At 72.4% G+C, this 57069-nt stretch carries 48 protein-coding genes and 2 pseudogenes (1 of these 50 running past the window's edge); 24 read left to right on the forward strand and 26 right to left on the reverse strand.

What is annotated here, in order from left to right; all coding sequences use genetic code 11:
• Nucleotides 1-117: 117 nt before the first annotated feature.
• Nucleotides 118-675 (forward strand): FliH/SctL family protein, encoded by a 558-nt coding sequence (locus BUE48_RS20885; protein ID WP_286990789.1) that lies wholly within the window; start codon nucleotides 118-120, stop codon nucleotides 673-675.
• 549 nt (nucleotides 676-1224) lie between these two features.
• The gene (locus BUE48_RS20890) at nucleotides 1225-1683 is read left to right on the forward strand and encodes an Hsp20/alpha crystallin family protein (protein WP_012854508.1); all 459 of its coding nucleotides are present in this window, start codon (nucleotides 1225-1227) and stop codon (nucleotides 1681-1683) included.
• 398 nt (nucleotides 1684-2081) lie between these two features.
• On the opposite strand, the gene BUE48_RS20895 is transcribed toward BUE48_RS20890, so the two are convergent.
• Together BUE48_RS20895 and BUE48_RS20900 are read right to left on the reverse strand one after the other, a co-directional pair.
• On the reverse strand, nucleotides 2082-3404 hold the full coding sequence (locus tag BUE48_RS20895; RefSeq protein WP_286990790.1) for a M20 family metallopeptidase: 1323 nt from the start codon (nucleotides 3402-3404) through the stop codon (nucleotides 2082-2084).
• A gap of 241 nt (nucleotides 3405-3645) precedes the next feature.
• Nucleotides 3646-4812, reverse strand: coding sequence for a glutamate--cysteine ligase (locus tag BUE48_RS20900; RefSeq protein ID WP_012854510.1), 1167 nt, complete (start codon nucleotides 4810-4812; stop codon nucleotides 3646-3648).
• Between the two features lie 413 nt (nucleotides 4813-5225).
• Between BUE48_RS20900 and BUE48_RS20905 the strand changes: the two genes are divergently transcribed.
• Nucleotides 5226-6512, forward strand: a complete 1287-nt coding sequence (locus BUE48_RS20905) for a D-alanyl-D-alanine carboxypeptidase family protein (protein WP_286990791.1) — start codon at nucleotides 5226-5228, stop codon at nucleotides 6510-6512.
• A 158-nt stretch (nucleotides 6513-6670) separates the two neighbouring features.
• On the opposite strand, the gene BUE48_RS20910 is transcribed toward BUE48_RS20905, so the two are convergent.
• The 3 genes from BUE48_RS20910 to trpS form a co-directional block, all read right to left on the reverse strand.
• Entirely contained in the window at nucleotides 6671-7696 is a 1026-nt protein-coding gene (locus BUE48_RS20910) for a YihY/virulence factor BrkB family protein (RefSeq protein WP_286990792.1), read from the reverse strand.
• 174 nt (nucleotides 7697-7870) lie between these two features.
• Complete coding sequence (locus BUE48_RS20915; protein ID WP_286990793.1) at nucleotides 7871-8407, reverse strand: 2'-5' RNA ligase family protein; 537 nt, start codon at nucleotides 8405-8407, stop codon at nucleotides 7871-7873.
• Nucleotides 8408-8483: 76 nt separating this feature from the next.
• On the reverse strand, nucleotides 8484-9521 hold the full coding sequence (trpS, locus tag BUE48_RS20920) for a tryptophan--tRNA ligase (protein WP_286990794.1): 1038 nt from the start codon (nucleotides 9519-9521) through the stop codon (nucleotides 8484-8486).
• A 431-nt stretch (nucleotides 9522-9952) separates the two neighbouring features.
• Between trpS and galE the strand changes: the two genes are divergently transcribed.
• On the forward strand, nucleotides 9953-10909 hold the full coding sequence (gene galE, locus BUE48_RS20925) for a UDP-glucose 4-epimerase GalE (RefSeq protein WP_012854515.1): 957 nt from the start codon (nucleotides 9953-9955) through the stop codon (nucleotides 10907-10909).
• Nucleotides 10910-10917: 8 nt separating this feature from the next.
• Nucleotides 10918-12048, forward strand: coding sequence for a galactokinase (gene galK / locus BUE48_RS20930; protein WP_286990858.1), 1131 nt, complete (start codon nucleotides 10918-10920; stop codon nucleotides 12046-12048).
• Between the two features lie 123 nt (nucleotides 12049-12171).
• Here galK and BUE48_RS20935 read toward each other — a convergent pair whose 3' ends face one another.
• The 5 genes from BUE48_RS20935 to BUE48_RS20955 all read right to left on the reverse strand — a co-directional run bounded on the left by BUE48_RS20935 (nucleotide 12172) and on the right by BUE48_RS20955 (nucleotide 19861).
• Nucleotides 12172-14808: a hypothetical protein gene (locus BUE48_RS20935; RefSeq protein WP_286990795.1), complete on the reverse strand. Its 2637-nt coding sequence runs from the start codon at nucleotides 14806-14808 to the stop codon at nucleotides 12172-12174.
• Complete coding sequence (locus tag BUE48_RS20940) at nucleotides 14805-16574, reverse strand: HSP90 family protein (protein ID WP_012854518.1); 1770 nt, start codon at nucleotides 16572-16574, stop codon at nucleotides 14805-14807. Before BUE48_RS20940 ends, BUE48_RS20935 begins: the two co-directional genes overlap by 4 nt.
• A gap of 164 nt (nucleotides 16575-16738) precedes the next feature.
• On the reverse strand, nucleotides 16739-17728 hold the full coding sequence (locus BUE48_RS20945) for a malate dehydrogenase (RefSeq protein ID WP_012854519.1): 990 nt from the start codon (nucleotides 17726-17728) through the stop codon (nucleotides 16739-16741).
• A 271-nt stretch (nucleotides 17729-17999) separates the two neighbouring features.
• A complete protein-coding gene (locus BUE48_RS20950; RefSeq protein ID WP_012854520.1) occupies nucleotides 18000-19223 on the reverse strand; it encodes an NADP-dependent isocitrate dehydrogenase in 1224 nt (407 codons plus the stop codon).
• A 254-nt stretch (nucleotides 19224-19477) separates the two neighbouring features.
• Entirely contained in the window at nucleotides 19478-19861 is a 384-nt protein-coding gene (locus BUE48_RS20955) for a DUF3017 domain-containing protein (protein ID WP_012854521.1), read from the reverse strand.
• 268 nt (nucleotides 19862-20129) lie between these two features.
• On the opposite strand from BUE48_RS20955, the pseudogene BUE48_RS20960 reads away from it, so the two are divergent.
• A pseudogene (locus tag BUE48_RS20960) lies at nucleotides 20130-20705 on the forward strand (FHA domain-containing protein); the annotation flags it as partial.
• 249 nt (nucleotides 20706-20954) lie between these two features.
• Here the strand turns inward: BUE48_RS20960 and BUE48_RS20965 are convergent.
• The 4 genes and pseudogenes from BUE48_RS20965 to purN all read right to left on the reverse strand — a co-directional run.
• Nucleotides 20955-21761 (reverse strand): annotated as a pseudogene (locus BUE48_RS20965) (bifunctional methylenetetrahydrofolate dehydrogenase/methenyltetrahydrofolate cyclohydrolase); the annotation flags it as partial.
• Between the two features lie 127 nt (nucleotides 21762-21888).
• Complete coding sequence (locus tag BUE48_RS20970) at nucleotides 21889-22050, reverse strand: hypothetical protein (RefSeq protein WP_012854524.1); 162 nt, start codon at nucleotides 22048-22050, stop codon at nucleotides 21889-21891.
• Between the two features lie 230 nt (nucleotides 22051-22280).
• Nucleotides 22281-23849 (reverse strand): bifunctional phosphoribosylaminoimidazolecarboxamide formyltransferase/IMP cyclohydrolase, encoded by a 1569-nt coding sequence (purH, locus tag BUE48_RS20975; protein WP_012854525.1) that lies wholly within the window; start codon nucleotides 23847-23849, stop codon nucleotides 22281-22283.
• A 22-nt stretch (nucleotides 23850-23871) separates the two neighbouring features.
• A complete protein-coding gene (purN, locus tag BUE48_RS20980; RefSeq protein ID WP_012854526.1) occupies nucleotides 23872-24525 on the reverse strand; it encodes a phosphoribosylglycinamide formyltransferase in 654 nt (217 codons plus the stop codon).
• 132 nt (nucleotides 24526-24657) lie between these two features.
• Here purN and BUE48_RS20985 point away from each other — a divergent pair, with 132 nt between their 5' ends.
• Nucleotides 24658-25131 carry a DUF4190 domain-containing protein gene (locus BUE48_RS20985; RefSeq protein WP_012854527.1) on the forward strand — a complete coding sequence of 158 codons (474 nt, stop codon included), beginning with the start codon at nucleotides 24658-24660 and terminating at the stop codon, nucleotides 25129-25131.
• 41 nt (nucleotides 25132-25172) lie between these two features.
• On the opposite strand, the gene BUE48_RS20990 is transcribed toward BUE48_RS20985, so the two are convergent.
• Nucleotides 25173-26852, reverse strand: a complete 1680-nt coding sequence (locus BUE48_RS20990; protein ID WP_174315334.1) for a cell division protein PerM — start codon at nucleotides 26850-26852, stop codon at nucleotides 25173-25175.
• A 293-nt stretch (nucleotides 26853-27145) separates the two neighbouring features.
• Here BUE48_RS20990 and BUE48_RS20995 point away from each other — a divergent pair, with 293 nt between their 5' ends.
• On the forward strand, nucleotides 27146-27934 hold the full coding sequence (locus BUE48_RS20995) for a hypothetical protein (RefSeq protein ID WP_286990796.1): 789 nt from the start codon (nucleotides 27146-27148) through the stop codon (nucleotides 27932-27934).
• Nucleotides 27935-28000: 66 nt separating this feature from the next.
• On the opposite strand, the gene sucD is transcribed toward BUE48_RS20995, so the two are convergent.
• Together sucD and sucC are read right to left on the reverse strand one after the other, a co-directional pair.
• Nucleotides 28001-28888 carry a succinate--CoA ligase subunit alpha gene (sucD, locus tag BUE48_RS21000; protein ID WP_012854530.1) on the reverse strand — a complete coding sequence of 296 codons (888 nt, stop codon included), beginning with the start codon at nucleotides 28886-28888 and terminating at the stop codon, nucleotides 28001-28003.
• A 2-nt stretch (nucleotides 28889-28890) separates the two neighbouring features.
• Nucleotides 28891-30081 carry an ADP-forming succinate--CoA ligase subunit beta gene (gene sucC, locus BUE48_RS21005; RefSeq protein WP_012854531.1) on the reverse strand — a complete coding sequence of 397 codons (1191 nt, stop codon included), beginning with the start codon at nucleotides 30079-30081 and terminating at the stop codon, nucleotides 28891-28893.
• Between the two features lie 367 nt (nucleotides 30082-30448).
• Here sucC and BUE48_RS21010 point away from each other — a divergent pair, with 367 nt between their 5' ends.
• The 4 genes from BUE48_RS21010 to BUE48_RS21025 all read left to right on the forward strand — a co-directional run bounded on the left by BUE48_RS21010 (nucleotide 30449) and on the right by BUE48_RS21025 (nucleotide 35558).
• Nucleotides 30449-31903: a glycoside hydrolase family 15 protein gene (locus BUE48_RS21010; protein ID WP_012854532.1), complete on the forward strand. Its 1455-nt coding sequence runs from the start codon at nucleotides 30449-30451 to the stop codon at nucleotides 31901-31903.
• A gap of 51 nt (nucleotides 31904-31954) precedes the next feature.
• Complete coding sequence (gene pcrA / locus BUE48_RS21015; RefSeq protein WP_286990797.1) at nucleotides 31955-34261, forward strand: DNA helicase PcrA; 2307 nt, start codon at nucleotides 31955-31957, stop codon at nucleotides 34259-34261.
• 53 nt (nucleotides 34262-34314) lie between these two features.
• Nucleotides 34315-34770, forward strand: coding sequence for an SRPBCC family protein (locus tag BUE48_RS21020; RefSeq protein ID WP_286990798.1), 456 nt, complete (start codon nucleotides 34315-34317; stop codon nucleotides 34768-34770).
• Between the two features lie 104 nt (nucleotides 34771-34874).
• The gene (locus tag BUE48_RS21025) at nucleotides 34875-35558 is read left to right on the forward strand and encodes a maleylpyruvate isomerase family mycothiol-dependent enzyme (RefSeq protein WP_286990799.1); all 684 of its coding nucleotides are present in this window, start codon (nucleotides 34875-34877) and stop codon (nucleotides 35556-35558) included.
• A gap of 12 nt (nucleotides 35559-35570) precedes the next feature.
• On the opposite strand, the gene BUE48_RS21030 is transcribed toward BUE48_RS21025, so the two are convergent.
• Together BUE48_RS21030 and BUE48_RS21035 are read right to left on the reverse strand one after the other, a co-directional pair.
• Nucleotides 35571-36203 carry a LuxR C-terminal-related transcriptional regulator gene (locus BUE48_RS21030; protein ID WP_012854536.1) on the reverse strand — a complete coding sequence of 211 codons (633 nt, stop codon included), beginning with the start codon at nucleotides 36201-36203 and terminating at the stop codon, nucleotides 35571-35573.
• A 43-nt stretch (nucleotides 36204-36246) separates the two neighbouring features.
• A complete protein-coding gene (locus tag BUE48_RS21035; RefSeq protein WP_286990800.1) occupies nucleotides 36247-37431 on the reverse strand; it encodes an ATP-binding protein in 1185 nt (394 codons plus the stop codon).
• A 205-nt stretch (nucleotides 37432-37636) separates the two neighbouring features.
• On the opposite strand from BUE48_RS21035, the gene BUE48_RS21040 reads away from it, so the two are divergent.
• Both BUE48_RS21040 and BUE48_RS21045 read left to right on the forward strand, forming a co-directional pair.
• The gene (locus BUE48_RS21040; protein WP_041440188.1) at nucleotides 37637-38938 is read left to right on the forward strand and encodes a PspC domain-containing protein; all 1302 of its coding nucleotides are present in this window, start codon (nucleotides 37637-37639) and stop codon (nucleotides 38936-38938) included.
• Nucleotides 38931-39137: a hypothetical protein gene (locus BUE48_RS21045; RefSeq protein ID WP_012854539.1), complete on the forward strand. Its 207-nt coding sequence runs from the start codon at nucleotides 38931-38933 to the stop codon at nucleotides 39135-39137. The genes BUE48_RS21040 and BUE48_RS21045 overlap by 8 nt, the downstream gene beginning before the upstream one ends.
• Nucleotides 39138-39152: 15 nt before the next feature.
• Here the strand turns inward: BUE48_RS21045 and BUE48_RS21050 are convergent, their stop codons facing one another.
• The gene (locus BUE48_RS21050) at nucleotides 39153-39587 is read right to left on the reverse strand and encodes a cupin domain-containing protein (RefSeq protein WP_012854540.1); all 435 of its coding nucleotides are present in this window, start codon (nucleotides 39585-39587) and stop codon (nucleotides 39153-39155) included.
• 325 nt (nucleotides 39588-39912) lie between these two features.
• Between BUE48_RS21050 and BUE48_RS21055 the strand changes: the two genes are divergently transcribed.
• Nucleotides 39913-41469 carry an alkaline phosphatase D family protein gene (locus tag BUE48_RS21055; protein ID WP_286990862.1) on the forward strand — a complete coding sequence of 519 codons (1557 nt, stop codon included), beginning with the start codon at nucleotides 39913-39915 and terminating at the stop codon, nucleotides 41467-41469.
• On the opposite strand, the gene BUE48_RS21060 is transcribed toward BUE48_RS21055, so the two are convergent.
• Complete coding sequence (locus tag BUE48_RS21060; RefSeq protein WP_012854542.1) at nucleotides 41439-42440, reverse strand: DMT family transporter; 1002 nt, start codon at nucleotides 42438-42440, stop codon at nucleotides 41439-41441. The genes BUE48_RS21055 and BUE48_RS21060 overlap by 31 nt on opposite strands.
• Nucleotides 42441-42510: 70 nt before the next feature.
• Between BUE48_RS21060 and BUE48_RS21065 the strand changes: the two genes are divergently transcribed.
• The 6 genes from BUE48_RS21065 (at nucleotide 42511) to BUE48_RS21090 (ending at nucleotide 49770) form a co-directional block, all read left to right on the forward strand.
• Entirely contained in the window at nucleotides 42511-43476 is a 966-nt protein-coding gene (locus tag BUE48_RS21065) for a LysR family transcriptional regulator (protein ID WP_012854543.1), read from the forward strand.
• 163 nt (nucleotides 43477-43639) lie between these two features.
• Nucleotides 43640-44161, forward strand: coding sequence for a (2Fe-2S)-binding protein (locus BUE48_RS21070; RefSeq protein WP_012854544.1), 522 nt, complete (start codon nucleotides 43640-43642; stop codon nucleotides 44159-44161).
• Nucleotides 44158-46518: a xanthine dehydrogenase family protein molybdopterin-binding subunit gene (locus BUE48_RS21075; protein ID WP_286990801.1), complete on the forward strand. Its 2361-nt coding sequence runs from the start codon at nucleotides 44158-44160 to the stop codon at nucleotides 46516-46518. Before BUE48_RS21070 ends, BUE48_RS21075 begins: the two co-directional genes overlap by 4 nt.
• The gene (locus tag BUE48_RS21080; protein ID WP_012854546.1) at nucleotides 46515-47372 is read left to right on the forward strand and encodes an FAD binding domain-containing protein; all 858 of its coding nucleotides are present in this window, start codon (nucleotides 46515-46517) and stop codon (nucleotides 47370-47372) included. Before BUE48_RS21075 ends, BUE48_RS21080 begins: the two co-directional genes overlap by 4 nt.
• Nucleotides 47373-47550: 178 nt before the next feature.
• Nucleotides 47551-48960 carry an SRPBCC domain-containing protein gene (locus BUE48_RS21085; protein WP_286990802.1) on the forward strand — a complete coding sequence of 470 codons (1410 nt, stop codon included), beginning with the start codon at nucleotides 47551-47553 and terminating at the stop codon, nucleotides 48958-48960.
• A gap of 96 nt (nucleotides 48961-49056) precedes the next feature.
• Nucleotides 49057-49770 carry a class I SAM-dependent methyltransferase gene (locus BUE48_RS21090; protein ID WP_012854548.1) on the forward strand — a complete coding sequence of 238 codons (714 nt, stop codon included), beginning with the start codon at nucleotides 49057-49059 and terminating at the stop codon, nucleotides 49768-49770.
• 42 nt (nucleotides 49771-49812) lie between these two features.
• On the opposite strand, the gene BUE48_RS21095 is transcribed toward BUE48_RS21090, so the two are convergent.
• The 4 genes from BUE48_RS21095 to BUE48_RS21110 all read right to left on the reverse strand — a co-directional run bounded on the left by BUE48_RS21095 (nucleotide 49813) and on the right by BUE48_RS21110 (nucleotide 53800).
• On the reverse strand, nucleotides 49813-50757 hold the full coding sequence (locus tag BUE48_RS21095) for a CDP-alcohol phosphatidyltransferase family protein (protein ID WP_012854549.1): 945 nt from the start codon (nucleotides 50755-50757) through the stop codon (nucleotides 49813-49815).
• Between the two features lie 85 nt (nucleotides 50758-50842).
• The gene (locus tag BUE48_RS21100) at nucleotides 50843-52099 is read right to left on the reverse strand and encodes a glycosyltransferase family 4 protein (RefSeq protein ID WP_012854550.1); all 1257 of its coding nucleotides are present in this window, start codon (nucleotides 52097-52099) and stop codon (nucleotides 50843-50845) included.
• Nucleotides 52096-52605 (reverse strand): hypothetical protein, encoded by a 510-nt coding sequence (locus BUE48_RS21105; protein ID WP_286990803.1) that lies wholly within the window; start codon nucleotides 52603-52605, stop codon nucleotides 52096-52098. The genes BUE48_RS21100 and BUE48_RS21105 overlap by 4 nt, the downstream gene beginning before the upstream one ends.
• A gap of 265 nt (nucleotides 52606-52870) precedes the next feature.
• Nucleotides 52871-53800 (reverse strand): LysR substrate-binding domain-containing protein, encoded by a 930-nt coding sequence (locus tag BUE48_RS21110; protein ID WP_286990804.1) that lies wholly within the window; start codon nucleotides 53798-53800, stop codon nucleotides 52871-52873.
• A gap of 139 nt (nucleotides 53801-53939) precedes the next feature.
• On the opposite strand from BUE48_RS21110, the gene BUE48_RS21115 reads away from it, so the two are divergent.
• Both BUE48_RS21115 and ahpD read left to right on the forward strand, forming a co-directional pair.
• Complete coding sequence (locus BUE48_RS21115) at nucleotides 53940-54494, forward strand: peroxiredoxin (protein WP_012854553.1); 555 nt, start codon at nucleotides 53940-53942, stop codon at nucleotides 54492-54494.
• A 273-nt stretch (nucleotides 54495-54767) separates the two neighbouring features.
• Nucleotides 54768-55310 carry an alkylhydroperoxidase, AhpD family gene (gene ahpD, locus BUE48_RS21120; protein WP_286990805.1) on the forward strand — a complete coding sequence of 181 codons (543 nt, stop codon included), beginning with the start codon at nucleotides 54768-54770 and terminating at the stop codon, nucleotides 55308-55310.
• A gap of 103 nt (nucleotides 55311-55413) precedes the next feature.
• On the opposite strand, the gene BUE48_RS21125 is transcribed toward ahpD, so the two are convergent.
• Nucleotides 55414-56364 carry a helix-turn-helix domain-containing protein gene (locus BUE48_RS21125; RefSeq protein WP_286990806.1) on the reverse strand — a complete coding sequence of 317 codons (951 nt, stop codon included), beginning with the start codon at nucleotides 56362-56364 and terminating at the stop codon, nucleotides 55414-55416.
• A 475-nt stretch (nucleotides 56365-56839) separates the two neighbouring features.
• On the opposite strand from BUE48_RS21125, the gene BUE48_RS21130 reads away from it, so the two are divergent.
• Nucleotides 56840-57069: the 5' portion of a hypothetical protein gene (locus BUE48_RS21130; RefSeq protein WP_286990807.1), read on the forward strand. Its footprint extends 34 nt past the window's final position; 230 of the gene's 264 nt are visible here — the first part of the coding sequence; the start codon lies at nucleotides 56840-56842; its stop codon lies beyond the right edge, outside the window.

The following is a 57069-nucleotide window of genomic DNA, read 5'->3' on the forward strand; positions in this document are numbered from 1 at the left end:
CCGGCCGCATGAGAAGTCCGGGCGCGGGTTATTTCTAGCCGTGCCCTGCGTCTTGCCGCACCCGAATCGTCACAGGCACGAGGGCAATTCCGACAAATGGACCAGGAGGTTCATATGATGAAGAGATTGGCCGCGGTCGGCATCATGTCCGCCGCCTTCGGCGGCGCGCTGCTGGCGGCACCGCCGGCCCTGGCCGACACCACCGCCGCCCATCAGGCCAAATCGGGAGTGAGCCACTACGGGCATCACCACCACAAGTGCGACAAGGCCCGCACTCTGGCCACCATCTACAAGTGCGAGCTCGGCGTCTATGACCTCCGCCACTACATTTACAAGGAAGTCCTCGGCTCTCTGAAGGGCGGCCACTACCACGCCTACCGGTACAAGCACCACGGCCACCACGACGGCCACAAGTACGACGGCCACCACGACGGCCACAAGGGCCACGGGGACAAGAGCGGCGCTTACAAGGACTCCTACTACAAGGGCTACGACCAGGGGTACAACGACGGCCGCAGGGACGGGTACCGCGACCACTACGAGGGCGGCCACAACGACCACCACAGGCACGCCTTCGACGACGGCTACCGGGACGGCTACAAGCACGGCTACTACGACAGCCGCAAGGACGGTCCCAAGCACGACGGCCACCACGACGGCCACGGACACCACTGACCAGATGAGGGCGTTGCCATAACGCCCGGCCGCGTCAATCGCATATGGCCATCCGTTGAACGCATCCGGAGGATGGACACCAAGGGGCGGGGATTCAATTTCCCGCCCCTTATCGATGCCTGAAGCGCGAGTTCACAAAAATTGGCGGTGCACGCCGGAGAAAGCCGCCGCCGGAAGGGCGGGCGGCCTTGCCGGCGCCGCAGGCCGGCCCGCGTGAGAACGGCCGTCCCCCGCTCAGCCGCCCCGCCCCCACCGCCGCCGGCGCCCGGCCGGCAGAGCCCGGACGTCCCGAATCCGGCCTTCTTCACGACGCGCCGCGGCCGCGACACACCGGACGCGATATCGCCTTCTGCATCCGTTCTGCGACGTTACCGGCAGTGTGCGAAGTTTCAGCCGTCCGATGTGAGGTAGGCCGTGCACACCACGTCAAGGAGGTCCTTGGCGGGCGGGTATGGGCGACGCCCCAGGCCGCCGGTCAAGGGCCATGCACATGGACGACGGCGCCACCGCGCACTCGCGCGGTGCGCCCGCGCAGTGGAGGTGAACGTAGTGGCTCTGCCTACCAGGCGTCATCGCGGACTCGAGCAGTGGACCCCGTGGGCCGGACGCTCCTGGGACCCGTTCTCAGACTTCCAGCAACTGTGGGACCAGATGGGGCGGTTCTTCGCCACGACGGCCCCCGAGGTCGAGGCCGGCACCTGGCGCCCGCTGGCCGAGACCGAGGAGACCGACGACGCCTACGTGGTGCGCGCCGAGCTTCCGGGATTCTCGCGCGACGACGTCCAGGTCGAGATCACCGGCAATGAGCTGCGCATCTCCGGAGAGGCCAAGGAAGAAGAGCACGGCAAGGTGCTGCGGCAGCGCACCGGCAAGTTCATGTACCACAGCACCCTGCCCGCCGACGCCGACGTCGACAAAGTCGACGGCGAGCTGGTCGACGGCGTGCTGACCGTGCGGGTGCCCAAGATCGAGCAGAGCAAGTCTCGGCGCATCGCGCTCAAGGGCTGAGGACCACCGCCCACGTCTTGCGGTGCGGACACCGCCGCAGGGTCCGCACCGCAGGCGCGGCAGGAGGAGGTGAGGACCGATCATCACGGCATTGATCGTTCCGCTGGTGGTCCTGGTCGGCCTGATGCTCATGCAGTGGCTGGAGACGGCGCTGCTGCCCTCCCCGCCGGATACCGCGCCCGGCCCGCCCGCCTCCGACCCACCGGATGAACGGACCGGCCCGGCCACAACCGAGCAGCGTGAAAAGCACGCACCCGCCACGCCCCGGCCGGCGCACGCCGCGCACCGGCGGGCGCCTGTTCATCGAACCGCCCGGCACGGCCGGGCATCGCTCCATCACCACAGGAGATGACGCGGCGCTCCCGCCCGGGAGCGCCGCCCGCCGGGCCCGGGCCGCCTCAGGCGGAGACGGCGTCGCCCACCTCGGCGCCGGTGGAGCGGCGTCCCTCCCACAGCGCGGTGAGCGCGGTGGCCGTCAGCACGCGCACGCCCACGCCGATGCACCGCTCGTCCACATCGAAGTCCCCCCGGTGCAGGTCGTACTCCTCGGCCGAGCCGGGGGTGCGCACGCCCAGGCGGGCCAGAGCGCCGGGGATGGACTCCAGGTACCAGCCGAAGTCCTCCCCGCCCAGGCTCTGCGGGGTGGGCACGGGGGCGTCCTCGCCCAGCATCCGGGTGGCCGCGTCGCGGAACATCTGCACGCTGTCGGGGTCGTTGACGGTGGGCGGCACGCCCCGCACGTACTCCAGGGACGCCTCCACGTCGTAGGCGGCGGCCACCGACTCCAGCAGCGCCTTCATCATCTCCGGCGCCTTGTGCCAGGCCTCATCGTCCAGGCAGCGGACGGTGCCCTCGGCGATGCCGTCGTCGGGGATGGCGTTGGCGACCGAACCGGCCGCCACCCGGCCCCACACCAGCGACAGGCTGGAGCGGGGGTCCACCCGGCGCGACAGCGCCGCCGGCAGCTCGGTGACGATCTTGGCCAGCGCATACACCAGGTCGGCGGTCAGGTGCGGGCGCGCGGTGTGCCCGCCGGGGCCGGTGACCTTGACGTAGACCTTGTCGCAGGCGGCGGTGATGGGACCGCTGCGCAGCCCCAGCTCGCCGACCTCGATGCGCGGGTCGCAGTGCAGCGCGAAGACCCGGTCCACCCCGGCGATGCCGCCGGCCGCCATGACGTCCAGGGCGCCGCCGGGGTGCTCTTCGGCGGGCTGGAACAGCAGCCGGACCCGGCCGGGCAGCAGCCCGGCGTCCGCCTGGCGGGCCAGGAACAAGCCGGTGCCCAGCACGATCGCGGTGTGCACATCGTGCCCGCAGGCGTGCGCGACGCCGGGGACGGTGGAGCGGTAGGGCACGTCCTTTTCGTCCATCAGCGGCAGCGCGTCGATGTCGGCGCGCAGCGCCACCGTGGGGCCGTCGGCCGGGCCGATGTCACAGATCACGCCGGTGCCCTTGGGCAGTACCCGGGGGTGCAGGCCGGCCGCGGTCAGCTCCCGCACGATCTGCTGGGTGGTGCGGTGCTCGGCATAGCCGAGTTCGGGGTGCATGTGCAGGTCGCGGCGGAAGTCGATCAGCTTCTGGTTCTCCCGGGCCAAGAACGCCTCAAGCTGCGTGTGCAGCGCCGCGCCGTTCCACGACGCGCCCTCTTCCCGCGGCCGTGGCTCATCGGCCACGGCCACCGGCTCAAGTCCGGGCATCACCCCGGGTCCCGGCTGTGTCATCTGTGCCCCCTGAGAATCGGTGTCCCGGTCGCCTGGTCCAGAGCCCTGGCGGGGGTCGCGCTCCCCGCCGGCGGGTGCCGGCCGGGCCGGAGACGAGTAGGAGTCGGCTTCGCTGTCTGCACGTCGTGCCGGTGTCGCTTCCGGCGACGGGTACGAGTGCGGCCCGGCCGCTGGGGCCGGGCCGGCGGCTGCGGGTCGGCGCCCGGGCTCGCGCCCTCCTGCCGGTGGCCGGGGAGCACCGTCAGCTCCCTCCATATGCCACCTCCCGGGGATTGACGAACCTGTCTTCTGCCAGTTCGGTGACGGCGGCCTCCACGACATCCTCAAGAGTGCCGCCCTCGGCGCGGATCGCGCGCTGGCGTTCGTACGGGGCCCCGTGTTCGAGGACCTCGCCGGCCACCTTGAGCTGCTCGGCGCATCCCAGCCGGTCCGCCACGGGCTCCAGTTCCCTGATGAGCTCGTACAGGTCGTCGCGGAGCGGGGTGGTGCTCCCGCTGTCATCGGTGATCACGATGGCGTCCAGGCCGTAGCGCGTGGCCCGCCACTTGTTGTCCCGTACGACCCATGCGGCCGGTCTGGGCAGAGTGTACCCGCGATCCAATTGCTGGTCGAAGAGGGTGACCAGGCTCTGGCACAGGGCGGCGGCCATGCCGACCTCGCGCAGGGTGGGGATGCCGTCGAACATCCGGATCTCGACGGTGCCCAGGTCCGGATGCGGGCGGATGTCCCACCAGACCTCTTTGATGCTGCGGATGCTGCCGGCCCGCAGCAGGGTGTCCATGTACTCTTCGAACTCCGCCCAGTCCGCCAGCAGGTGCGGCGGCCCGGCGGTGGGAAGCTGGCCGAACACCACCGCCCGGCTGGAGGCCAGCCCGGTGTCGTGGCCGCTCCAGTACGGGCTGGAGGCGGTCAGCGCCAGAAAATGCGGCAGATAGCAGGCCAGGGCGTTGACGATGGGGATCGCCTTGGCCGCGTCGCGGATCCCCACATGGACGTGCACCCCGAAGGTCTGGATGCGCCGGGCCAGCCACTGCATCTGCTCGACCAGCTCGGCGTAGCGGCGCACCGGCGCCATCACCGCCTCCTGCCAGCCGCTGATGGGGTGGGTGCCCATGCAGGCCAGATCGATGCCCCGCGGCTCGGTCACCGAGCGCAGCCGCTCGACGGTCTCGGCCAGATCCGCCACGGCCTCGCCGACCGTATGGCAGATATCGGTCACCACCTCGACCGTGGATTCCATGATCTCGTGACGGAGCTTGGGATTTTCCCGCCCGGTGCTCAGCTCGGGCAAAGCGGCCAGCACCCGGCGGGCCTCCTGGCGCAGCAGCCTGCTGTGGGAGTCGACGAGCTGCAGTTCCCACTCCACGCCCAGCGTCGCGCCCCGCGACGCCTTGAAGTCAATGGCCACGGCCAACCTCCAGGCACAATCCTTGCAGGTCGATGCGTGGCACGTGGCGCAATTGGGCCAGCGCATCCCTAAGCCCGGACAAATACCCGATCCGGCGGTGTCCAAAGTGTGGACGTCTCCATGATGCTCCCCGCCCCGCACCGGGCGCCGCGCGCCCCACCCGTCCAGACCTCAGTTGACCCGCCCGGACGGCGGCCGGACGCATTCGGTGGCTCTGGGCGGCCACTTCCCGGCGACCGGAGCACCACCCGATCGGGCTAGTCAGCCGTCCGAAACCCGGGAGATCGGCGCCCGTTTGCGCCAGATCCCGACGCATGACTCATCACCCACCCAACCCTGACGGCATAGCGGGCGTCAACGAAGTTATGACCGGGTACCGGCAATCCGGGATGGTCACTACTCTTCGCGGAGCCATGAGAAACACACCTCGCGCGATCACCGCGCTCACCGCGCCACTGCTGGCCGTGTCCCTGGCCGTGCCATCGACCGCCCTGGCGGCCGCCCGGCCCGTGGCCCGAGAACCGATCGGAGGTCCCCGCCTCGGTGAACGCGGAATCGTGGTGGATGTGGGGCCGGGCGCCAAGGCGCCGCCGAAAATCGCCGCCGGCGCCTACATCGTCGCCGACGCCGGCACCGGGCAGGTGCTGGCCGCCAAGAACCCGCACGGGCGCTTCCTGCCGGCCAGCGCGCTGAAAATGCTCACCGCCGTGGCGCTGATCCCCAAACTGGACCCGAACGCCACCGTCCGGCCCACCCGGGAGACCTGCGAGGTGGAGGGCAGCAAGGTCGGGATGACCCCCAAGCTGACCTACAAGGTCTCCGACCTGTTCCACGCGCTGCTGATGGTGTCGGGCAACGACGCGGCCCTGGCGCTGGCGCAGGCCGCCGGCGGGGTGCGGGCGGCCCTGGACTCCATGAACGCCGAGGCCCGGCGGCTGCAGGCCAACGACACGCTGGCCGGCTCGACCAACGGCCTGGATGTGGACCTTGGGCTGACCGTCAAGACCCAGCACACCTCCGTCTACGACCTGGCGCTGATCATGCGGCAGGGGCTGAAGATGCCGCAGCTGCGGGCCTACATCGGCAAGAACCACCACTACTGGCCCGCCCCGCCCACCAAGGAGCAGCGCAAGAAGGGCAAGAAGATCGGCGGCTACCCGATCTACTCCCACATCCGGCTGCTGCCCGGCCAGCGGTACGAGTACCCGGGGGCGATCGGCGGCAAGAACGGCTTCACCATGGCCGCCGGGCAGACCTTCGTGGGCGCCGCCGAGCGCAACGGGCGCACCCTCATCGTGGCGCTGCTGCGCGGGGAGAACCTGTGGCCGGACGTCACCAAGCTGCTGGACTGGGGCTTCGCCTACGGCCCCAGGGTCAGGCCGGTCGGGGTGCTGGTCGAGCCGGTGGACGCGGCCGCCGGTGAGCCGAGCGCCGCTGCGAGCGCGGCGGCCTCGCCGCATGCGGCGCCGGCCGGGTCTTCCGGCGGCGGCTGGCTGGTGCCGGCGGGCGCCGCGGGCGGCGCCGTGGTGCTGGGGGGCGGTCTGCTGTTGCTGCTGCGCCGGCGCCGGACGGCCGCCGCCGGCCCCGCTCCCGCCCGCGTCCCGGTGCAAAGCGGCCCGCCTCCGCAGCTGGGAGGCCATGTCAGGCGGGTGCCGGGCGGTGACGACCCGCTGAACCCGTCGGAGGGAACCAGGCGCTGAGCGCCCCCGGACCGGCCGGCCCGGGGGCGGTGCCGTCCAAGCGGCTCGCCGAGCGCGCGGCGACGCCCGCGACGCGCAGATCACCCGGCTGCAGGTCGTGGCGCGCAAGCGGGCCGGCCCCCAGAACCGGGTCGGCCCGGGACCTTGACGACGGGCCCTCAAAGCCCGGCGGGATGGGCGGTGGCCCCGGCCGCCTCGGCCCGTTTCGCGGACCGTTCCCGCGCGGCGGCGTCGTCCGGGTGCGGCTCGGCCGCTCCGCCGCGGCCGGCGGCGTCCGCCTCCAGCACCGCGCTGCGGGTGGCGCTCCAGGCGGCGGCGAAGACCACGAAGCGCGCCACCAGGTAGATCCACACCAGCAGCCCGGCCACCACGGCGAAGGAGGCGTACACCGGGTTGCCGGCGGTGCGGGCCACCAGCAGCGCGCCGACCTGCTTGAGGATCTCGAAGCCGACCGCGCCGAACAGCGCGCCGCCGGCGATGCTGCGCCAGGGGGCCCGGGTGCCCGACAGCCGGGAGAACAGCATCAAAAAGATCAGCGTGTTGCAGCCGATCGTCACCGACAGGGTCAGCAGCCGCAGCAGCAGCCCGGCCACCACGGCGTGCTCCAGGCCCAGCCATTGCAGCACCGCATGACTGGCCTGGCCGGTGACGGTGGAGCCGGCCACCGACGTGATCAGCACGACGCCCAGGAACAGCAGCGCGCCGATGTCATGAAGCTTTTTGAGCAGGAAGTTGCCGCCCCCGGTCGGGTCGCCCAGCCAGATGTCGCGCAGCGCCTCGCGCAGCGCGTTCATGCAGCCCAGCCCGGTGTAGATCAGCCCGGCCACGCCCAGCAGGCCGACCGCTCCCCACGCCTGGGCGATCTGGGCCACCTCGATCTCACCGGCCAGGCCCGGCAGCAGCTCGTTGATCGCCTGCACCAGGTACTCGCGGGCCTGCTCGCTGGCCCCCACCAGGTAGCCCAGCAGCGCGTACCCGATGGCCACCAGCGGGAAAAACGACAAGAAGGCATAAAAAGCGATCGCGGCGCCCAGCCGGTTGCCGCGTTTATCCCGGTAACGCTCGGCGGCGCGGGCCATGTGGTCCACCCACGGGTGGCGACGGCGCAGTTCGCGCAGTGCCTTTCCCACCCGGTCGCTCCGGTCCGCCACCCGGCGCCGCACGCCGTCGATCACCCGTGCCATGGGAGATTCCATACCCGCCGCCGACTGGGCGATTCAACGCAAGAGCGGTGCTGTGGATAAGGGCATCCGACCGCCGAATCCCGTTCGATAGGCCGATTCCGCACGTCGGGGCACAGCCGGGGACGCCTCTTTGAGCCGGCGTTCCCGCAAGCCTGGGCCGCGTCCCCGCCGAGTTCACTCCCCCGGCGGTTGTTTCTCCCGCCAGGGACCCGCCTCGCCCGAGCCGAAGGGGTAGTCCCGCAGCGGGCGCCACACGCCGTCCGGGCCGTGCTCATACAGCGAAAAGCCCCACACGGTGAACTCGGCCCGGTAGCCGGCCAGTTCCTTGAAGGCCCGGTCCAGCACCTCCTCGGGCAGGTCGTGGGCCACCGTCACGTGCGGGTGGTAGGGGAACTGCAGGTCACGGGCGAGCGGGCCGCTGCGCACCTTGGCCTCCAGCCGCTCGCAGGCGCCGATGCCGTCCGAGAGCGCCACGAACACCACCGGGGAGACCGGACGGAAGGTGGCGGTGCCGCTCAGCCGGATGAGGAAGGCGCGCTCGCCCTCGGCGACCCGCCGCAGGTGCGCCTCGATCGCCGGCAGCCGGCCGCCGTCCACCTCGGTCGGCGGCAGCAGCGTGATGTGGGTGGGAATGGAACGTGCCAGCGCGTCCCCGAACGACTCCCGCCAGCGCTGCAGCTCGCCGCCGTAGGGTTCGGGGATCGCGATCACCACGCCGATCGTGCGCGGGTCCGCGGCGGCCGTCGCCGCTTCCCCCCGCCGCGGCCGCTCCCGCGTCAGCGGAGCCTCACAATCCACGTCCCACGAATCCCACGCGTTCGCGGACGATCTCCATCGTCCGCGCGGCGACCGCACCGGCCCGGGCCGCCCCGTCGGCCAGGATGCGGTCCAGTTGCTTGTCGTCCTCCAGCAGCTTCTCGGTGCGTTCCCGGATCGGGGTGAAGGTATCCAGCAGCAGCTGGGCCAGGTCCTTTTTGAACTGGCCGTAGCCCTGCCCCTCGTAGCGCCGCTCCAGCTCCGCCACCGGCACGCCCTCCAGCGCCGCGTAGATCCGCAGCAGGTTGGTGATGCCGGGCTTGTTCTCCTCGTCGTAGCGGATCTCGCTGCCGGTGTCGGTGACCGCGCGCATGATCTTCTTGCGCATCGTGGACGGCTGCTCCAGCACCTCCACGATGCCCTGCGGGCTGGAGGCCGACTTGCTCATCTTGACCGTCGGCTCCTGCAGGTCGGTGATCTTGGCCGCGTCCTTAGGGATGTAGGCGGTGGGCAGCACGAACGTCTCACCGAAGCGGTGGTTGAAGCGCTGCGCCAGGTCGCGCGTCAGCTCCAGGTGCTGGCGCTGGTCCTCGCCCACCGGGACCTGCAGCACCTGCCCCTCGCCGGGCTCGGGGGTGTACAGCAGGATGTCGGCGGCCATGAGGATCGGGTAGGTGAACAGCCCGACCGTGGTGGCCGAGGCGCCGTACTTGGCCGACTTGTCCTTGAACTGCGTCATCCGGCTGGCCTCGCCGAACCCGGTGAGGCAGCCCAGCACCCAGGCCAGCTCGGTGTGCTCGGGCACGTGGCTTTGCACGAACACCGCCGCCCGGTCCGGGTCCACGCCCATGGCCAGCAGCTGGGCGGCGGCCACCCGGCTGCGGCGGCGCAGCGCCGCCGGGTCGTGCTCGACGGTGATCGCGTGCAGGTCCACCACGCAGTAGAACGCCTCGTGAGTGTCCTGCAGCGCCACCCACTGCCGCAGCGCCCCCAGGTAGTTGCCCAGGTGGAAGGAGTCGGCGGTGGGCTGAATGCCGGACAGGACACGTGGCGCGGTTACCGAGGACATGGGCACGATTCGATTCTGTCAGGCCCCGTCGCAGGCGAGGTCCCCCAGGCGGCCGGCCCCTTGCGGGGACGCCGCCGACGACGGAGCGGTTTCGGTTCCCCCACGCCGCCCGGGTTCCCGGCCGGCGTGGAACGGCGTCGGCATGACGCGCACGCCCGCCGCGGCGGACCGCCGGCGGGCGACCGCGGTGCGCCCCGCGGGCCCGGCTTGCCGCCCCGGGCCGGCGCACCCGCGCGTCGTGCTCATCATATTCGGCTCCACCGTTCCCGATCGGTTCGCAACGGTTCACAAAGAGGTCAGGGACGAGCGGCGAACCGGACCGCATCCCCGGCGCCGCGGCCGGAACCGGACCATCCGGACCTGCCGCCCGGCCGCGGCGGGCTAGGCTGAGGAACCTCCCCGCCTGCCCTGTTTCCTTTGGAGGAGTCTTCGTGAAACTGCTCGTCACCGGAGGCGCCGGTTACATCGGCAGCGTGGTCACCGCCCAGCTGCTGGAGGCGGGGCATGAGGTGACCGTCCTGGACGACCTGTCCACCGGCCATGCGGACGCGGTGCCCGAGGGCGCCCGCCTGGTGCGCGGCACCCTGCGCGAGCAGGCCGCACCCGTGCTGGAAGGCGGCGGCTTCCAGGCCGTGCTGCACTTTGCGGCCAAGTCCCTGGTGGGCGAGTCCATGGAAAAGCCCGGCCTGTACTGGGACCGCAACCTGGGCGAGTCGCTGGCGCTGCTGGAGGCGATGCGCCGGGCCGGGGTGGGCCAGATCGTCTTCTCCTCCACCGCCGCCACCTACGGGGAACCGCAGTCCACCCCGATCCTGGAGACCGACCCGACCCGCCCGACCAACCCGTACGGGGCCTCCAAGCTGGCGATCGACACGGCGCTGAGCGAGTACGCCCGCATGCACGGCTTCGGCGCGGTGTCGCTGCGCTACTTCAACGTGGCGGGCGCCTACGGCCGGTTCGGCGAGCGGCACACCGTGGAGACCCACCTGATCCCCAACGTGCTGGCGGTGGCCGCCGGGACCCGCCCGTCGGTGAAGATGTTCGGGGACGACTACCCCACCGCCGACGGCACCTGCATCCGCGACTACATCCACGTGGTCGACCTGGGCGTGGCGCACCTGCTGGCGCTGCAGGCGTGCACGCCCGGCGAGCACAAGATCTTCAACCTGGGCAACGGCAACGGCTTTTCGGTGCGCGAGGTCATCGAGGTCTGCCGGGAGGTGACCGGCCATCCGATCCCGGCCGAGGTGGCGCCGCGCCGGCCCGGCGATCCGGCGGTGCTGGTGGCCTCCTCCCAGAAGATCCAGGCCGAGCTGGGCTGGAAGCCCGAGCACGACCTGCACCGCATGGTCGCCGACGCCTGGGCGTTCCTGCGCTCGCAGAGGTGAGCGGGCCGGTGGATCCGCTGCTGGCGGCCTTCGAGGAGGCCTACGGCCGGCCCCCGCAGGGGGTGTGGCACGCCCCGGGCCGGGTCAACCTGATCGGGGAGCACACCGACTACAACGACGGGCTGGTGCTGCCGTTCGCGCTGGCCCAGGGGGTGTCGGTGGCCGCCGCCCGCCGCGACGACGGGGTGCTGGAGCTGCGTTCCCTGCAGGCCGCCGCCGACGGCCGCACCGTGCGAGTGGAGGAGCTGACGCCCGGCGCGGTGGACGGCTGGGCCGCCTACCCCGCGGGGGTCGCCGCCGTGCTGCGCGAGCACGGGGTGGGCGGGGCGTCCCTGCTGATCGACTCCGATCTGCCGCAGGGCGCCGGGCTGGCCTCGTCGGCGGCGCTGGAGTGCGCCGTCGCGCTGGCCCTGTGCCAGCTGCACGGCGTGGAAATCGAACGCGCCGAGCTGGCCCGCCTGGCGCAGCGGGCCGAGCGGGAGTTCACCGGCACGCCCTGCGGGATCATGGACCAGTCGGCCGCGCTGCTGTGCACCGCGGGGCACGCCCTGCTGCTGGACTGCCGCAGCGGCCTGTCCTCCCAGGTGCCGCTGCCGCTGGGTGAGGCGCTGTCGCTGCTGGTGGTCGACACCCGCGCCCCGCACGCCCTGGCCGACGGGGACTATGCGGCGCGCCGGGCCGAGTGCGAGCGGGCCGCGTCCCTGCTGGGGGTGGACTCGCTGCGGGACGTCAAGGACCTGGCCGGGGCGCTGGCGAGCCTGCCGGAGCCGGTGCTGCGCCGCCGCACCCAGCACGTGGTCACCGAGAACCACCGGGTGGAGGCGGCCGTGGGGCTGCTGCGCGCCGGGGCGCTCGCCGAACTGGGCGCCCTGCTGACCGCCTCGCACCTGTCGCTGCGGGACCAGTTCGAAGTCTCCTGGCCGCGGGCGGACGCGGCGGTGGAGGCCGCGCTGCGGGCCGGGGCGCGGGGCGGCCGCATGGTGGGCGGCGGCTTCGGCGGCTCGGTCATCGTGCTGGCCGCCGCCGACCGGCTCGCCGACGTCCGGGGGGCCATCGACGCCGCCTACGCCGAACGCGGCTGGCCCGCCCCCGCCTACCTGGAGGCCGTTCCCTCCGCAGGGGCCCGCCGCCTGCTGTGAAGCGCCGGTGACCTTTTCGGCACGCCGCCGCAGGTCGCACGCGGGGGCGGTGCCGTGGCCGGGAGCGCCGCGGCACCGGGCGCCCGCGGGCTCCCGTCCCCTTGGGCCGGGTGCCGAAAAGGTTCACTCCTCGCCGGCGGCGGCCAAGAGCCGTTCGCGGAAGGCGGCGGCGGTGTCGGCGGCCTGCCGCTCGCCCAGTTCGGCAAAGCCCGCGATGGCCTGCTCCACCTGCTCCAGCGCCTCGGCGAGGCGGCCGACGCCGGCCAGCAGGTGGGCGTGGTCGTAGCAGACCGCCGCCGTCTCCCAGGTCCGCGCCGCCGGGTCGCCGGCGGGCAGGTCGTCGAGGGCGGCGCGCGCCTCCGCCATCGCCTGCAGGCCCTCCTCGGGGCGGCCGCTCCAGGCCAGGCACATGGCACGGCAGCGGCGGGCGCGGACCACGCCATAGGGGTCGCCGGCGGCGGTGAACGCCTCGGCCGCGGCGGCGTACCGTTCGGCGGCCAGGGCGCTGCGGTCCAGGCGCGACAGCGCGTCGGCGGCCTTCTCCAGCAGCCGGGCGGCCGCATGCGGGCGTTCTTCGCGCTCCTCGGCGGCCAGCTCGGCGTAGATGTCGGCGGCGCCCGCCTCGCCCAGCTCTTCTTGGGCCTGGGCCAGCAGGTAGCGGCAGCGGCGCTCGGCGTCGTGATCGGCCAGCTGCGCCAGCATCGGCCCGGCCTCCTCGGCGACCTCGGCCGCCTCAAAGTGCCGCCCGGCCTGCAGCAGCGCGGCGGCCAGGTCCAGCCGGGCGTAGGCGGCCTGCGGGGCGATGCCGGCGGCGGTGAAGGCGGCCACCGCCTCGATCAGGTCGTCGGCGGCGTCGGCGAACCGGCCGCAGGCCATCAGCCGGCCGCCGCGCACCGCGTGCGCCGACGCCCGCAGCGGGCTCTGCTGGACGGGCAGGCGGGCGATCGCCTCATCCAGCAGCGCCAGCACCTCATCGGGCCCCTCGGCGGGCGGCTCGGGCCGCCGGTGCATCACCAGCTGGGCCAGCAGGAACGCCACCTCCCCCGACCACGTGACGCCGTCGCTCTCGCGCAGGGCCGCATACCCCCGCCGCAGCGCCTGCTCGGCCTCGTCCGCGCGGTCCAGGTCGAGCAGCACCCGGCCCCGCAGCACCTGGCCCTCGGCCGCTTCCATGGGGTCGGTGAGGTCACCGGAGTCGAGCACCTCCAGCGCCTCGGCGGCCCGGCCCAGCTGCAGGAGGGCGCCGGCGAGCCGCAGCCGGGCCGCGTCCGCCCACCGGGTGCCGGCGGCGATCTCCTCCAGCCGGGCCAGGGAGGCGGTGAGCAGGTCGAGCCCTTCGTCGACGCGGCCCAGGGCGCACCATGCGGCGCCCACCCGGCCGCGGGTGGACTGCGCGCGGGTCTCGTCGCCGGCCCGCAGGTGCAGCTCGGCGGCCCGCTGCCAGCAGTCCGCCGCGCCCGCCATGTCACCGGCCGTCATGCGTTCCAGGCCCGTCCCGTCGGCCCGCCGTCCGGCCTGGGCGGCGGTCGGCTCGGTCACCAGCTCATCGAAGCGGCGCCAGGCCGCCAGCGCCGCCGGCACATCGCCGCGGGTCCAGGCGTCCTCGGCCGCCTGCAGCAGCTCATCGGGCCCATCGGCCGCGGCGGCCGGCGGCGGGGGCGGCGCCGGGCGGCGGGCATAGGGGGACAGCGGCAGCCACTCGAGGATCGGCTCGGCCTCCAGCACCGCGCGGACCCGGTCGCCCTGGCAGGAGCTGCCGTTGCGGGCGTCGAACCGCCCGGCCAGCTCCAGGGCCTGCGCCGTCAGCTCCCGGTGCAGCTCGGCGGCCGCCACCGGCTCCCCGGACGGGCCGCGCAGCGTCAGTCCCTCGCCGGTGTCCGCCATGCGCAGCACCAGCGCCGCGGCCGCCGCAAAGCGCATCCGCGCATACGGGCTGGGCGCCCGTTCCAGCCACTCCAGGTGGCGCTGCAGGATCTCCAGGCCGCGCGCATGGTTGCCGGTCCGTGCGCAGAACTCCATGTGGTCGGCGATGTCGGCCATGTCGCGCAAGTTCGCGCGGGTCAGCCGGTAGGCGCGGCGGTGCGCCCGGGCGGCCTCCTCCAGCCGCCCGGTGGCCAGGTAGGCCGGCAGCAGCGCGGTGAGGATGTTCTGCGGCTGCTCGGTGCAGTTCAGCTCCCGGCCCAGCACCGGGGCGGCGACCTGCAGGGCCTCCTCGTGGCGGCCCCGCGCGATCAGGTGGCGGACCTTGCCGGTGGGGTCGCAGCCCTCGCAGTCCGACAAGGCGTCCCGGGGCGCGGCGTGCCATTTGGCGAACCACTCCTCGGCGGCCTCCTCATCGCCCACATGCCGGGCCACCACGTGCCGGTAGTGGTAGACGGCCTGCAGGCTGTGCCCGCCGAGCCGGTAGCGCCGCTCCATGTCGTCCAGGACGGCATAGGTGCGGTCCAGCGGGATCTCCGGGAACAGCGTCAGGGAGTTGACGATCCACTTGAACTGCCACAGCAGCACCTGCTCGCCGCCGAACCGGCCGGGGTCGGAGTCATGCTGCGACAGGCAGCGGCTGAAGGTGGCGAACGCCTTGGCCGGCTCCCCGCCGTGCTGGTAGGAGCCGGTCAGCTCCATCCGCACGCGGTAGGCCAGCACCGGGTCGCCGGTGGCCTCGGCCCGGCGCAGCGCGTCCTCGACCAGGACGGTCCTGGCCTCGCCGTAGGGCAGCTCCTCGGCCCGCGCCAGCAGCGCGTGGACCTCCTCGACGCTCACCCGCCCTCCCCCGGCTTGTGCACGGCCCAGTCGAGCAGGCCCAGGAACGAACGGTTCAGCACCGCGGCGTCGGCCGGCCGCAGCGGATGGCGGCCCAGCAGCAGCGCCTGCCCGTACAGCGCCTGCACCGCCACCTCGATCAGCCCCTCCTCGCCGAGCGCGGTGATCCGCCTGGTCAGCGGGTTGCGGTGGTTGAGGATCAGCTGCGGGCGCTCGGCGGCGTGCATGCCGCTCAGCGCGCCCAGCACATCGGCCCACAGCTCGTCGGCCTGCTCGCGGGCCTCCTCCAGCTCGGCGGCGTGCCGGGCGGCCCGGCTGGTCAGGTACAGCGCCGGCAGCGACGCCGGGTCGAAGTCGCGGACGACCACCTCGCAGCCCAGCCGGTCCACGGCCCGCTGTGCGGCGGCCAGGAAAGGCCGCAGCGCCAGCTCGGTGGCCGGGTCCAGCACCCCGAAGGAGGTGGCCAGCTCGGCCGGGTCCAGCCGGCGCAGCGCCGCGTCCGGGTCGATCCGCCGCAGCCGTTCGATGATCTCGGTGTCGTAGACGTAGCCGCCGTTGACCAGGCCCACGCCCTGGGCGCCCGACACCGCCGACAGCCGGCGGAACTCGTCCACATCGGGGGTGTAGCGGCCCTCCGGGTGGCGGCGGCGGAACTCCGCCAGCGTCATCGGCCCGTCGGAGGTCTCGAACTCCAGCCACCGGTCGACGATCCGCAGCATCTCATCGTCGTGCAGGGCCATCGCCTTGACCCCCAGGTGGTGCAGCCGCAGGAACCCGCGCAGCCGGGCCGGGTCGGTCTCGGCCAGCTGCACCAGCCACTGCCGCAGCCGCTCGCCCAGGGCCTCCCGGGTGGCCTCCAGCAGCTCGTCCTCATACAGCGCCTCACGGCCGGCGGTCGGCTTCAGCTCGGTGGCGTCCACCACGCAGCGCACGAAGAACGCCCACTCCGGCAGCAGCCCTTCGACGCTCTCGGCCAGCAGCATCCGCTTCAGGTAGACGCGGTGGCCGCCGCGCGCGCCCGGCGAGACCTGCTGGGGGATGACGAACGCCACCCCGGTCAGCCCGGCCTGCGGCACCTGCAGGTCGATCACGTCGAAGGGCTCGAACCCGAACAGCTCGCGGCAGTAGGCCGCCAGTTCCCGGCGGCGCCGCACCGGGTCGGGGTGGGCGGCCAGCCAGGGCGGGCCGCCGCCGGTGACCTCGCGGCCGTCCACGGTGACGGCATACGGCAGCAGCGATCCGTAAAGGCGGGCCAGTTCGGCGACGGTGGCGGGGGCCAGCAGCTCGGCGGAGCCGGGCCGGGCCCGCAGCGTGACCGTGGTGCCCGCCTCCTCCCGCCGCCCGGGGCCCACCCGGTAGCGGCCGTCGGCGTAGCCGGTCCAGGTGACCGCCGGGCCGCCGCGCGCCGAGCGGGTGACCACCTCGATCTCATCGGCCACCAGGAACGCCGACAGCAGCCCGATGCCGAACTGGCCGAGGAAGTCGTGGCGGGCGAACCCCAGCTCGTCCCGTTTGGAGGAACGGCCGATGGTGGCCAGCAGGCGGTGCACTTCCTCCTCGGTCAGGCCCACCCCGTCGTCGTGGACGCGCAGCGTCCCCGCGCCGTCGGTCTCGATCCGCACCCGGCCGCCACCGCCGCGGGCGGTGATCGCATCCACCGCGTTCTGCAGCAGTTCCCGCAGGTAGACGCGGGGGCTGGAGTACAGATGGCGGCTGAGCAGATCGACCACGCCGCGCAGATCGACTTGGAACGCCTGGTCGGCCACCGATGGTTTCCTCCTGATCGCCCCGGAACGCGAAGGTCAAGCCTAGCGGCGGGCCGCCCGGGGGATCCGGCCACCGGTGAAGCCCTCCGGACGAGCCCGGGCGGGGCGGGGGACGCAACGCCCCCGCCCCGCCCGGGTCACGATGAAGCCGGGTGGAGAACCCGTCAGATGAGGCCGAGGTTGCGGACCGCGTCGCGCTCCTCGACCAGCTCGGCCACCGAGGCGTCGATCTTGCCGCGGGAGAACTCGTCGATCTCCAGGCCCTGCACGATCTCCCACTTGCCGCCGGAGCAGGTCACCGGGAAGGAGGAGACCAGGCCCTCGGGGACGCCGTAGGAGCCGTCCGACACCACGGCCATCGAGGTCCAGTCGCCCTCGGGGGTGCCGTTCACCCAGGTGTGGATGTGGTCGATGGCGGCCGAAGCGGCGGAGGCGGCCGAGGAGGCGCCGCGGGCCTCGATGATGGCGGCGCCGCGCTTGGCCACGGTCGGGATGAAGTCGTTCTCCAGCCACTCCTGGTCGCCTACGACCTCGGCGGCGTTGCGGCCGTCGATCTCGGCGTGGAACAGGTCGGGGTACTGGGTGGCCGAGTGGTTGCCCCAGATGGTCATCTTCTTGATGGACGAGACCGGGACGCCGGCCTTCTTCGACAGCTGGGCGATGGCGCGGTTGTGGTCCAGCCGGGTCATCGCGGTGAACCGGTCGGCCGGCACGTCCGGGGCGTGCGAGCGGGCGATCAGCGCGTTGGTGTTGGCCGGGTTGCCCACCACCAGCACCTTGATGTCGTCGGCGGCGTGGGCGTTGATGGCCTCGCCCTGCGGCTTGAAGATGCCGCCGTTGGCCTCCAGCAGGTCGCGCCGCTCCATGCCCTTGGTGCGCGGGCGGGCGCCCACCAGCAGCGCGATGTTGGCGCCGTCGAAGGCGGTCTTCAGGTCGTCGGTGATGTCGATGCCGGCCAGCAGCGGGAAGGCGCAGTCGTCCAGCTCCATGGCCGTGCCCTCGGCGGCCTTGATCGCCTGCGGGATCTCCAGCAGCCGCAGCCGGACCGGTACGTCCGGGCCGAGCAGCTGCCCGGAGGCGATGCGGAACAGCAGCGCGTAACCGATCTGCCCGGCCGCGCCGGTGACGGTGACGTTGACTGGAGTGCTGGTCATGGCCTTCATCTCCTGGCGAGCCTGACGAGCGCAGGCGACTGGTGGTCGTTTCCGGTTCTCTCGTTGTCGAGATATCCGCAGTCAGCGTATCGCGCGCCGTCTCCCCCGCACTTCCCGCCCCGCGCCTGCCGGAACGCGAAGGCCGCCCCGGGTTCTCCGAGGCGGCCTTCAGCACCCTCACCCCTGCTTGTGCGGGGACGACGGATGACCGTTCCCGATCAGCGACGCCGGGCCGGGATCGCTCCCGCGGTCACGGGAGGCGATCAGGGCGTCACTTTTCGTTGATCTTCTTCTGGAGGTTGACGTCCAGCGCGTGCAGGAACTCCTGGGTGGTCAGCCAGGGCTGGTCCTTGCTGATCAGCAGCGCCAGGTCCTTGGTCATCTGCCCGGATTCGACCGTCTCGATGCAGACCTGCTCCAGGGTCTCGGCGAACTTGATGACCTCGGGGGTGTTGTCCAGCTTGCCGCGGTGGGCCAGGCCGCGGGTCCAGGCGAAGATCGAGGCGATCGGGTTGGTGGAGGTGGGCTTGCCCTGCTGGTGCAGCCGGTAGTGGCGGGTGACCGTGCCGTGGGCGGCCTCGGCCTCCACGGTCCGGCCGTCGGGGGTCATCAGCACCGAGGTCATCAGGCCGAGCGAGCCGAAGCCCTGGGCCACGGTGTCGGACTGCACGTCGCCGTCGTAGTTCTTGCAGGCCCACACGTAGCCGCCCTCCCACTTGAGGGCGCAGGCGACCATGTCGTCGATCAGGCGGTGCTCGTAGGTCAGGCCGCGGGCCTCGAACTCCTCCTTGAACTCGTTCTCGTAGATCTCGGCGAACACGTCCTTGAACATGCCGTCGTAGGCCTTGAGGATCGTGTTCTTGGTCGACAGGTAGACCGGGTAGTTGCGGTCCAGGCCGTAGCGGAACGAGGCGCGGGCGAAGTCCTCGATGGACTTGCGGAAGTTGTACATGCCCATCGCGACGCCGCCGCCCTCGGGGTAGCGGGCGACCTCGAACTGGATGGGCTCGGAGCCGTCGTCGGGGGTGTAGGTGATCGTCAGGGTGCCGGGGCCGGGCACCTTGAAGTCGGTGGCCTTGTACTGATCGCCGTGGGCGTGACGGCCGATGACGATGGGCTTGGTCCAGCCGGGCACCAGGCGCGGGATGTTGGAGACGATGATCGGCTCGCGGAAGACCACGCCGCCCAGGATGTTACGGATCGTTCCATTGGGCGAGCGCCACATCTGCTTGAGCCCGAACTCCTCCACCCGGGCCTCGTCGGGGGTGATGGTGGCGCACTTGACGCCGACGCCGTACTTCTTGATGGCGTTGGCGGCGTCCACGGTGACCTGGTCGTCGGTGGCGTCGCGGTTCTGGATGCCCAGGTCGTAGTACTTCAGGTCGATGTCCAGGTAAGGCAGGATCAGCTGGTCCTTGATGAATTTCCAGATGATCCGCGTCATCTCATCGCCGTCGAGTTCGACGACCGGGCCCGCTACTTTGATCTTGGGCATGCTGTTGCTGTCCCTTCCACACCGGCCAGCAGTCCTTCGTAAGGCTCACTGGGAGGCTATCCAAGCCCGGTCAAAGGTCTAGACCTGGGCCCGACATTTCGCTCTATTGCGTCACATTCTCGCAGGTGGGGGCATGCCGGACGAGCCTTGGCACCCCCTTTGCGACCGCCCGCGGGCGTCCCGGGCCGTCATAGGGTCAACGCACGCGGGGGCCGTCATGTGCCCGCCATGACCGTCGCAGGCCGCGGGCCCGCTCAGTCACCCGGCACCACCCAGGCCACCACGGCGACGGCGACGGCCAGGGCGGTCATGGTCAGCACATCCAGCCACTTCTTGCGGATGGCGAGCATGCCCACCTGGCTTTCCGGCAGCACCAGACGGGCCAGCGCCCCGAACAGCACGCCGGCCGCCAGCAGCGCCGAGCCCTTGCGGAAGTGGTTGGTGGCGTACATGACCAGCGACCCGGCCACTCCGCACAGCGCCAGCACGTACGGCAGCTGGCTCAGCCAGTGCGCCGAGGAGGCGGCCTTCTTGCGCGCCCCGGCGCGCCGGCGGCGCCGCAGCGTCACCTGCTGCGCGCCCTCGCCGGGGGACTCGCCGGGGGACTCGCCCTGCCGGTCCGTGTGCTCGCCGGCCACCGCTCCGTCCTTCCAGTGGCATGCATGAGGCCGCCGCGCCGGGCGGCGCGCCACTCGCGCGTCCGTTCACATGGTGAGAATGGGCGGCCCGTTTTAGGACGATCTGTCCGGAACGCTCCCAGCCGCCGGTCCTCGAGTCTACTCGCCGGGCCCTCAAAGGCGCCGAATCCCTTATGAGATCGGACCTACTCACCAGTAACAGGGTGTGGCAGCCCCATGGACGGGTAACCCGCTGGACAGGGGTCGCTAACTAGCTGGGAGGACTGCCGTGGAGGGGCCGTTCATACGGATCGAAGACAGCGGCATGGTGGTGGCGCTGCGCCCCGAGGTGACGACGGTCGGGCGAGGTAAAGGAGTCGATGTCCGCCTCGACGACCCGAGCGTGTCCCGCCTGCACGCCGAGATCGTCCGGCGCGGGCCTTATGTGTACGTCGTCGACATGGGCCTGTCCCGCAACGGGACCCGGGTCAACGGCCGGCCGATCGCCCGGCGGGTGCTGGAGGACGGCGACGTCGTCAGCTTCGGCACGGCGCGCTGCCGGATGGGGGGCATCCCCCGCGAGGAGGTCGACCCGGACATCGAGCTGCGGCGCGCCGTCGCCCCCGAGCTCACCAGGCGGGAGGTGGACGTGCTGACCGCCCTGTGCCGTCCCGCTCTGTCGGACGCGGCGTTCGTGGCCCCCGCCACGGCCCGCGACATCGCCTCCGAACTCGTGGTCACCGAGGCCGCCGTCAAGCAGCACCTGCTGCGCCTCTACCAGAAGTTCCGCATCCCGGAGGGGGCCAACCGGCGCACCCGGCTGGCCAATGAGGTGATCGCGATGGGCCTGGTCCGGCCGCTGCCGCCGGTGCACGTGCCCCCGCAGAACCGCCCTCCCATGGACGCCAGGGCCACCGGGGAGCTGCGCCGGCCGGGCGCCTCCGGCGTGGCCCACAAGCCGGTGCCGGGCCGCTCGGCGGGCCATCCCGGCCGTCCGCCGGCCGGCACGGCGGGCCGCAGGGCCAGCTGACGGCCGGCGGCGCACGGACGTGCGGTCGTCGCCCCAGGGCAGCGCAGACGAGCGGCGGCCGCACCCGGCGCCGGCCCGGTGATGCATGGCGCGCGTCATGGGGCCGACGCCGCCGGGGTTGGGGGCGAGCCAGCCGGCGACCTCGGCCACATCGGCGGCGACGTCCCCGGCGAGCTTGCCGTTCACCCGGGAGACGCCCACATCCAGCACGGCGGCGCCGGGCTTGACCATGTCGGCGGTGATCAGGCCGGGCACACCGGCGGCGGCCACCACGATGTCGGCGCGGCGGGTGTGCTCGGCGAGGTCCTTGGTGCCGGTGTGGCACAGCGTGACGGTGGCGTTCTCGCTGCGCCGGGTCAGCAGCAGGCCCAGCGGGCGGCCCACGGTGATGCCGCGGCCGACCACCACGACCTCGGCGCCGCGCAGCGGGACCTCATAGCGGCGCAGCAGCTCCACGATGCCCTTGGGGGTGCACGGCAGCGGGCCGGGCTGCATGAGCACCAGCCGGCCCAGGTTGATCGGGTGCAGCCCGTCGGCGTCCTTGGCCGGGTCGATGCGCTCCAGCACCCGCTGCTCGTCCAGGCCCTTGGGCAGCGGCAGCTGGACGATGTAGCCGGTGCAGGCCGGATCGGCGTTCAGCTCGGCCACCGCCTGCTCCACCTGCTCCTGGGTGGCGTCGGCGGGCAGGTCGCGGCGGATCGACTCGATGCCGACCTCGGCGCAGTCGCGGTGCTTCATCGCCACATACGAGCGGCTGGCGGGGTCGTCGCCGACCAGCACCGTGCCCAGCCCCACGGCGACTCCGCGTTCCCGCAGCGCGGCGACGCGCTCTTTGAGGTCGGCGCGGATCTGAGCCGCCGTTGCCTTGCCGTCCAGGATCTTTGCAGTCACAGGCCCAATTCTGCCAGTGCCCCCCACCGCCTCCGGCAGGGGACCGGACCGGCCGCGGCGGCGCCGCAGCCCGGAGACGGCATGACGGACGCTCCCATGCCGGGGCGCGGCACACCGCCGCCGGGGCTCAGTCGGGGCGCCGGCGCAGGGCGATCAGGCGGTCGGTGGCATGCCAGCCGGCGTGGGCGGCCAGCCCCGCCAGCAGCACCGCGGCGATCAGCCCCACGGCCTCTTTGACCTCGGTGAGCGCGAACGCGGACTGCAACACAAAGCCCAGCAGGATCTCCACTGGTCTCCCCCAGGTGCCAGGGCGCCTCAAACGATGGTCATGGGCGCGCAATATCGCCCGAGGGTATCAACACGCCCACCCCAAACTCTCCCAAAACCCCCAAATTGGACAGGCGTTCGGGATGGGGTCAGTGAACTTTTTCACCACCCCGTCCGGCGGGCCGACGCGGGGACCGCACAGGCAAGGGCGGTGCGACGCGGAGCGCCGCACCGCCGGGCCCGAAGGGCGAATCAGTGGAAGAAGTGCCGGACCCCGGTGAAGTACATGGTGATCCCGGCCTTGTCCATGGCGGCGATCACCTCCTCATCCCGCACCGAGCCACCCGGCTGGACGATCGCGCGCACCCCGGCGGCGGCCAGCACCTCCGGCCCGTCGGGGAAGGGGAAGAAGGCGTCGGAGGCGGCCACCGAGCCGGCCGCCCGGTCCCCGGCCCGCTGCACCGCAAGACGCGCCGAGTCCACCCGGTTGACCTGGCCCATGCCGACGCCGACCGTGGCGCCGCCGGAGGCCAGCAGGATGGCGTTGGACTTGACCGCGCGGCAGGCCCGCCAGGCGAACGCCAGATCCCGCAAGGTCGCCTCGTCGGCGGGCTGCCCGGTCTTCAGCGTCCAGGCGGACGGGTCGTCGCCGCCGCCCGGCACCTGGGCGTCCAGCTTGTCGACGGTCTGCAGCAGCACCCCGCCGTCCACCCGGCGGAACTCGATGCCGCCGAGCGGGCCCTGCGGGCAGCGCAGCAGCCGGATGTTCTTCTTGCGGGTGAGGATCTCCAGCGCCTCGGGGGTGAAGTCGGGGGCCACCACCACCTCGGTGAAGACCTCGGCGACCTGCGCGGCCATCGCCGCGTCCACCGGGCGGTTCACCGCGATCACGCCGCCGAATGCCGACACCGGGTCGCACTCGTGGGCCTTGCGGTGGGCCTCGGCCACATCGGCGCCGATGGCGATGCCGCACGGGTTGGCGTGCTTGATGATCGCCACGCAGGGCTCGGCGAAGTCGTAGGCCGCCCGCCGGGCCGCGTCGGCGTCCACGTAGTTGTTGTAGGACATCTCCTTGCCGTGCAGCTGCTCGGCCCCGGCCAGGCCGCCCTGCCCGTCGGTGTAGAGGGCGGCGCGCTGGTGGGGGTTCTCGCCGTAGCGCAGCACGGCCTTGCGCTCCCAGGTGCCGCCGAGGAAGTCCGGCCAGCGGGTGGACTCGGCGACCTCGTCGGGGGCGTAGCTGCCGGCGAACCAGGAGGCGACCGCCACGTCGTAGGCGGCGGTGTGCGCGAACGCCCGGGCGGCCAGGCGGCGGCGCTCGGCCAGGGTGAAGCCGCCGGCGCGCACCGCCTCCAGCACCTCCCCGTAGGCGGACGGATCGACCACCACGGCCACGTTGGCGTGGTTCTTGGCGGCGGCGCGCACCATGGACGGCCCGCCGATGTCGATCTGCTCGACGCACTCTTCGGGGCCGGCCCCGGAGGCCACGGTGTCGGCGAACGGGTACAGGTTCACCACCACCAGGTCGAACGGCTCGATGTCCAGGTCCGCCAGCTGCCGGCGGTGGTCCTCCTTACGCCGGTCGGCCAGCAGGCCGGCGTGCACCCGCGGGTGCAGGGTCTTGACCCGGCCGTCCAGGCACTCGGGGAAGCCGGTGAGGGTCTCCACCTTCACCACCGGCACCCCCGCCTCGGCGATCCGGGCCGCGGTGGACCCGGTGGAGACGATCTCCACCCCCGCCTCGTGCAGGCCCCGGGCCAGCTCTTGCAGGCCCGTCTTGTCGTACACGCTGACCAGTGCACGCTTGATCGCCACTCGACTCACGGCCGAGCTCCCCTCATTCGCATCACTCGTTGTCGGACCGTGCGGCCGAACCGGCGCCATTGCAGGTGCGGCATTTCATCGACACCCGGCGTCCCTTGGTGGTCCAGCCGTCACGACACAGCCTTCCCACCACCTCGACCAGCAGGCGGCGTTCGACCTGCTTGATCCGTTCGTGCAGGGTGTCTTCGTCGTCGTGCCAGCGGACCGGGACCGCCTCCTGGGCGATCACCGGACCGGTGTCCACGCCCTCGTCGACGAAGTGCACCGTACAACCGGTGATCTTGACCCCGTACTCCAGGGCGTCGCGCACCGCGTGCGCGCCGGGGAAGGCCGGCAGCAGCGCCGGGTGGGTGTTGATGACGCGGCCGCCGAACCGTTCCAAGAACGCCGGGCCGAGGATCTTCATGAAGCCGGCCGAGACCACCAGGTCGGGCCGGTGGGCGGCCACGGCCTCGGTCAGCGCCGCGTCCCACTCCTGGCGGCTGGGGTAGTCGGGGACCCGGACCACGAAGGTCGGCACCCCGGCCTTCTCGGCCCGCTCCAGGCCCGCGATGCCGTGCCGGTCCGCGCCCACGGCCACCACTTTCGCCCCGTAGGCTGGATCTGCGCACGCTTCGAGCAGTGCCTGTAGGTTGGTCCCCGCACCGGAGACGAGGACGACAAGCCGGGCGGACACCGTGACTCCTTAATCGGATGAGCGGCTGATTGACCCGCGAAGCGGGGCCGGATGAGCTGGACACCGGCCGCCAAAAAGCCTATCGGCCCGCCTCGGGGCGACCGGAGGCGGCACCACCAGGCGGGAGGTTCAGTGAGCATCGAGCCGGGGCAGCAGGCCCGTCCCGATCCCGAAGGGCGACCGGGCACCGGGCGGGGACCTGTGGGCCCGCAGGACATCGAACGGACCGGGCGGCGGGCGCTGTGGCTCGGCCTGGCCGCCGTGCTGTTGATGTTCATCCCGGTGTTGTCCCTGCTGTCGCCGGTGTGCGCGGTGGCGGCCCTGGTCTTCGGGGTGCGGGCGCGGAGGGCGTCCCGCCGGACGGGCAACCCGGCGCCGGGGGCGATGCCCGGCATCGTGTTCGGCGCCTTCGGCGTTGCGTTCTTCGTCCTCGGGTTCATCGGGCAGATGTATCTGCTGAATGAGATCCGCACCTACGACCAGTGCCGCCGCGCCGCCAACACCATCGAGGACGAGCGGGTGTGCAAAGAGCGGCTGGCCCGCGACATCGAAAAGAAGTTCGGCCTGGAGGAAGGCACGCTCAAGCCCGAGAACCTGCCCCTGTGACGCCGGGTCCCCGCCGCCCGCGGCCCGGCGGCAGGGGCTTTTCAGTCCTCGGGCGGTTCGTCGCGCAGGATGTAGATGGCGCCGCCGCGGGTCTCGGTGCGCAGGGCTTCGTCCCGGCGTTCGGGCCGTTTCGGTGCGGGCTCGGGCGGGGCGGTCTCGTCTTCGGGCTCTGAGGAGCCGGGCTCCTCGTCCTCCCGTCCGGCTGCGATCTCCTGGGGGAAGGGTTCGTCCAGCGGGTCGCGCGCCCGGGGCCGGTGCGCCTTGCGCGGCGCCAGGACGGGTTCGGGGTCTTCGAACTCCAGCGGGTCGGCCACGAGGGAGACCCGGCGAGCCGGGGGCGGGGGCGGTTCCTCGGGCCGGGTGGGCGCCACGGCGGGCGGGCGGTCTTCCGCCCGTTTCCCGGGGCGCGCGGCCCTGCGCCGGGCGGGTCGTCCGGCGGGTTCCGCCGCCTCGCCGGCCCGGCCGGCGAGGCGGCGCAGAATCAGCACGTTGGCCGGCCAGGCGGTGATGGCGGCGGCGGTCCCCACCTGAAGGGCGGCCATCATGCCCACCCGCCAGGGGGACGGCCCCATGACGGTGAGGCGCTCGCCGCCCATCGGGCCGCCGGAGAGGGCCGCCAGCACCGCCGTGACGCCCCCCGTCAGCACCCCGGAGACGAACCCCCAGACGGGCGCGGCCTCGTGGGCGGGGCTGGGCATGACGCGGACGGTCAGCAGCCCGCCGACCACCCCGGCGGCGAAGGGCGCCGCCATCACCAGCAGCGACAGCGCGGGGGCCGGGCCCGGCTCGGGCAGCGCCGCCAGCGGGGGGAAGGAGGGCACCACGTCCAGGAACACCCCGGTCGGTGACACGCTGGTGCCGCGTCCCACCGCGAAACCGGGGCCGATGGCGTAGGCCATGCCCCAGATCACCGCGTTGGGCAGGTAGGCCAGCTCCACCACCAGCAGCAACGCGCCGCCGACGATACCGGGGGCCAGCTCGTCGAACATCGCGACGGCCTGGGCGTGGTGCACCGCCAGGGAGGCCCCGACGAGCACCGCGCCGAAGGCGACCAGCACGCCCAGCGCCCCCAGCACCCCGGTCATCAGCGAGCGGAGGCGGGCGGGCAGCAGCCGCAGCAGCACGCCCATCCCCGAGCGGACCCGCTTGCCGCGGACGGCGCCGAAGGCGCGGGCGGCGCCCAGCCCGCCGGCCACCGCGGCCACCAGGAAGCAGGCCACCAGCGCCTGCCAGGCCGAGGGCCGCACCACGTCGGTGGCGGCCGCCAGCGCCAGCACCCCGGCCAGGGCCGCGTAGGGAACCGCCAGGGCGAGCGCCGCCTGGATCACGGCTCGCCGCGCGGAGGCGGCCCCCCGCAGGTGCACCGCTCCGCAGACCCGGGCCACCCAGCCGCCGCCGCGGTACAGCAGCGCTCCGGGCAGCACGACGAGGCCCAGCGGCAGCAGCCCCACCCGCCCGTCCGGCAGGGAGAATCCGGCATGGTGCGCCACCAGCCAGAAGTTGACGGCCGTGCGGAAGACGCCGGGCAGGCCGGGGCCGAGCGCGGTGCGGGGGGCGGCGATCCAGCCCACCAGGGTGACGGTGGTCAGCACCGCCAGTCCGACCCCGGCGCACCAGGTGGCCGCCACCAATCCGGTGACCGCCGGCGGCCGGGAGGAGGCCGGGACGGCACGGGCGGGAGCTTTGCGGGGCGTGCGTTGTCGTGGCTTTACGTCCGGCACAGGGCCATGCTGGCACCGTCTTCCCGCCGGGGAGGTCTGGTCATCCGGCGTGTCGCCCTTCGCCGGGGCCGGTCTTTTTCACATGCCGCCGTCGCACGGGCCGCCGATGGCGGGCGGCGCGTCCGGGAGCGGCGCGCCAAAGATGCACGCCGCCGGGGCGCTCGACGGAAATCCTGAAAGTCCTAAAAGGGCTATTACGGGCTTTTGTCGTGCGGCCGGTGATTTCACCGATGACGGTTCCCGCTCGCGGCCTTTAGCGTTCGCCACGTTCACCGGAATCAGCGAGGAGTCACATGGGCGACACCAAGGTCCGCATCTACGACATCATGGCCTGCGACGTGTACTGGGACTTCGAGGAATCCAATCTTCCCAGGGAGCAGCACAAGTTCCTGGTGTCGTTCTGGCCGACGGGCGACGTGCCGACCCCCCAGCTCATCGACCGGATCGTCGCCAAGGGACCCGACGGCTACCGGGTCGAGTTCGCCAACGAGCCGTTCACCAACCGCAACATCAACGGTCACATCTACGACCCGACGCTGAATTACTACTGGTACATGGTGAACCTGCCCACCGGCTTCATGCCGCCCGGCACGTACACCATCGAGGTCACCTGCAAGGACGGCACGGTACTGAGCAAGTCCCGGGTGCAGGACGATGCGCCCAGGAAAACCCTGGTGTCCGCCTACGCCCGTCACCGGGAGGACGCTTATGCGTCCTTTACCCCCTCCCGGCGCAATCCGCTGCCGGAGGGGTCACCGCTGAGCGGGGTCAAGTCCTCCTGGACCACGCTCAAGGCCCTGGCCGGTGTGGACGCCTACTACATCTACCGGATCGCCGAGGCGTCGTCCCTGAAAGAGTTCGACACCCAGCGCCTGGTGTGGTGGGACAACATCTTCATCCAGCGGGCCGGCGGCGGGGAGCTGACCGCCGGGCTCAACCGCAGCGGCGTCACCATCGGCACCGAGCTCAAACCGGACACCTCCTACGGGTACTTCGTGGAGATCACCGACGCCAACGTGCAGAGCGAGACCAACATCTGCATCTTCCAGCCGCATCAGTTCTTCACCACGCCCGCGCGCTGACCCCGTGAAACGACGAGCGGGTCGTCCCCGACCGGGGACGACCCGCCGGCGAAACGGCCGCGTCGATCAGAGGTTCTGCATGACCTCCCGCATGATGCGGGCGGTCTCGCTGGGGGTCTTGCCGACCCGGACGCCGACCTTCTCCAGGGCCTCCTTCTTGGCCTCGGCGGTGCCGGAGGAGCCGGAGACGATCGCGCCGGCGTGGCCCATGGTCTTGCCCTCGGGGGCGGTGAACCCGGCCACGTACCCCACCACCGGCTTGGTGATGTGCTGCTCGATGTAGGCGGCGGCGCGCTCCTCGGCGTCCCCGCCGATCTCACCGATCATCACGATCGCGTCGGTCTCGGGGTCGTCCTGGAAGGCCTGGAGCGCGTCGATGTGGGTGGTGCCGATGACCGGGTCGCCGCCGATGCCCACGCAGGTGGAGAAGCCGATGTCGCGCAGCTCGTACATCAGCTGGTAGGTCAGCGTGCCCGACTTGGACACCAGGCCGATCCGCCCCGGAGAGGTGATGTCGGCCGGGATGATGCCGGCGTTCGACTTGCCGGGGGAGGCGATGCCCGGGCAGTTGGGGCCGATGATGCGGGTGGCGTTGCCCTTCTCGCACGCGTACGCCCAGAAGTAGGCGGTGTCGTGCACCGGGATGCCCTCGGTGATGACCACGGCCAGCCCGATGCCGGCGTCGATGGCCTCCACCACCGCGTCCTTGGCGAACTTCGGCGGCACGAACACCACCGAGGTGTCGGCGCCGGTCTTCTCCATCGCCTCGGCGACGGTGCCGAACACCGGCAGCTCCTTGCCGTCGAAGTCGACGGTCTGGCCGGCCTTGCGGGCGTTGACGCCGCCGACCACGTTGGTGCCGGCCCGCAGCATCCGCGCGGTGTGCTTGGAGCCCTCGGAGCCGGTCATCCCCTGCACGATGACCTTGCTGTTCTCAGTGAGCCAGATAGCCATGTTCACGCACCTGCCGCGGCGAGCTGGGCGGCCCGCTTGGCCGCTTCGTCCATGGTGTCCACCCGCTCGACGCCGGGCAGCCCGGCGTCGTCGAGGATCTTGCGGCCGAGCTCGGCGTTGTTGCCGTCTAGCCGCACCACCAGCGGCCGGTCCACGCTCTCGCCCCGCTCGGCCAGCAGCTTGTAGGCCGTCACGATGCCGTTGGCGACCGCGTCGCAGGCGGTGATGCCCCCGAAGACGTTGACGAACACGCTCTTGACCGAGGGGTCCGACAACACGATCTCCAGGCCGTTGGCCATCACCTCGGCCGAGGCGCCGCCGCCGATGTCCAGGAAGTTGGCCGGCTTCTGCCCGCCGAACTCCTCGCCGGCGTAGGCCACCACGTCCAGGGTGGACATCACCAGGCCGGCGCCGTTGCCGATGACGCCGACGGTGCCGTCCAGCTTGACGTAGTTGAGGCCCTTCTCCTTGGCGCGGGCCTCCAGCGGGTCGGTGGTCTTCTCGTCGGCCAGCGCCGCGTGGTCGGGCTGGCGGAAGTCGGCGTTGTCGTCGAGGGTGACCTTGCCGTCCAGCGCCATGACCCGGCCGTCGGTGGTCAGGATCATCGGGTTGACCTCGACCAGGGTGGCGTCCTCGTCGGTGAACACCGCCCACAGCCGCTCGATCAGCTCGGCGGCGCCGTCGAGGGCCTGCTCGGGCAGCTTGCCGGCCTGGGCGATCTCGCGGGCCTTGGCCCGGTCGACCCCGGTCAGCGCCGAGATCGGGACCTTGGCGACGGCCTCGGGCTTGGTCGCGGCGACCTCCTCGATGTCCATGCCGCCCTCGGCCGAGCAGATGGACAAAAAGGAGCGGTTGGCCCGGTCGAGCAGGAAGGAGAAGTAGAACTCCTGGGCGATGGCGCTGCCGGCCTCGACCAGGACCTTGTGGACCGTGTGGCCCTTGATGTCCATGCCGAGGATCTGCTCGGCGAGTGCCTGGGCCTCATCGGCGTCGTCGGCGAGCTTCACACCGCCCGCCTTGCCCCGTCCGCCGGTCTTGACCTGGGCCTTGATGACGACCTTCTGGCTTCCGGCGGCGAAGAGCTCCTCTGCGATGGCGCGCGCTTCCTGGGGGGTGTGCGCCACCTTGCCGGTGGGCACCGGTACCCCGTACTCGGCGAAGAGTTCCTTCGCCTGATGTTCGAACAGGTCCACGAGGGTCCGTCCTTTTTGCGGATCGACAGCCTGGCTTGCGTGCTGGTCGCACGCCCCTACCGACCGCTCCGGCGATCGCCCGCACAGAGCCGCGGCATGGGTTCGATGCGGGCTGTACGCGCGGCGACCAGAGCGGTCTGCTCCGATCGAGCAGCCTATAAAACCCTGGTCCCCTGACACGAAAGCGGGTCCACTCTGTGAGGAAAGGTGACAACCCGGTGGGATGACCCTGCGAAACGGCGGGACGAGGCATGGTGAAAGCTGGTGCGCACCGGCTCCGCCCGCAGGTGACAACGGGTGGGGCGGGTGCTGAGAAGCTGATGCACGCACGGATTCCGTCGGACGAGGGTTCGGGAGCGGCGCGACGATGAGCACGAAGACCCGGCGCGGGCCGGTCCGCCCACCGGCCGCCCGCCCCGCCCGGCGCGGCGGCGCGGCGCGCCGCCGGCGGACCCGCCGCCTGGTCGCCTTCGCGATGGTCATGCTGCTCGCCGCGACCTGCGGCGCCACCCTGCCGGGCCGGCCCCGCCCCCAGTGGACCTCGCCGGGGCTGATCGGCGGCGGCGGCTGGCCGCTGGCCTACCAGCCGCTGCAGGCCGACGAGGCCGCCGGAGCCTCCTACCTGCCCGACAGCTCGGTGGTGCGGCTGGCCGACGGGCGGGTGCGGCTGATCCGGTCCGGCGGGCGGCAGCCGATCACCGTGGCGGGCGACGACCCGCGGGTGGCGGTGGCGGTGCGGGGCGACCGGCTGTGGCTGGCCGACGGGCGGATTCCCGGCGGCGACTCGGTGTACCGGGACATGGCCGTGCGGGCGCTGCTGGACCTGCGGCTGCTCACCGGCGTCGACGGCGCCGTCACGGCCTCCTGGTACCGGCACTGGCGGTATGTGTGGCCGCGGGACGCGGCGTTCGTCGCGGCGGCCTTCCAGGTGTCGGGGCACCCGGAGGAGGCCCGGCGGGTGCTGCGCTTCCTGGCCCGGGTGCAGGCCGACTCGGGGCTGTGGGCGGCCCGCTACCGGCCCGACGGCTCCCCCGTGGCCGACGGCCGCGCCCCCCAGCTCGACTCGCTGGGCTGGGTGCTGTGGGCGGGCTGGTTCGTCACCGCCGGCTCCTCGGCGCCCGGGGCGGACGAACTGTGGCCGATGGTGCGCCGGGCCGCCGACTACCTGGCCGGCTCGCTGGACGCCGCGGGGCTGCCGCCGCCGTCGCCGGACTACTTCGAACGCGACCCCGATAAGGAGGCCGACCCGCACCGTCCCACGCTGGGGGTGGCCGGCCCGGTGCTGACCGGGCTGCGCGCCGCCGCCGACCTGGCCTCCCGGATCGGCCATGCCGCCGAGGCCGGGCGCTGGCGGCGGGCCGCCCGGCGGCTGGCGGAGGCGATCGCGCAGGCGTTCGCCCCGCACGGCTACCCGCGCTCGCCGGTCGCGGGCGGGCTGATGGACACCTCCCCGACCTTCCTGGGGCCGCCGTTCGCCCCCGCCGACCCGGGCGTGGAGGCGGCGGTGCTGGAGGCGGCCCGGCGGCTGCGGCTGCCCAACGGCGGGGTGCTGCCCGGGGAGCGCTGGCGGGGCGCCAAGACCGTGGCCTGGACCCCGGAGATGGCGTTGTTCGCCCTCAACGCCGCCGCCTGCGGCCGGGTGGAGGACGCCCTGCGCAGGCTGGACTGGCTGAACGAGCACCGCACCGAGCTGGGCGCGCTGCCGGAGAAGGTCAACTCCGCCGGCCGCCCGGCCGCGGTCGCCCCACTGGGCTGGACGGCCGCGCTGGTGCTGCTCACCCTGGCGGCGCTGGAGGAGCCGCTGCCCATCCCGCCCCCGTGAGCGGCCGAACCCGGACCGCGAAGTCGGCGCCGGGCCGTAAACTCGCGGGTGATGAGCGCCACCGACACCTCGCACCCGCTGCTGGACGGTCTCAATCCCCAGCAGCGCGCCGCCGTGCTGCACACCGGCGGCCCGCTGCTGATCGTGGCGGGGGCCGGTTCGGGCAAGACCCGCGTGCTGACCCACCGCATCGCCTACCTGCTGGCCGAACGGGACGTGCACCCGGCCCAGATCCTGGCGATCACCTTCACCAACAAGGCCGCCGGGGAGATGCGCGAGCGGGTCCAGGCGCTGGTGGGCCCCCGGTCGGGGGCGATGTGGGTGATGACCTTCCACTCCGCCTGCGTGCGGATCCTGCGGCGCGAGGCCCGCCGGCTGGGCTTTCCCTCGAACTTCTCCATCTACGACGCCGCCGACGCCCAGCGGCTGATGGCGCTGGTGTGCCGGGAGCTGGACCTGGACCCCAGGCGTTACCCGCCCAAGTCCTTCTCCGCCCAGGTCAGCAACCTCAAGAACGAGCTGATCGACTATGAGGCCTTCAAGGCCCGCGCCTCCACCCACCTGGAGCAGAAGCTGGCCGAGGCCTACGAGATGTACCAGGCGCGGCTGCAGCAGGCCGGCGCGATGGACTTCGACGACCTGATCATGACGACGGTCCACCTGCTGCAGGCGTTCCCGGAGGCGGCCGAGCACTACCGGCGGCGGTTCCGGCACATCCTGGTGGACGAGTACCAGGACACCAACCACGCCCAGTACGAGCTGGTGCGCCTGCTCACCGAGAGCCCCGGGGAGGACGTCGGCCCGGCCGAGCTGTGCGTGGTGGGCGACGCCGACCAGTCGATCTACGCCTTCCGCGGCGCCACCATCCGCAACATCCTGGAGTTCGAGCGGGACTTCCCCGACGCCACCACGATCCTGCTGGAGCAGAACTACCGCTCCACCCAGACGATCCTGTCGGCGGCCAACGCGGTGATCGAGCGCAACGCCCACCGCAAGCCCAAGCGGCTGTGGTCCGACCAGGGCGAGGGCGAGAAGATCGTCGGCTATGTGGCCGACAACGAGCACGACGAGGCCGCCTTCGTGGCCGCCGAGGTCGACCGGCTCACCGACGCGGGGCTGGCCCGTCCCGGGGATGTGGCGGTCTTCTACCGCACCAACGCCCAGTCCCGGGTGTTCGAGGAGGTGTTCATCCGGGTCGGCCTGCCGTACAAGGTGGTCGGCGGGGTGCGTTTCTATGAGCGCAAGGAGGTCCGCGACCTGCTGGCCTACCTGCGGGTGCTGGCCAACCCGGCCGACACCGTCTCGCTGCGGCGCATCCTGAACGTCCCCCGGCGCGGCATCGGGGACCGGGCCGAGGCGTGCGTGGAGGCCCACGCCGCCCGCGAGCGCATCACCTTCTGGGAGGCGCTGCGCACCCCCGAGCAGGTGCCCGGCATGGCGCCCCGTTCGGCCAAGGCGGTTCGCGAGTTCGTGGCGCTGATGGACGATTTGCGCGAGCGGGCCGCCACCGCCACCCCCGCCGAGCTGATCGAGGCGGTGCTGACCGAGACCGGCTACCTGGCCGAGCTGCAGAACTCCCGCGACCCGCAGGACGAGACCCGCATCGAGAACCTGCGCGAGCTGGAGGCGGTCGCCCGCGAGTTCGAAGACCGCCTGGCCGAGCGCGCCCCCGCCGCCGAGGAGGAGGAAGAGGAGGCGCCCTCCGGCGCCGCGGGCCGCCTGGTGGACTTCCTGGAGCAGATCTCGCTGGTCGCCGACGCCGACGCCATCCCCGGCACCAAGGGCGCCCCCATCCCGCCGGGCGAGCGCGCCCCCGAGGACGAGCAGGGCGTGGTCACCTTGATGACCCTGCACACCGCCAAGGGCCTGGAGTTCCCGGTGGTCTTCCTCACCGGCATGGAGGACGGCGTCTTCCCGCACCTGCGGGCCATGAGCAACCCCCAGGAGCTGGAGGAGGAGCGCCGCCTGGCCTACGTGGGCATCACCCGGGCCCGGCAGCGGCTGTACCTGACGCGCGCCGTGATGCGCAGCGCGTGGGGCGCCCCGCAGGTCAACCCCGCCTCCCGGTTCCTGTCGGAGGTGCCCTCCTCGCTGGTGAAGTGGGAGCGCGAGGCCGCGATGCCCGCGCCCGGCTCGCTGACCGCCATGGCCGCCGCCCGTCCCGCCGCCCGCTCCGCGAGCGCCCGCGCCGTCCCCGCCCTGTCCCCCGGCGACAAGGTCACCCACGACTCCTTCGGGCTGGGCACGGTCATCTCGGTGGACGGCACCGGCGACAAGACCGCCGCCAGCATCGACTTCGGCGGCACCCACGGCGTCAAACGCCTGGTGCTGCGCTACGCCCCGCTGGAGAAGCTGTAGTGTCCGGCGGCTGAACCGCCTACCGTAAAGGGCGGTTCACCAGCGGAGGCGGCATGCAGTACACCATCGACCTGACGGCGACCTCCAGCGCACCGCCCGAGGTGCTGTTCGCGCACGTGGCCGTGGCCGAGGCCTGGCCGGTGTGGAGCGGGCTGCCCGGCCGGGCGCGGCGGATCCGCCCGGGAGTGGGCACCGGCGACGGGGTCGGGGCGGTGCGGCAGATGGGGCCCGCCCGCGAGGAGGCCGTGCTCTACGAGCCGCCCACGCGGTACGCCTACCGCATGCTGGCCGGGCTGCCGGTGGACGGCTACCGCGCCGACGTCACCTTCCGGGCCCGTCCCGAGGGCGGCACCGCGGTGCGCTGGCAGGCCTGCTTCACCCGGCGGATCCCGGGCACCGGCGCCCTCATGAAAGCGGTGCTGACCCGCCTGCTGAGCCGGGCCGCCGAGGGCCTGGCCCGCCACGCCGAGCACTGCCCGCCCTCCTGCCCCGCCCGCCGCCCGCGGTGAGGGGCGGCCCGGCCCGCCAGGGGTGACGGGCATCGCCCGCCCCGATAGGCCAGTGGAGAATTTCCACACCTGGGGGCGAAACCGGGAAATGTTACTCTTCCGCCGTGGAAAACGGCGATGTATTGACGGCGTTCCAGGCGGAGTCCGAGCGGTTCTCCCAGGTCCTGGAGGAGCTGACCGAGCAGGACTGGCAGCGGCCGACGGCCTGTACGCCGTGGCTGGTGCGGGATCTGGCGGGGCACGTCCTGCTGGCGGTCGGCCGGACGGCGGCGATGCTGGAGGGCCCGTCACCGGAACGCGCCGAGGTGTCGGCGGTGGAGTACTACCGGCCGGACGAGCGGTTCTCCCCGCAGGAGAACGCCTCCCGGGTCGCGCAGGCACAAGAGCAGGCCGCCGAGCACAAAAGCGGGGCCGCGCTGGCTGAGGAATTCGCCCGCACCTGGCGGGAGATCCACCGGCTGTGCCTGGCCGAGCCCGCCGGGCGGGTGGTGGTGACCCGGCACGGCGACGCCATGCTGCTGTCGGAGTTCCTGCTCACCCGCGTCGTCGAGGTGGCCGTGCACGGCTTCGACCTGGCCGCCGCGCTGGAACGGGAGCCCTGGCTGACGCCCGAGGCCGGTCAGGCGCTGGAGACGCTGATGCTGGACCCCCAGGAGGTGCCCCGCGTCCGGCGGCTGGGCTGGGACCAGACGACCTTCCTGCGCAAGGCCACCGGCCGTCTCCCGCTCACCCAGCCGGAGCAGGACACCGTGCGCGAGCTGGGAATCCGCTGGCTGACCCTGGGCTGAAGGCGCGTCCTTTCACACCAGGCGGCGGGCGGCGGCCCAGCGCGACAGCTCGTGCCGGTTGGACAGCTGCAGCTTGCGCAGCACGCTGGAGACGTGGGTCTCCACGGTCTTGACGGAGATGAACAGCTCCTTGGCGATCTCCTTGTAGGCATAGCCGCGGGCGATCAGCCGCAGCACCTCGCGTTCGCGCTGGGTGAGCTGGTCGAGCTCGGGGTCGATGGGGGGCGCGGCGGTGGCGGCGAAGGCGTCCAGCACGAAACCGGCCAGGCGGGGCGAGAAGACCGCATCGCCCTCGGCGACCCGGCCGATGGCGTCGGTCAGCTCCGGCCCGGAAATGGTCTTGGTGACATAGCCGCGGGCGCCGCCGCGCACCACCCCGATGACGTCCTCGGCGGCGTCGGAGACCGACAGGGCCAGAAAACGGGACCGGACCTTGCCGTGCAGGCGGCGCAGCACCTCGATGCCGCCGCCGCCCGGCAGGTGCACATCCAGCAGCACCACGTCGGGTTCGGTGGCGGTGATGACGGCGATCGCCTCATCGACGTCCCCGGCCTCGCCGACGACCTCGACGCCGTCGCCGAGCTCGGCCTTGACCCCGCTGCGGAACATCTGGTGGTCGTCCACCAGCACCACGGTCGTTGCCATCGGTCTCACTTCCGTTCGGCGGCGCGCCATGGGGGGCGCCCGCTCACCTTGTCATCTCCAAACGGACCTCGGTGCCCTCCCCGGGGGCGGTGCGGACGGTGGCCTTGCCGCCGTTGCGCTCCATGCGCCCGATGATGGAGCCTCGCACGCCCATCCTGTCGTCCGGGACGGCGTCCAGGTTGAAGCCCTTGCCCCGGTCCCGCACGAAGATGGCCACGTTCTCGCCCTCGACCTCGGCGTAGACCGACACCGACGGGGCGCCGGAGTACTTGGCGGCGTTGACCATGGCCTCGCGGGCGGCCTGCAGGGCGGCGTTCAGCCGGGCGTTCAGCGGGCAGTCGCCGACGCAGACCACCTCGATGGGCACGCCGTGGGCGTCCTCCACCTCCCCGGCGATCTCCCGCACGGCCGCCGCGAGCGTCCGGTCCGGGTCGCCTTGCGGCTGGTAGAGCCAGTTGCGCAGGGTGCGTTCCTGGGAGCGGGCCAGGCGCTGCACCTCGCGGGGGTCGTGGGCGTTGCGCTGGATCAGCGTCAGGGTGTGCAGCACCGAGTCGTGGATGTGGGCGGCCAGTTCGGCGCGCTCCTGGGAGCGGATGCGCTCGCGGCGCTCGGCGTCCAGCTCCTGCCAGAGCCGCACCAGCCAGGGGGTGGCGATCAGCGCCAGCCCGCAGGCGAGCACGGCGGTGGCGATCAGCACCTCGCGGACCTGGGCGGCCGGCACGTTCTGCGCCAGAAAGCCGCCGATGCCGGCGATGACCAGGGCCAGGCCGACCAGGCTGCGCAGCCACATGCGGCGCAGCGGCACGGTGGTGGTGCGCAGCCAGCGCTGCCGCTGGTCGCGGTCGGCCTGCTGCCACAAGGTGGCCGCCCCGATCCCGCCGGCCAGCAGCGGCCACAGCGCCGCCTGGGCCAGCCCGGCCCCCCAGGTGATGGCGCACAGGCCGGTGATCAGCGTCCCGTAGGCCGCCAGCTGGGCCCAGTCGCGGGAGCTGATGCGGATCGGCCGGGCGTCGTCGCGTTCGGGGACCAGCAGCCAAAGCGCCACATAGGCGGCCACGCCCAGCCCGCCGGCGACGGTCAGCAACGCAAAGGCCAGCCGCACGAAGAGGACGTCCAGGCCGAGATGGTCGGCCAGGCCGCGGCAGACACCGGCCATCAGCCGGCCGTCACGGGCCCGTTCCATCCGGGGGCCGGCCTGGGTGTCCTCGCCGCTGCCTGGGTCGGCCATCGCCGTGGTCGCGCCTCCTTCCGCGGTGGTGGGGCCTTCCCGCACATGTGGACGCGGAAAGGTCCGGCGGGCGCCGCACCGATCGTCACACGAAACGCAAGCGGGCGCATCGGGCGCCTCCCCCGGGTTTCCCGGTTCGTTCTCAGGGTCGGGTCAGGGTGGTCCCGGATACCGGTCCCGGGCGCCGAAGGTCACGATGGGTGGCATGGCCGAGCAGCAGAGCACGACGACCGGCCCGCAGGCCGCGCCGGAGCGTCCCCGGCTGGTGCGCGTTCCGGAAGGACTTCTCGTCGCGGGGGTGTGCACGGGCCTGGGACGGTATCTGGGAGTGGACCCGGTGGTCCTGCGGGTGGGGTTCGCTGTGCTGCTCCTGGCCAACGGTCAGGGGTTGCTGCTGTATCTGGCGGCCTATCTGCTGATGCCGCCTGCGCCGCAGGCGCTGGCCCCGGCCGAGCAGATGCTGCGGCGGCGTTTCGACGCCGGGACGGTGCTGGTCCTGCTGGGCGGGCTGCTGGGCCTGCTGACGATGGTCGTGACGGCGGGCAGGCCGCTGTCGGGGGACGCGCTGGCCGGGGTGACGGTGCTCGCGCTGGTGCTGCTGGTCGCGCACGCCCGCAAGGTGGACTTCGCCCAGCTCGCCCGCGATCTGCCCGAACGCCTGCAGGGGCAGCCGGTCTCCCCCGACGCCCCGGCCCCGCCGGAGGGCCGGGTGAGCCTGGACAAGCGGGTGAGCCTGGTCAAGGACGTCCCCGCGGCGGCCGGGCGTCCCGCCGATCCTCCTGCAGGCGGCGTGACCGATGATCCGGCCGCGCCCGGCGGGCGGTCCTGCTGGAGCCGGCCGCCGGACGCCCCCGCGGACCCAGGCGGCGAGCCGAAGCGGGGATGCGGGCGCCACAGCGCGCTGACCTCCGTCGTGTTGCTGTCGGCGATGATGGCGGCGGCGGCGATGATCCCGGTCGCGTTGCACGGCGACCACGGGATCTACGGCGGGCACCTGGTCGCCGCGCCCGCCCTGGCGGTGATCGGGCTGGGCCTGCTGATCGGCGGCTGGGCGGGCCGGCCCAGCGGGCTGGCCACCGTCGGCACCGTGCTGACGCTGGGGCTGCTGACCTCCACGGCGGTGGCCGAGACGCCCAAGGGCACCAGGTTCGGGAACGTGGAGTGGCGGCCCGCCGACGCCTCCCGCACCGAGCAGACCTACCGGCTCGGGGTGGGCAGCGGGCGGCTGGACCTGACCGCCCTTCCGCTGAGCGCGGGCCGGCGGATCCGGGTCAACGCCGAGGTGCTGAGCGGCAAACTGACGATCACCGTGCCCGGCCGGGCCCGGGTGGAGCTGGACGGCCGGATCGCCCTGGGGGACCTGACCGTGAACAGCCGCCTCGACGGCGGGCCGTTCGTGCAGGTCGAACGGGTGCTGGAGCCGCGGAGCGCCGGGGAGGGCGACCCACCGGTCATCGAGCTGCGGGTGCGGGTCAAGGTCGGGGACGTGGAGGTGCGGCATGTCTGACGGCGGGATGAAGCGCCGGTTCGACCCCGGCTCCGCGGTGGCGGGATTGTTCTTCCTGGCCGCAGCAGGGGTCTTCCTGGTGACCGGGTTGTCGGGCGAGCCGGTGGCGCCGCCGGAGATCCTGGCCGCGGCCGTGCTGCTCGGGCTCGGCCTGGTCGGCGTCGTCCGGGTGCTGACCCGCGGCCGCCGAAGCCACTGACCGGGCCGGCCGCGCTCAGCCGAGCCGGGCGTGCAGCGTGATGGCGTAGGCCGGGCCGGGGTTGTGGATCTCATGGGTGCGTCCGCCGTGGACGCGGACGCGGTTGGCGCGCAGCGGGCGTTCGGTGACGCCGTCGGCGGTCAGGACGCGTTCGGTCAGCTCCCCGGCCACGACCGTGCTGACGTGCGTGCCGCCGTGGTCGTGCACGTCGGTGCGGTGGCCGGGGGGCCAGGTGGTCAGCCACACCCGCACGCCGCCGGTCTCCTCCAGCGCCACCTGGCCGGGGGCCGCCGGATCCGGCCGCACCAGGTGCCACCAGCGGTCCGGGCGGGCGGCCAGTTCGCCGATGCGGGCGGCGAGCTGGCCCACGGTGGGCGGAAGCTGAGCGGCCAGGCCGTGCGGGTCGTCCTGGCCGCGCATGGTGAGGTCGGGAACGACGTCGAGGTCCACGAGGAGTCCTTGGGTTGTTGTCGTCGAGGGGCCCGCGCAACGGCCGCGCGGGCGGACTGCCGGACTGCAGGTGCCTACCGAGCTGAAAACGCGGTGATCAGCGACAACAACAACAGGAACACAGCGCGGCGGCCACGACGGAGGAACCCTGGTGGCTGCGAAGACGGGCACGCGCTGACATGCGCCTAGCAGACCGCGCCCACCGGCACTTGTCAAGTCGATCACGTCGATCGGTATTAACCCTTCGGCCACGGCGGTGCCGGTCGGCAGACGTTCAAGCCCGGCAGCATGCGGTCGTCCTCCACCGAGGAAACGGAGCTTGACCATGACTTTCGACCGGCGAACCGTACTGCGCGGCGGGCTGCTCATCGGCGGAGGCGCGATGCTGGCCCCGCTGGCCGCGCCGACCGCGCCCGCCGCCGCGGCCCCCGCGCTGATCCGGCGGGGGCGGCCGCGTCTGACCCACGGCGTGCAAAGCGGCGATGTGACCGCCGGGCGGGCCGTGGTGTGGGCGCGCGCCGACCGCCCGGCGCGGATGCTCGTCGACATCAGCCGCCGCCCCGACTTCCGAGGTTTCCGGACCGTCCGCGGCCCGGTGCTGACGCCCAAGACCGATCTGACCGGCAAGGTGTTCCTGCGCGGGCTGCCGGCCGGGGAGCGGATCTGCTACCGGGTGCGCCTTGCCGACCTGGACCGGCACGCGCTGCTGTCCGCCCCCGTCGAGGGGTCTTTCCGCACCCCTTCCCGGCACCGCCGCGACATCCGGTTCGTGTGGTCCGGCGACCTGGCCGGACAGGGCTGGGGCATCAATCCCGAGCTGGGCGGCTTTCGGATCTTCACCGCGATGGGCGCGCTCGACCCGGACTTCTTTTTGTGCAGCGGCGACTGGGTGTACGCCGACGGGCCGCTCACCGAGACCGTGGCGCTGCCGGACGGCCGCACCTGGCGCAACGTGGTGACCGAGGAGAAGAGCAGGGTCGCCCAGACGCTGGCCGACTACCGCGGGCAGTTCCGCTACAACTTGGAGGACGCCTGCCTGCGAGCCTTCAACGCCCGCGTCCCGATGATCTACCAGTGGGACGATCACGAGGTCGTCAACAACTGGTACCCGGGGGAGATCCTCGACGATGCCCGCTACACCGAAAAGCGCGTGGACGTGCTGGCCGCCCGGGCCCGCCGCGCCCTGATGGAGTACACCCCGATCGCCGCCCAGGCGCCCCGGGGCGGCCGGATCTACCGCAAGATCTCCTACGGTCCGCTGCTGGATGTCTTCATCCTGGACATGCGGACCTACAAGAACCCCAACACCCCCAACACCTCCCCCACCGAGACCGGGGGCGTGCTGGGCGCCGAGCAGCTGGCCTGGCTCAAGCGGGAGCTGCGCCGCTCCACGGCGACCTGGAAGGTGATGGCCGCCGACCTGCCGCTCGGGCTGGTCGTGCCGGACGGCACCGCCCAGGAGGGCATCGCCCAGGGCGACGACGGGGCGCCGCTGGGCCGCGAGCGGGAGATCGCCGAGCTGCTCTCCCATGCCCAGCGGCACAAGGTCCGCAACATGGTGTGGCTGACCGCCGACGTGCACTACACCGCGGCCCACTACTACGACCCCGCCAAGGCGGCCTTCACCAGGTTCGACCCGTTCTGGGAGTTCGTCTCCGGCCCGTTGAACGCCGGTGGTTTCGGCCCCAACCGCCTGGAGGGCACCTTCGGCCCCCAGGTGAAGTTCTTCAAGGCCCCGCCGCGCGCCAACGCCTCCCCCGCCGAGGGCTACCAGTTCTTCGGGCAGGTGGACATCGACGCCCGCAGCGGGGTGATGACCGTCCGGCTGCGGGACCTCGACGGCACCGTCCTTTACACGCAGGCCCTGTCGCCCGTGCGCTGAGCCCGCCCTTCGTGTTCCGGTTCTTCGCGTTCCGGCCGCCGGCTTCGGCGGCCGGGCGCGATCCGGTCCAGGACGCGACGCGGGGCGGGCGGCGTGCCGGGGCGTTCCACGCTGAGGATCAAGACGGCGAGCAGCACGATGAGGCCGCCGAGGAGCTGCGCGGCGCTCAGGCGTTCGCCGTAGACCAGGGCGGTGGAGGCCACGGCCACCGCCGGTTCGGCGTAGGAGAGGATCGCCGCCGTCGATGCGCCGACCATGCGCATGCCGGCCAGCATGCAGACGATGGGCACCACCGAGGAGAAGATCGCCAGCATCGTCGTCCACGCCCAGCCGCTCGCCTGCGCCGGCGGCTGCCAGGAGCCGGTGCCCGCGGTGATCAGCACCATGCTGACGGCGGCGGAGGTGCACACGACCGCCGACACGGTGATCAGGTCCAGCTCTTCGGGGAGGCCCGCTGCGACGGTCAGGTAGATCGCGTACGTGCCGGCCGCCGCCAGCGCCAGCAGCACCCCACTGGCGGCGCCCGGCCGGACGCCGCCGCCCAGCAGCAACAGCACTCCCGGCACCGAGCAGGCCAGGGCGGTCAGCCGCCGCCGGTCCACCGGTTCGCGCCGCAGCGCGATAGCGATGGCGGTGACCATGGGCGGGTAGGTGTACAGCAGCAGCGCCGCCAGTGAGCCGTCGATGCGGGCCAGCGAGCCGAAGTAGCACATCGCCTGGCAGGCGTATCCGATGGCGCCCAGCCCGATGCAGGTCAGCAGCGCCCGCCCGGTGGGCAGGGCGGGCCGGCGCCAGGCGACCAGCAGCCACAGCAGCGCCGCGGCGACGGCGAAGCGCACCGTCAGCATCGTCTGCACTCCGGCGCCCGTCCGGTAGGTCTCCTTGGCGAAGATCGCCGACAGCCCGAAGCCGGCCGCGGAGATCAGGCACAGCAGGGCGCCCAGCGAGGAACGCGATCGGGGGGAGGGCATGCCAACGACCGTAAGGAGCCGCTTCCCATCGAGGTAGCCTTGCTTTCCTGCGGCAGGTGAAGGGAAATCCTTGGTCACTGACGGTGGATCGGCGATCACCCTCCATCAGTTCCGCTGTTTCCTGACCACCTTGGAGCACGGGTCGTTCACGGCGGCGGCCGCCGCCCTCGGCTACGCCCAGCCCTCGGTGTCAGAGCAGGTCAGGCAGCTGGAACGGCACCTGGACGCGGTGCTGTTCCGCAGGGTGGGGCGCGGTCTGGTGCCCACCGAGGCGGCCTGGGCGCTGCGTCCGCACGCGGTCGCCGCGCTGCGGGCGGCCGGCGAGGCGGTGCGGGCGGTCTCGTCGGTGCGCGGCATGCTGACCGGCACGGTGCGCTTTGGCATCTTCAAGATCGCGCACTACTACCTCGGGGTCGATCTGATCGCCGACATGCTCCAGCGGCACCCGCGGGTGCGGATCGAGCTGGTCGGCCAGAACTCCGCCGAGCTGCTGGAGCAGCTGCGCCGGGGCCGGCTGGAGGCCGCCCTGGCGGCGCTGCCGCTGGACGCCGACGACCTGGCGGTGACCGTGGAGATGCGCGACGAGCTGGTCTACGTCAGCGCCGACCCCGAACGGGTGCGCGAGCCGGTCACCGCGCGGACGCTGACCTCCCACCCGCTGGTGCTGCCGGATGTGAGCTGGCGCGCCGAGGACACCACCCGGCGGATGCTGGCCGAGCTGGCCCGCGCGCACGGGCGGGTGCTGCGCCCCCGCGTCGAGGTGGAGTACTTCGAGGCCGCACTGGAGGTCGCCGCGCGCGGCCTGGCCGACACGGTGTGCTGGCGCGGCGCCCTGCTCCGCCTGGGCGAGCGGCTGCCGCCCGGCCTGCACTGGGCGCCGCTGGACCCGCCGCTGCACGAGCGGTTCGGCATCGTGCACCGTCCCGTCGCCGAGCTGTCCCCGGCCACCCGCACCGTGGTGGAGCTGGCCGCGGCACGGGTGCGGCGGCTGAACGCGGCGCTCGGCGCGCCGGATTCGGGCCGCAAATCAGTGTGAATTAGGTCATATCAAGGTCTGGTCGGCCGTTCGATCACGGTTTACCGTTCAAGGGTCGCCCCACCCCCCGCGGAGGTGGCCTCGATGTCGCGGCCCGTCCAGCGCGCACCTCCCGGCGCCTTGTGCCCCCGACCCACCCCTCAAGGCGCCCGAAGGAGGACGGATGCCGCGTGTGAGAACCAAGGTCGACGGCGTGACGTATGAGGACGAGGTGGAGCCCCGGCTGCTGCTCGTCCACTACCTGCGCGAACGGCTGGGGAAAGTGGGCACCCCGGTCGGCTGCGACACCACCAACTGCGGCGCTTGCACCGTCCTGATGGACGGGCTGAGCGTCAAAAGCTGCTCGGTGCTGGCCGTCCAGGCCGACGGGCACGAGATCACCACGGTCGAAGGGCTGGGCCGAGGCGGGGAGCTGCACCCCATGCAGCGGGCCTTCCACGAAGAGCACGCCCTGCAGTGCGGGTACTGCACCCCCGGCATGATCATGGCCGCGATCGATCTGCTGCGGGAGAACCCCGACCCCTCCGACGCGGAGATCCGCCGGGGGCTGGAGGGCAACCTGTGCCGCTGCACCGGCTACCAGAACATCGTCCGGGCCGTCCGGCGCGCCGCCGCCGAGATGCGCGCCGGGGGCGATGCGGACGCCCCGGCCGTCCCCCGCCCCGAAGCGGAGGTGACGCCGTGACCGAGACCGTCGTCAGGCGCGAGATCGGCAGCCCCCGCCGGCGCACCGAGGACGCCCGGCTGATCACCGGCCGCACCCAGTGGACCGACAACCTGCAGCTGCCGGGCATGTGCCATGTGGCGTTCCTGCGCAGCCCGCACGCGCACGCCCGCATCACCCATGTGGACGTCTCCGAGGCCCTGGAGCGTCCGGGCGTGATCGCCGCGTTCAGCGGGGCCGACTTCGCCGCCGAGCAGGGCGGTCTGCCGTGCGCGTGGGTCGTCACCGAGGACATGAAGCACCCCGAGCACCCGCCGATGGCCGTCGAACGCGTCCGCTATGTGGGCGAGCCGGTGGCGTGCGTGGTGGCCCGGGACCGGTACGCGGCGGCCGACGCGCTGGAGGCCATCGACGTCGACTACGAGCCGCTGCCGGTCGTGACGGACATGGAGCGGGCGCTCGCGGACGGCGCCGACCTGGTGCACGAGGAGCTGGGCACCAACGCCAGCTACACCTGGACGTTCGAAAACGGCGACATCGACGCGGCGCTGCGCGACGCGCCCGTGCTGCTCGAACGCCGGTACGTGCAGCAGCGGCTGATCCCGACCGCGATGGAGCCGCGGGCGGTGGTGTGCGCCCCGGACGGGGACGGCTTCACGCTCTGGTCGGCCACCCAGATCCCGCACATCCTGCGGCTGATGCTGGCCACCGTCACCGGCATCCCCGAGCACCGGCTGCGGGTGATCGCCCCGGACGTCGGCGGCGGGTTCGGCTCCAAGCTGCAGGTCTACGGCGAGGAGGTGCTGGCGCTGCTGCTGGCCCGCAGGCTGGGCCGGCCGGTCAAGTGGACCGAGTCCCGCAGCGAGGGCAACCTGGCCGTCCACCACGGCCGCGACCAGATCCAGCGTCTGACGCTGGCCGCCGAGCAAGACGGCACCATCCGCGGCCTGAAGGTGGAGCTGCTGGCCGACATGGGCGCCTACCTGATGCTGGTCACCCCGGGCGTGCCGCTGCTGGGGGCGTTCATGTTCAACGGCATCTACAAGATGGACGCCTACTCCTTCACCTGCACCGGGGTGTTCACCAACAAGACCCCCACCGACGCCTACCGGGGCGCGGGGCGTCCGGAGGCCACCTTCGCCATCGAGCGGCTGATGGACGAGCTGGCCGCCGAGCTGGGCCTGGACCCGATCGAGGTGCGGCGGCGCAACTGGATCCGCCACGAGGAGTTCCCCTACGAGACGATCGCCGGGCTGACCTACGACTCGGGCAACTACGAGGCGGCCACCGAGCGGGCGCTGCAGCTGCTGGAGTACGACAAGCTGCGCGCCGAGCAGGCCGACCGGCGTAAGCGCGGCGACACCGTGCAGCTGGGCATCGGGGTGTCCACCTACACCGAGATGTGCGGGCTGGCGCCCTCGCGGGTGCTGGGGTCGCTGTCGTACGGCGCCGGCGGCTGGGAGCACGCCTCGGTGCGGGTGCTGCCGTCCGGCAAGGTCGAGGTGGTGACCGGCTCGTCGGCCCATGGCCAGGGCCATGAGACCGCCTGGGCGCAGATCACCGCCGACCGCCTGGGCGTGCCGTTCGAGGACGTGCGGGTGCTGCACGGCGACACCTCCGTCTCCCCCAAGGGCATGGACACCTACGGTTCGCGGTCGCTGGCCGTGGGCGGCATCGCGCTGGTGAACGCCTGCGACAAGGTCATCGACAAGGCCCGCAAAGTGGCGGCCCACCTGCTGGAGGCCTCCGAGGAGGACGTGGAGTTCACCGACGGGGGCTTTCGGGTGCGGGGCGTGCCGGGCGAGGCCAAGACCCTGCAGGAGGTGGCCGCGGCCGCGTTCGCCGCGCACGACCTGCCCGAGGGGATGGAGCCCTCGCTGGACGCCGACGCCACCTTCGACCCGGAGAACTTCTCCTTCCCGCACGGCACGCACCTGTGCGCCGTGGAGGTGGACACCGAGACCGGGTTCGTGCGCATCCGCTCCTACGTGGCGGTCGACGACGTCGGCCGGGTGGTCAACCCGCTGATCGTGGAGGGGCAGGTGCACGGCGGGCTCGCCCAGGGCATCGCGCAGGCGCTGTATGAGGAGGCCGTCTACGACGAGGCGGGCAACCTGACCACGACCACCATGGCCGACTACCTGATCCCGTCGGCGGCCGACCTGCCCGACTTCACCACCGACCGCACCGAGACCCCGGCCACCACCAACCCGCTGGGCGTCAAGGGCGTCGGGGAGGCCGGCACCATCGCCGCCACCCCGGCCGTGGTGAACGCGATCGTGGACGCGCTGCGCCCCTACGGGGTGCGGGACGTGCCGATGCCGTGCACCCCAGAGCGCGTGTGGCGCGCCCTCAACCCGCAGGGAGGTGCCGAATGATCCCCCCGCAGTTCGAGTACGTGCGGCCGGGCTCGCTGGAGGAGGCCTTGTCGGCGCTGGCCGAGGCCGGTGAGGAGGCCAAGCCGCTGGCCGGCGGGCAGAGCCTGCTGCCGCTGCTGCGGATGCGGCTGGCCTACCCGGAGGTGCTGGTGGACCTGGAGCGGGTGGCGGAGCTGCGGCAGATCCGCGACCTGGGCGACGCGCTGTTCATCGGCGCGATGGCCACCCACCACCAGGTGATGCACGACCCGCTGGTCCGTGCGCACGCCCCGCTGCTGGCGCAGGCGACCGCCACGGTGGCCGACCCGGCGGTGCGGCACCGCGGCACCTTCGGCGGGGCGCTGGCGCACGCCGACCCGGCCGGGGACCTGCCGGCGGTGGTGCTGGCGCTGGGCGGGGTGTGCCATGTGCGGTCCGCCGGCGGGGCGCGCGACATCCCGGCGGCGGGTTTCTTCGTCGACTGGATGACCTCGGCGCTGGAACCGGACGAGCTGCTGGTCGGGGTGACCGTTCCCAAGCTCGGCCCGGGGTGGGGCACCTGGTATGAGAAGTTCCACCGCACCGCCCAGGCGTGGGCGGTGGTCGGGGTGGCCTGCGCGGTCCGCCGGGAAGGCGGCGAGGTCGCCGAGGCCCGGGTGGCGCTGACCAACATGGGCGCCGCACCGGTCCGCGCCACCGCCGTGGAGCAGGCCCTGCAGGGGCGTCCCGCCGCCGAGGAGTCCTTCCGGTCCGCCGCCGGCCACGCGGCCGACGGCACCTCCCCGCCAAAGGACCTGCACGGCTCGGCCGAGTACCGCGCGCATCTGGCCCGGGTGCTGACCCGCCGCGCCCTGGTGTCGGCCTGCGCGTCCTGACCGCGCCCGTCGCGTCCCGGCACGGCGGCCATGGGGGCAGGTCACCGGGGCACCCCCGGGCCGCCCTGCCGGGACCTGCTGTGAGAATCTGCGGTGACCTGTAAGTGTGGCGGTACGGCCGCAGGCCGCCATAAAGTCACCAGATCGGTCCCCTGACGAGAAGGGCAGGAACCCGCTGATGGAGCTCGACCACGAATTCACCGTTCCGGTGCCGGTGGATCAGGCATGGTCGGCGCTGCTCGACGTGGAGCGGGTGGCGCTCTGCATGCCGGGTGCCACCCTCGACTCCATCGACGGCACGGACTACCGCGGCCGGCTGAAGGTGCGGCTGGGCGCGATGACCATCACCTACCGGGGCACCGCCAAGATCGTCGAGGCGGACGCCGACGCCCGCACCCTGACCATCGAGGCCTCCGGCAAGGAGGCCCGCGGCTCCGGCACCGCGGCGGCGACCATCCGGGCCCGCATGTCGGAGACCGACGGCACCACCCGCGTCACCGTCCACACCGAGCTGAACGTCACCGGCCGCCCCGCCCAGTTCGGCCGCAACATCCTCGCCGAGGTCGGCGCCAGGCTGGTCGGTCGTTTCGCCAAGGCCCTGGCCGCCGAACTGGCCGAAAACCCCGTCTCGAAGGAGACCGCCCCCGAATCCACCGGGAAGGCCGCGACCGCCGCCGAACCGCCCCGGGCCGACGCCGGCTCCTCCTCCGCCGAGCCGGGAACCACGGCCTCGGCCGGCACCGGCTCCGCCACCGAACCGGCGGGCGGCCCCGCCGAACCCGAAACCACGGCCACCGCAGAACCGGCCGGAACCGCTCCGGCCACGAGCAGCCCGCCCGAACCGGCTCAGGCGGCTCCGGCCGACGCCGAAACCACGCCCGTTCCCGAAGCCACCGAATCCGCTCCGGTGGCTTCGACCGACGCTGAGACCACGGCCGCCCCCGACGCGGCGAGCAGCACCGCCGAACCCGCACCGACGACTTCGGCCGATACTGAAGCCACGGCCGCCCCCGAAACCACCGCCCCCGACACGGCGAGCGGCACCACCGAACCCACACCGACAGCCCCGACCAACGCTGAGACCACGCCCTCCTCTGAATCCACCACCTCCGGCACGGCGAGCGGCACCACCGAGCCCGCACCGACGGCCCCGGCCAACGCTGAGACCACGGCCGCCCCCGGCACGGCGAGCGGCACCGCCGAGCCCGCCGAGGCGGGCCGGGCCACCGTCGCCTCCGGCGCGGCGAGCGGCGCCGCCGAATCCGCTCAAGCGACGCCGGACGGCACCGGCTCTGCGGCCGCCGGCTCCTCCGGCGGCCGGGAGACGGGCGAGGCCGCCGCGGCGGATTCGGCCAAGGGCGTCCGGGAGGCGGCGGTGACCGAAACCTCCGGCGCCATTGCTCCGAAAACCGCCGCGCGGCGGGGCGGCGCCCACCGGCGGCGGCCGCCGGAGGACGACGCCATCGACCTGCTGGAGGTCGCCGGGCCCTCGGTCGCCAAGCGGGCGGCTCCGCTGGTGGGAGCGTTGGCGGCGCTATTGACCGTGCGTTACCTGTTCCGCCGGCGCAGGGGCCGGCACCACCGCTGAGCACCCCGGTCCACCACCACTCGTCGCCAACCTGGTACGTTCCGTAATTAAGGATGCGGACGACCGCATCGACGCAACGTTGTCCGGTTGGGGGCCATGGACACGGTCGAAATTCAACGGGTCGTCGCGATCGAAGACGACAACTGGTGGTATCGGGAACGCCGGGCGATCATCGCCCGGGAGCTGCGCCGGCTGGGCGGCCCGCCCGGGCGGGCCGCCGACATCGGCGCCGCCGGCGGCGGCAACACCAGGGTGCTGGTGGAGCACGGCTGGGAGGCCATCGCCATCGACGCCTCCCCGGAGGCGGTGGAGCTGGCCAAGCGGCGCGGCATCGACGCCTATCACGGAGACGCCTGCTACCTGCCGTTGTCGACGGGGGACTTCGACTTCGTGATGGCGCTGGACGTGCTGCAGCACATCCCCGACGATCAGACGGCCGCCGGGGAGCTGGCCCGGGTGCTGCGCCCGGGCGGCGTCGCGCTGATCTCCGTGCCGTGCGACCTGTCGCTGTGGTCGGCGCACGATGTGGCGCTCGGGCACGTCCGCCGCTACTCCCGGGAGAGCCTGGCCGCGCTCATCGAGGGCGCCGGGCTGCAGCTGGACCGGATGTGGAGCTGGAACGTGCTGCTGCGTCCGGTGGTCAAGTGGCGGCGGCACCGCAGCGCCCCGCAGGGGGCGGGACGGCTGAACCCGGTCGTCAACGCCGGGCTGCGCGCCGTCGTGATGCTGGAGCGCTACCTGCCGGTGCGCTCCCTGCCCGGCGTCACGCTGTTCGCCCGGGCCCATCGCCCGGAGCTGACGTCCTCCTGACAGGGCCGTGATCGGTCCCGCCCGGCCGGGTCCCCGCCGCCGTCAGTCCGGTTCGGCGGCCGGGGCGAGCCCCTGCCCGGCCCGGGTGGGGCCGGCGGCGGCCATGGGGCGCACCTGCCGCAGCTCGGCCAGCAGCCGGGTGTGCGCCCGGGTGGACAGCCAGAACTTGTAGATGATCACGAGTTCGAAGAACATCAGCAGGGCGCCGGCGACCGCGACGGCGCCGATGATCTGCCCGGTCAGCGGGCCGATGATGAACACCGCCATCTGGAACTCGATGCCGCTGACCAGATGGGTGCGCACCCGCCGCTGCAGCAGGTACCGGCGGACCCGCTGGTACCAGGGGAAATGCGCGTCGAAGGCACGGTGCAGGTCGGCGTCGGTGAGCCGTTCGAGCTCCCCTTCGGGCTCCTCCTCCCGCTCCCGCCCTGCCTGCGGCGCCTCCAGGCGGCCCCGGGGCCGGTCCGCCGCGGCCTCCCGCATCGCCGCGTTCATCGCCGCGCGCATCGAGCGCCGCACTTTGACGATCTGCGGACCGTTGACGTACCGGAACATGTCCAAAGCCAGGATCGCCATGCCCGCGTACAGGTAGGCGGCCTGCCCGGTCCGGGCGTACTGCCCGCCGGTCAGGGCCACCGCGCACAGCGTGTCGCGGACCCGGTCCAGCATGAAGTCCAGCCAGCCGCCGAACACCGTGCCGGTGCCCTTGAGCCTGGCGATCTTGCCGTCCATGCAGTCCACCACGAAGCCGACGTGGTAGAGCAGCGCCCCCGCCACCAGCCAGCCGGGAGAGGCCAGGGCGAAGCAGGCCGCCGCGCCCAGGCCCAGCGCGAAGGCGGCGGCGGTGAGCTGGTTGGGGGTGATCGAGGTCCGGTTGGCCACCTGCCGCGTGAGCCGGATCGCGATCGGGTCGACGAGGAAGACCGTCCACCACGCGTCGCGGCCTTTGCAGACCCGGCGTACGTCGTCCAGGGAGAACGTCGACATAGGGCAAGCATTTCCGGCCGGGGCGGTTACCCGAACGCGCATCGCGACCGCCAGGGAATCGCTTGCCCCACCCTTGACCGTCCCGCTACGCGGGCAGAACCGTGCCCTCGGCGCGCTTGGCCGCGAGCAGTTCGGTGAACAGCTCCTCCCAGCGGCGGCGGATCGCCTCGGGGCCGTACTCGGCCGCGGTGTCGATCGCCGCCGCGCCCAGGCGGCGCCGCAGCCGCCGGTCCTCGATCAGCCGGCACAGCGCGCCCGCCATGGCGCCGGGGTCCTCCGGCGGCACCAGCAGCCCGTTCTCCCCGTCCCGGATGACCTCCCGGGGGCCGGTGGGGCAGTCGAAGCTCACCAGCGGCAGCCCGCAGTTCAGCGCCTCCAGCACCACCATGGCGAAGCCCTCGAAGCGGGAGCTGAGGGCGTAGATGGACGCCTGCGCCAGTTCCCGGTCCAGGTCCCTGGAGGTGCCCATGAGGAAGACGTGGTTGTACAGGTGGCGGCGGTGGATCAGGTTGCGCAGCCGTCCCTCCCAGGGGCCGCCGCCGTAGATCCGCAGCGTCCAGTCCGGGTGCCGCCGCACCACCTGGGCGAACGCCTCGATCAGCAGGTCGAAGCCCTTCTGCCGGGTCAGCCGTCCGGCGGCCGCCACCACTTTGGCGGAGTGGTCGGTGCGGGGCACCTGCAGGGTGTGCAGCGGGTTGGGGATCTGGGCGGTGCGCACCCGGCCGCCCAGCGCCCGCCGGTAGGCGGCCTCGTCCCGGCGGGTCAGCGAGACCACCGCGTCCAGCCGCGGGTAGTCGCTTGCGATCGCTTCGCGCACGTCCGGCTTGTAGCGGTCCAGGTGCATGTGGTCCTGGGCGATGCGGACCAGGTGGGGCGGCGCGTAGCGGGCCGACAGCAGGTTCAGTCCGGGGCGGGTGGTGACCACCACCCCTTCCTGCAGGCTCTGCAGGAACTCGATGACGCGTTCTTCGACGCGGCGGGTGAAGACCTCTTTGGCCGCCTCCCCCGCCGGCACCTCGGGTCCGGGCTCCCAGCCGGGCGGCACCGGGACGGGACGGGGCCTGCGCAGCCGGCGGCCCAGGCGCCGTTCCAGCCGCTCCAGCAGCCGGCCGGTGCGGGACGGCCGCGGCGGCCGCGGGGGTGCGTTCGCCCCCCGCTGGTCGTCGAGGGTGATCAGGCGGACCCGCGGGTCGATGGGGAACTGCGGGCGGCCCCGCCGGCGGATCACGCTGGCGATCTGGACCTCGTGCCCGGCCTCGGCCATGGCGGCGGCCTGGTTGATGACGGTGCGGATCGTCCCGCCCATGCCGTAGGCGTGCATCAGTACGTAGGTGATCTTCATCGGACCCGGCGGCTCACAAGGAGGAGGCGGTCGTCGGCGGTGTAGCGGGGACGGACCCGGTAGCGGGCGCCGCGCCCGTCGGTGAAGCACTGCGCCGGGTAGGTGATGGCGCGGGCCCGCGGCCGGCCCAGGCGGCGGCCGACGGGCATCTCCACCTCCGTGCGCACGGTGTGGCAGACCAGGCGGACGTCCCAGCGCTCGGAGCGGAACGGGCGGGGCGGCGTCAGGTCCCGCACCGGCACGGCCACGTCGAACCGGCCGGCTGAGACGGTGACGTCGTAGGGGCCCGGCCCGCGGCGGCGGGCCGTCCGCCGGCGCCGCAGGCGCAGGCTCAGCCAGGCCCGCGGGGTGGTGGGCGCCGGGTGCGCCGGGATCAGATGCAGCCGCCAGCGGCCCGCGAGCGGATCAGGCCCCTGCAGCGAGCCCGCCAGCCGGATCAGCCCGTCCTTGGCCCACAGTTCTTCGACCTCGGCCCAGCGGTCGGCGGTGAGCTGCCCGGTCGTCACGTTCCGCACCCCTTCACCATGACCGGGCGGCGCCCTGGGGGCGTCAGGTGCCACCGGACGGCGGACAAGCCTTGCAGCGATCGTTACCCCGCCGCGGAACATTCCGGGAGGGCTTTACCGGGCGCTCATGTCCAACCGGCGCCGCATAAGTGACGAAAATCTCTATCGGCGCGAATGCCCTTGTTTCGTTGTGCACGTCCCGCGACATATGAGGAATGTCACGTGTGCTTTACGCCACTTTCGCAAGGGTGCGGGACGGGCCGGCTCAGGAGTCGATGCGCACTTCCGGATGGGCTTCGGCGACGGCGATGCGAATGCTGCGCGCCAGCGCCTGGAACTCCTCCACCCGGGGCGAGGTCTCCCGGTAGGCCAGCCCGATGCGGCGGTAGGGGGCGGGGTCGGCGAAGCGGTACACCGCCAGCCCGTCGGCGCGCCGGGTCTCGACCGGCAGCGTGGTCTGCGGCAGCAGCGTCACTCCCAGGCCGCCGGAGACCAGCTGCACCAGCGTGGCCAGGCTCGCCGCGTAGGTGGCCGCGGTCGCCTGCGCCCCGACCTCGCGGCACAGGTCCAGCGCCTGGTCGCGCAGGCAGTGCCCTTCGTTGAGCAGCAGCACGTCCAGTTCGGTGAGCACCTTGCGGGGCACCGGTTCGGGGCCGATCTCCAGGGCGCGAGGGGCGGCCAGCAGGAACTCCTCGGTGTACAGCGGCAGTTCGGCCACCCCGGAGGTGGGCACCGGCAGCGCCAGGATCACCACGTCCAGGCGGCCCGCCAGCAGCTCGGCCACCACGTGCTCGGTCTGCTGCTCGCGCACCGACAGTTCCAGGTCGGGAAAGTCGCGGCTCAAGCGGGGCAGCACCGAGGGCAGCAGGTAGGGCGCCACGGTGGGGATCACGCCCAGCCGCAGCGGGCCGACCAGCGGGCCGCGGGCGGCGCGCACCTCCTCCACCAGCCGGTCCAGCTCGGCCAGCACCGTCTCGGCGCGGCGGGCCACCCGCTCCCCCGCCGGAGTGAGCAGAACCTTGCGTGTCGTACGCTCGACCAACCGGGTGTTCAAAGTCTGCTCCAAGGCGGCCACCGCGCCCGACAATGCGGGCTGGCTCATGCCGAGCACGGCGGCGGCGTCTCGGAAATGCAGATACTCGGCCAGCGCGAGGAATGCCCGCAGCTGCGCCACGGTCGGTCTATTGATAGCCATCCCCTATCAATCTTTCTGGACCTATCAATTTCTCTTTTCACGATAGCTGCGACATGCTTATGACCACTCACAACTCTGGTGTCGCGGTCGCCCCTTAAGGGCGCCTGTGACACATTTCACATGGAACGAAGGAGATCCTGTGCTCACTGTCGGTGACCAGTTCCCCGAGTACGAACTGACCGCCTGCGTGTCGCTGGACCCGGACAAGGCGTTCGAGACCATCAACCACAAGACCTACGAGGGCAAGTGGCGCGTGGTCTTCTTCTGGCCCAAGGACTTCACCTTCATCTGTCCCACCGAGATCGCCGAGTTCGGCCGTCTGAACGGGGAGTTCGCCGACCGCGACGCCCAGGTCCTGGGCGTGTCCGTGGACAACGAGTACGTCCACTACGCCTGGCGCAAGGACCACCCGGACCTGCGCGACCTGCCGTTCCCGATGCTGTCGGACATCAACCGGGAGCTCAGCAGCGCCCTGGGCATCCTCACCAAGGAGGGCGTCGCCCAGCGCGCCACCTTCATCGTCGACCCGGACAACGAGATCCAGTTCGCGATGGTGACCGCCGGCTCGGTGGGCCGGAACGTCAAGGAGGTCCTGCGGGTCCTGGACGCCCTGCAGTCCGACGAGCTGTGCCCCTGCAACTGGAACAAGGGCGAGGCCACCCTCGACCCCAAGAAGCTCATGGCGGGCGCCTGAGCCAGTCCGCAGGGCTGACGGCGCACCGGCCACCGGTTCCGACCGCGCCCACACCCACGGTGGCCGGTGCCCCTCCCCGGACCCGCCGCAAGGGGCATCGCGCCTCTCCCGGCACGCGGCCTGGCGTCACAGGCCGCCGCACATCGCCTCCACCCGCCCAGGACCGCGCCGCTCACGGACCGTCCCCGAAGAACGGCGCGCCGGGCGGGTTCACCGGTCGGCCGGTCGCGCCATAGCCGTGACCGGCCGTCTGTCTTGAAAGGAAGCCTCAGCATGAGCGTCGACGCACTGAAGGAAGCCCTCCCCGCCTACGCCAAGGACATCAAGCTCAACCTGGGCTCGGTGACCAGCACCTCCCAGCTCACCGAGCAGCAGCTGTGGGGCACCGTGCTGGCCTGCGCGATGGCCACCAAGAGCAAGCAGGTCATCGCCGAGCTGGCCGAGGAGGCCGGCGACTACCTGTCGGCCGAGGCGTTCGAGGCCGCCAAGGGCGCCGCCTCGATCATGGCGATGAACAACGTCTACTACCGCGCCACCCACCTGATCGGCGACGAGACCTACGCCCAGCTCCCGGCCAAGCTCCGCATGACCATCATCGGCAAGCCCGGCGTCGAGAAGGTCGACTTCGAACTGTGGTGCCTGGCCGTCTCCGCCATCAACGGCTGCGGCCGCTGCCTGGAATCCCACGAGAAGGTCCTCCGCGAGGCCGGCATGCCCCGCGAGCACATCCAGGAGGCCCTGCGCATCGCCGCGGTCATCAACGCCACCGCCGCCACCCTGGAGGCCGAGGCCGCCCTGGCCCCCGCCGGGGTCTGACACCCACCGGAACGTCATGAGGGCCCGGGACTTCCCCGGGCCCTCATGACGACCGTCCCCCGAACTGTCAGCCCGCCACGCCATGTTCCTCAGGCGGCGTTCCTCAGGCGGCCTCCAGGGGCTTGACCTCGATTCCCTTGCTCGCCCACGGCTCGGGCACCTCACCCCCTGACAACCGCTCCAGCCAGCGCAACTGATCGACCGCGTAGTCGTGCACCGGGGTGCCCTCCCTGACGACCAGGATCGGGCCATGAGTGCCGCGTTTGGCGTGCCCGTAGAGCATGATCCGGATGACGTCGTCCACCTCTTCCATCGCGAACGAGCAGGGGAAGTTGTAGCTGTACAGGCGGATGTTGGGCTGCCGTTCGGCCGCGGCCCGCAACGGGCGCAGGACCTCCCGGATGTAGCGGTGCGGATCCTCCATCGCCGCGTCGGCCGGTTCGATCCGGTACCGGTCGCGGCGCGAGTCGCAGAACGGGTCCATCACATAGATCTTGACGGGCACCCGCTGAGCGGCCTCCTCCAACGCCGCCAGGCATTCCTCGCGGGCATAGAAGTTCCTGGTGAGGCCGAACAAGTTGATGCGCTGCCCGGCGGCCCGGATCCGGTTGATCAAGTCCTGCTCGGAGTCCTCCCCGGTGTAGGGGAAGGCATCGACGATCCCGATGCGCTGCAGGTTGCCGGGGTCGCCCTCCCCGTGGTCCACGCCGAAGCCGAGCTTGTCAGGCCGGGTGCGATAGAGCTTGCAGAAGTAGTCGATGCGTTCTTCGTTCGGTCTCCTCTGGCCACGCTCCCATCGGCACAGAGTGGGTGCGTCCACGTGCGGGGGCTCCAGGCCGTCCGCGACGTAGAGCGCATCCAGGCGCGCGGCGACCTCCTCCCGACTCCATCCGTTGGCCAGCCTCCATGCCTCCAGGGGATGAACGTCGATCTCCCTGAGGATCTTCTCAACGACGGCCTCGGTAGTCAGGCCGCGACGAATGCCGTCGAGGCGGATCTCGGCCGCTCTCTGTTCAAGCTGGCGCCACCGGCGGGACCTGTTGCGACTGGTCACACCTCTGTCACCTCCTGTCGTGACACGTCAATCTGATTGACGTCAGACGGCAATCTATTTGCCGCGCTATGCCATTGGAAAATATGTCGCCCTACGGCAACGTTAGCTGTGGTCCCGGACGCGGCACAAGGCGCCGAATCAGCAGCCGAGTACGTATCGGCCACTAAACGGCGACACAGGCGCACCGGGACGACCAAGAGCAGCCACGGAGCGGAGGTCCCACGGGAATGTCCACAGCCCAGACCCGGCAGCACGGCCGCCAGACGACGCGGCGCGGGAGCGCAACCGAGCACTCACCGCCGCGGCGTTCACCCCCACCGTGGGGGCCAGCCAGGAGAAAACAGGGACCGCAGCCGTCGCCCACGCCACCACTGTCCGAGGCCGCGGCCCCGCACATCACAAACAAAACGGCCCCGACCGACGCCGCTACCGTCGGCTCCCGGGGCCTAGCCACGAACGGAGGTCGTGGTTGGACATGAACCTACCCCACCCCAACCCCCTAGCCCACACTCCTGCCCTCACCGCCGCCGACGCACCTGGTCCGGCTGTCCTGGCCGATCTGCAACGCGAGATCGGCGCCCAGTGGATCACCTGGCACGGTCAGTACACCCGACGGTACTGGGCGATGCCCCGGCCGCCCTTCCCCTGGCTCGGGTTGGTCGAAGGCCGCACCCCGGCCGACCTGTTGGCCAGAGTTCGTGAAGT

The organism is Thermomonospora sp. CIF 1, from assembly GCF_001896795.1.
Taxonomy (GTDB): domain Bacteria; phylum Actinomycetota; class Actinomycetes; order Streptosporangiales; family Streptosporangiaceae; genus Thermomonospora; species Thermomonospora curvata.

What these genes read in the sequence shown, in the direction of transcription:
- BUE48_RS21030 (WP_012854536.1), bottom strand. Translation starts at nt 36,203, where the DNA reads ATGGCAACGACCGTGGTGCTGGTGGACGACCACCAGATGTTCCGCAGC.
- BUE48_RS20895 (WP_286990790.1), bottom strand. Translation starts at nt 3,404, where the DNA reads ATGACACAGCCGGGACCCGGGGTGATGCCCGGACTTGAGCCGGTGGCC.
- BUE48_RS20905 (WP_286990791.1), top strand. Translation starts at nt 5,226, where the DNA reads ATGAGAAACACACCTCGCGCGATCACCGCGCTCACCGCGCCACTGCTG.
- BUE48_RS21035 (WP_286990800.1), bottom strand. Translation starts at nt 37,431, where the DNA reads ATGGCCGACCCAGGCAGCGGCGAGGACACCCAGGCCGGCCCCCGGATG.
- BUE48_RS20885 (WP_286990789.1), top strand. Translation starts at nt 118, where the DNA reads ATGAAGAGATTGGCCGCGGTCGGCATCATGTCCGCCGCCTTCGGCGGC.
- BUE48_RS21020 (WP_286990798.1), top strand. Translation starts at nt 34,315, where the DNA reads ATGCAGTACACCATCGACCTGACGGCGACCTCCAGCGCACCGCCCGAG.
- trpS (WP_286990794.1), bottom strand. Translation starts at nt 9,521, where the DNA reads ATGTCCTCGGTAACCGCGCCACGTGTCCTGTCCGGCATTCAGCCCACC.
- BUE48_RS21085 (WP_286990802.1), top strand. Translation starts at nt 47,551, where the DNA reads ATGGAGCTCGACCACGAATTCACCGTTCCGGTGCCGGTGGATCAGGCA.
- BUE48_RS20950 (WP_012854520.1), bottom strand. Translation starts at nt 19,223, where the DNA reads ATGCCCAAGATCAAAGTAGCGGGCCCGGTCGTCGAACTCGACGGCGAT.
- BUE48_RS21010 (WP_012854532.1), top strand. Translation starts at nt 30,449, where the DNA reads ATGAGCACGAAGACCCGGCGCGGGCCGGTCCGCCCACCGGCCGCCCGC.
- BUE48_RS21040 (WP_041440188.1), top strand. Translation starts at nt 37,637, where the DNA reads ATGGCCGAGCAGCAGAGCACGACGACCGGCCCGCAGGCCGCGCCGGAG.
- BUE48_RS20910 (WP_286990792.1), bottom strand. Translation starts at nt 7,696, where the DNA reads ATGGCACGGGTGATCGACGGCGTGCGGCGCCGGGTGGCGGACCGGAGC.
- BUE48_RS20995 (WP_286990796.1), top strand. Translation starts at nt 27,146, where the DNA reads ATGGGCGACACCAAGGTCCGCATCTACGACATCATGGCCTGCGACGTG.
- BUE48_RS21070 (WP_012854544.1), top strand. Translation starts at nt 43,640, where the DNA reads ATGCCGCGTGTGAGAACCAAGGTCGACGGCGTGACGTATGAGGACGAG.
- sucD (WP_012854530.1), bottom strand. Translation starts at nt 28,888, where the DNA reads ATGGCTATCTGGCTCACTGAGAACAGCAAGGTCATCGTGCAGGGGATG.
- BUE48_RS21060 (WP_012854542.1), bottom strand. Translation starts at nt 42,440, where the DNA reads ATGCCCTCCCCCCGATCGCGTTCCTCGCTGGGCGCCCTGCTGTGCCTG.
- ahpD (WP_286990805.1), top strand. Translation starts at nt 54,768, where the DNA reads ATGAGCGTCGACGCACTGAAGGAAGCCCTCCCCGCCTACGCCAAGGAC.
- pcrA (WP_286990797.1), top strand. Translation starts at nt 31,955, where the DNA reads ATGAGCGCCACCGACACCTCGCACCCGCTGCTGGACGGTCTCAATCCC.
- BUE48_RS21055 (WP_286990862.1), top strand. Translation starts at nt 39,913, where the DNA reads ATGACTTTCGACCGGCGAACCGTACTGCGCGGCGGGCTGCTCATCGGC.
- BUE48_RS21045 (WP_012854539.1), top strand. Translation starts at nt 38,931, where the DNA reads ATGTCTGACGGCGGGATGAAGCGCCGGTTCGACCCCGGCTCCGCGGTG.
- BUE48_RS21080 (WP_012854546.1), top strand. Translation starts at nt 46,515, where the DNA reads ATGATCCCCCCGCAGTTCGAGTACGTGCGGCCGGGCTCGCTGGAGGAG.
- BUE48_RS21110 (WP_286990804.1), bottom strand. Translation starts at nt 53,800, where the DNA reads ATGGCTATCAATAGACCGACCGTGGCGCAGCTGCGGGCATTCCTCGCG.
- BUE48_RS21095 (WP_012854549.1), bottom strand. Translation starts at nt 50,757, where the DNA reads ATGTCGACGTTCTCCCTGGACGACGTACGCCGGGTCTGCAAAGGCCGC.
- BUE48_RS21090 (WP_012854548.1), top strand. Translation starts at nt 49,057, where the DNA reads ATGGACACGGTCGAAATTCAACGGGTCGTCGCGATCGAAGACGACAAC.
- BUE48_RS20945 (WP_012854519.1), bottom strand. Translation starts at nt 17,728, where the DNA reads ATGACCAGCACTCCAGTCAACGTCACCGTCACCGGCGCGGCCGGGCAG.
- BUE48_RS21100 (WP_012854550.1), bottom strand. Translation starts at nt 52,099, where the DNA reads ATGAAGATCACCTACGTACTGATGCACGCCTACGGCATGGGCGGGACG.